Annotated in this window: 67 protein-coding genes, 1 tRNA gene and 3 pseudogenes (1 of these 71 only partly in view); 57 read left to right on the top strand and 14 right to left on the bottom strand. The window is 39.6% G+C overall.

Annotated features, from left to right (window positions below; genetic code table 11):
* Both CA730_RS17915 and CA730_RS17910 read left to right on the top strand, forming a co-directional pair.
* Positions 1–467, top strand: the 3' portion of a protein-coding gene (locus CA730_RS17915) for an anhydro-N-acetylmuramic acid kinase (protein WP_096669341.1). The gene continues 685 nt to the left of window position 1, outside the view; only the last 467 of its 1,152 coding nucleotides appear in the window; the start codon falls outside the window, past its left edge; its stop codon occupies positions 465–467.
* Between the two features lie 84 nt (positions 468–551).
* Positions 552–799, top strand: a pseudogene (locus CA730_RS17910) (hypothetical protein); the annotation flags it as partial.
* Between the two features lie 59 nt (positions 800–858).
* Here the strand turns inward: CA730_RS17910 and CA730_RS17905 are convergent.
* The 4 genes from CA730_RS17905 to CA730_RS17890 form a co-directional block, all read right to left on the bottom strand.
* Positions 859–1,056: an NblA/ycf18 family protein gene (locus CA730_RS17905; protein WP_027402129.1), complete on the bottom strand. Its 198-nt coding sequence runs from the start codon at positions 1,054–1,056 to the stop codon at positions 859–861.
* 868 nt (positions 1,057–1,924) lie between these two features.
* Positions 1,925–2,653 carry a Stp1/IreP family PP2C-type Ser/Thr phosphatase gene (locus tag CA730_RS17900; RefSeq protein WP_096669339.1) on the bottom strand — a complete coding sequence of 243 codons (729 nt, stop codon included), beginning with the start codon at positions 2,651–2,653 and terminating at the stop codon, positions 1,925–1,927.
* 21 nt (positions 2,654–2,674) lie between these two features.
* A complete protein-coding gene (locus tag CA730_RS17895) occupies positions 2,675–4,360 on the bottom strand; it encodes an ABC1 kinase family protein (RefSeq protein ID WP_096669337.1) in 1,686 nt (561 codons plus the stop codon).
* 328 nt (positions 4,361–4,688) lie between these two features.
* Positions 4,689–5,012 carry a DUF6825 family protein gene (locus CA730_RS17890; RefSeq protein ID WP_096669336.1) on the bottom strand — a complete coding sequence of 108 codons (324 nt, stop codon included), beginning with the start codon at positions 5,010–5,012 and terminating at the stop codon, positions 4,689–4,691.
* 434 nt (positions 5,013–5,446) lie between these two features.
* On the opposite strand from CA730_RS17890, the gene CA730_RS17885 reads away from it, so the two are divergent.
* From CA730_RS17885 to CA730_RS17870, 4 genes are all read left to right on the top strand, one after another.
* Complete coding sequence (locus CA730_RS17885; RefSeq protein ID WP_027402125.1) at positions 5,447–5,692, top strand: type II toxin-antitoxin system HicB family antitoxin; 246 nt, start codon at positions 5,447–5,449, stop codon at positions 5,690–5,692.
* 42 nt (positions 5,693–5,734) lie between these two features.
* Positions 5,735–8,764 (top strand): type ISP restriction/modification enzyme, encoded by a 3,030-nt coding sequence (locus CA730_RS17880; protein WP_096669334.1) that lies wholly within the window; start codon positions 5,735–5,737, stop codon positions 8,762–8,764.
* A 207-nt stretch (positions 8,765–8,971) separates the two neighbouring features.
* Positions 8,972–9,250, top strand: coding sequence for a BrnT family toxin (locus CA730_RS17875; protein ID WP_096669332.1), 279 nt, complete (start codon positions 8,972–8,974; stop codon positions 9,248–9,250).
* Positions 9,228–9,491, top strand: coding sequence for a BrnA antitoxin family protein (locus CA730_RS17870; protein WP_231939873.1), 264 nt, complete (start codon positions 9,228–9,230; stop codon positions 9,489–9,491). Before CA730_RS17875 ends, CA730_RS17870 begins: the two co-directional genes overlap by 23 nt.
* Positions 9,492–9,828: 337 nt before the next feature.
* On the opposite strand, the pseudogene CA730_RS17865 reads toward CA730_RS17870, so the two are convergent.
* A pseudogene (locus CA730_RS17865) lies at positions 9,829–10,014 on the bottom strand (element excision factor XisI family protein); the annotation flags it as partial.
* Between the two features lie 140 nt (positions 10,015–10,154).
* On the opposite strand from CA730_RS17865, the gene CA730_RS17860 reads away from it, so the two are divergent.
* Positions 10,155–10,877, top strand: coding sequence for a Uma2 family endonuclease (locus tag CA730_RS17860; RefSeq protein ID WP_096669328.1), 723 nt, complete (start codon positions 10,155–10,157; stop codon positions 10,875–10,877).
* 187 nt (positions 10,878–11,064) lie between these two features.
* Positions 11,065–11,724 carry a Uma2 family endonuclease gene (locus CA730_RS17855; RefSeq protein ID WP_096669326.1) on the top strand — a complete coding sequence of 220 codons (660 nt, stop codon included), beginning with the start codon at positions 11,065–11,067 and terminating at the stop codon, positions 11,722–11,724.
* 119 nt (positions 11,725–11,843) lie between these two features.
* On the opposite strand, the gene CA730_RS17850 is transcribed toward CA730_RS17855, so the two are convergent.
* From CA730_RS17850 to CA730_RS26135, 3 genes are all read right to left on the bottom strand, one after another.
* Positions 11,844–12,419, bottom strand: a complete 576-nt coding sequence (locus CA730_RS17850) for a Uma2 family endonuclease (RefSeq protein WP_096669324.1) — start codon at positions 12,417–12,419, stop codon at positions 11,844–11,846.
* Between the two features lie 25 nt (positions 12,420–12,444).
* Entirely contained in the window at positions 12,445–15,144 is a 2,700-nt protein-coding gene (locus CA730_RS17845) for a CBS domain-containing protein (protein WP_096669322.1), read from the bottom strand.
* A gap of 347 nt (positions 15,145–15,491) precedes the next feature.
* A complete protein-coding gene (locus tag CA730_RS26135) occupies positions 15,492–15,626 on the bottom strand; it encodes a hypothetical protein (protein ID WP_269076481.1) in 135 nt (44 codons plus the stop codon).
* A gap of 80 nt (positions 15,627–15,706) precedes the next feature.
* On the opposite strand from CA730_RS26135, the gene psbZ reads away from it, so the two are divergent.
* The 7 genes from psbZ to CA730_RS17810 all read left to right on the top strand — a co-directional run bounded on the left by psbZ (position 15,707) and on the right by CA730_RS17810 (position 20,594).
* Entirely contained in the window at positions 15,707–15,895 is a 189-nt protein-coding gene (gene psbZ, locus CA730_RS17840) for a photosystem II reaction center protein PsbZ (protein ID WP_096669320.1), read from the top strand.
* A gap of 325 nt (positions 15,896–16,220) precedes the next feature.
* Positions 16,221–16,712: a 6,7-dimethyl-8-ribityllumazine synthase gene (ribH, locus tag CA730_RS17835; protein ID WP_096669318.1), complete on the top strand. Its 492-nt coding sequence runs from the start codon at positions 16,221–16,223 to the stop codon at positions 16,710–16,712.
* A gap of 135 nt (positions 16,713–16,847) precedes the next feature.
* Positions 16,848–16,919: transfer RNA gene (locus tag CA730_RS17830), tRNA-Gly, on the top strand.
* A gap of 202 nt (positions 16,920–17,121) precedes the next feature.
* Entirely contained in the window at positions 17,122–17,529 is a 408-nt protein-coding gene (locus CA730_RS17825; RefSeq protein ID WP_096669316.1) for a hypothetical protein, read from the top strand.
* 4 nt (positions 17,530–17,533) lie between these two features.
* Positions 17,534–18,799 carry a glutamate-5-semialdehyde dehydrogenase gene (locus CA730_RS17820; RefSeq protein ID WP_096669314.1) on the top strand — a complete coding sequence of 422 codons (1,266 nt, stop codon included), beginning with the start codon at positions 17,534–17,536 and terminating at the stop codon, positions 18,797–18,799.
* 107 nt (positions 18,800–18,906) lie between these two features.
* Positions 18,907–20,097: a hypothetical protein gene (locus CA730_RS17815; RefSeq protein ID WP_157750018.1), complete on the top strand. Its 1,191-nt coding sequence runs from the start codon at positions 18,907–18,909 to the stop codon at positions 20,095–20,097.
* An 11-nt stretch (positions 20,098–20,108) separates the two neighbouring features.
* Positions 20,109–20,594, top strand: a complete 486-nt coding sequence (locus tag CA730_RS17810) for a hypothetical protein (RefSeq protein WP_096669310.1) — start codon at positions 20,109–20,111, stop codon at positions 20,592–20,594.
* A 21-nt stretch (positions 20,595–20,615) separates the two neighbouring features.
* Here CA730_RS17810 and CA730_RS17805 read toward each other — a convergent pair whose 3' ends face one another.
* Positions 20,616–21,047 (bottom strand): DUF29 family protein, encoded by a 432-nt coding sequence (locus CA730_RS17805; RefSeq protein WP_096669308.1) that lies wholly within the window; start codon positions 21,045–21,047, stop codon positions 20,616–20,618.
* Between the two features lie 207 nt (positions 21,048–21,254).
* On the opposite strand from CA730_RS17805, the gene CA730_RS17800 reads away from it, so the two are divergent.
* A complete protein-coding gene (locus CA730_RS17800) occupies positions 21,255–23,285 on the top strand; it encodes a bifunctional serine/threonine-protein kinase/formylglycine-generating enzyme family protein (protein WP_096669306.1) in 2,031 nt (676 codons plus the stop codon).
* 535 nt (positions 23,286–23,820) lie between these two features.
* Positions 23,821–24,255: pseudogene (locus CA730_RS17795) on the top strand (DUF29 domain-containing protein).
* 43 nt (positions 24,256–24,298) lie between these two features.
* Here CA730_RS17795 and CA730_RS17790 read toward each other — a convergent pair.
* Positions 24,299–25,381: an ATP-binding protein gene (locus CA730_RS17790; protein WP_096669304.1), complete on the bottom strand. Its 1,083-nt coding sequence runs from the start codon at positions 25,379–25,381 to the stop codon at positions 24,299–24,301.
* A 196-nt stretch (positions 25,382–25,577) separates the two neighbouring features.
* Here CA730_RS17790 and CA730_RS17785 point away from each other — a divergent pair, with 196 nt between their 5' ends.
* On the top strand, positions 25,578–26,237 hold the full coding sequence (locus CA730_RS17785; RefSeq protein ID WP_096669302.1) for a Uma2 family endonuclease: 660 nt from the start codon (positions 25,578–25,580) through the stop codon (positions 26,235–26,237).
* 89 nt (positions 26,238–26,326) lie between these two features.
* Here CA730_RS17785 and ndhN read toward each other — a convergent pair whose 3' ends face one another.
* Positions 26,327–26,803, bottom strand: a complete 477-nt coding sequence (ndhN, locus tag CA730_RS17780) for an NAD(P)H-quinone oxidoreductase subunit N (protein WP_096669300.1) — start codon at positions 26,801–26,803, stop codon at positions 26,327–26,329.
* Between the two features lie 872 nt (positions 26,804–27,675).
* Between ndhN and rplC the strand changes: the two genes are divergently transcribed.
* From rplC to CA730_RS17600, 36 genes are all read left to right on the top strand, one after another.
* The gene (gene rplC / locus CA730_RS17775) at positions 27,676–28,314 is read left to right on the top strand and encodes a 50S ribosomal protein L3 (protein ID WP_096671618.1); all 639 of its coding nucleotides are present in this window, start codon (positions 27,676–27,678) and stop codon (positions 28,312–28,314) included.
* Positions 28,315–28,419: 105 nt separating this feature from the next.
* Positions 28,420–29,052: a 50S ribosomal protein L4 gene (rplD, locus tag CA730_RS17770; protein WP_096669298.1), complete on the top strand. Its 633-nt coding sequence runs from the start codon at positions 28,420–28,422 to the stop codon at positions 29,050–29,052.
* A complete protein-coding gene (locus tag CA730_RS17765; RefSeq protein ID WP_027402105.1) occupies positions 29,045–29,362 on the top strand; it encodes a 50S ribosomal protein L23 in 318 nt (105 codons plus the stop codon). Before rplD ends, CA730_RS17765 begins: the two co-directional genes overlap by 8 nt.
* A 136-nt stretch (positions 29,363–29,498) precedes the next feature.
* Complete coding sequence (gene rplB / locus CA730_RS17760; RefSeq protein WP_096669296.1) at positions 29,499–30,362, top strand: 50S ribosomal protein L2; 864 nt, start codon at positions 29,499–29,501, stop codon at positions 30,360–30,362.
* 146 nt (positions 30,363–30,508) lie between these two features.
* A complete protein-coding gene (gene rpsS, locus CA730_RS17755; RefSeq protein WP_027402103.1) occupies positions 30,509–30,787 on the top strand; it encodes a 30S ribosomal protein S19 in 279 nt (92 codons plus the stop codon).
* A 91-nt stretch (positions 30,788–30,878) separates the two neighbouring features.
* Complete coding sequence (rplV, locus tag CA730_RS17750; protein WP_096671616.1) at positions 30,879–31,238, top strand: 50S ribosomal protein L22; 360 nt, start codon at positions 30,879–30,881, stop codon at positions 31,236–31,238.
* Between the two features lie 57 nt (positions 31,239–31,295).
* On the top strand, positions 31,296–32,081 hold the full coding sequence (rpsC, locus tag CA730_RS17745) for a 30S ribosomal protein S3 (RefSeq protein ID WP_096669294.1): 786 nt from the start codon (positions 31,296–31,298) through the stop codon (positions 32,079–32,081).
* Positions 32,082–32,155: 74 nt separating this feature from the next.
* Complete coding sequence (gene rplP / locus CA730_RS17740) at positions 32,156–32,581, top strand: 50S ribosomal protein L16 (protein ID WP_027402100.1); 426 nt, start codon at positions 32,156–32,158, stop codon at positions 32,579–32,581.
* Between the two features lie 3 nt (positions 32,582–32,584).
* A complete protein-coding gene (rpmC, locus tag CA730_RS17735; protein WP_027402099.1) occupies positions 32,585–32,812 on the top strand; it encodes a 50S ribosomal protein L29 in 228 nt (75 codons plus the stop codon).
* A 6-nt stretch (positions 32,813–32,818) separates the two neighbouring features.
* Entirely contained in the window at positions 32,819–33,067 is a 249-nt protein-coding gene (gene rpsQ, locus CA730_RS17730) for a 30S ribosomal protein S17 (RefSeq protein ID WP_096669292.1), read from the top strand.
* Between the two features lie 46 nt (positions 33,068–33,113).
* Complete coding sequence (gene rplN, locus CA730_RS17725) at positions 33,114–33,482, top strand: 50S ribosomal protein L14 (RefSeq protein WP_096669290.1); 369 nt, start codon at positions 33,114–33,116, stop codon at positions 33,480–33,482.
* On the top strand, positions 33,482–33,832 hold the full coding sequence (gene rplX / locus CA730_RS17720) for a 50S ribosomal protein L24 (RefSeq protein ID WP_027402096.1): 351 nt from the start codon (positions 33,482–33,484) through the stop codon (positions 33,830–33,832). The genes rplN and rplX overlap by 1 nt, the downstream gene beginning before the upstream one ends.
* 88 nt (positions 33,833–33,920) lie before the next feature.
* On the top strand, positions 33,921–34,469 hold the full coding sequence (gene rplE, locus CA730_RS17715) for a 50S ribosomal protein L5 (protein ID WP_027402095.1): 549 nt from the start codon (positions 33,921–33,923) through the stop codon (positions 34,467–34,469).
* 20 nt (positions 34,470–34,489) lie between these two features.
* Positions 34,490–34,891, top strand: a complete 402-nt coding sequence (rpsH, locus tag CA730_RS17710) for a 30S ribosomal protein S8 (RefSeq protein ID WP_027402094.1) — start codon at positions 34,490–34,492, stop codon at positions 34,889–34,891.
* An 80-nt stretch (positions 34,892–34,971) separates the two neighbouring features.
* Positions 34,972–35,520: a 50S ribosomal protein L6 gene (gene rplF, locus CA730_RS17705; protein WP_096669288.1), complete on the top strand. Its 549-nt coding sequence runs from the start codon at positions 34,972–34,974 to the stop codon at positions 35,518–35,520.
* A 2-nt stretch (positions 35,521–35,522) separates the two neighbouring features.
* The gene (rplR, locus tag CA730_RS17700) at positions 35,523–35,885 is read left to right on the top strand and encodes a 50S ribosomal protein L18 (protein WP_096669286.1); all 363 of its coding nucleotides are present in this window, start codon (positions 35,523–35,525) and stop codon (positions 35,883–35,885) included.
* 83 nt (positions 35,886–35,968) lie between these two features.
* On the top strand, positions 35,969–36,493 hold the full coding sequence (gene rpsE, locus CA730_RS17695) for a 30S ribosomal protein S5 (protein ID WP_027402091.1): 525 nt from the start codon (positions 35,969–35,971) through the stop codon (positions 36,491–36,493).
* 64 nt (positions 36,494–36,557) lie between these two features.
* Positions 36,558–37,001, top strand: a complete 444-nt coding sequence (gene rplO / locus CA730_RS17690; RefSeq protein WP_096669284.1) for a 50S ribosomal protein L15 — start codon at positions 36,558–36,560, stop codon at positions 36,999–37,001.
* A 129-nt stretch (positions 37,002–37,130) separates the two neighbouring features.
* A complete protein-coding gene (gene secY / locus CA730_RS17685) occupies positions 37,131–38,444 on the top strand; it encodes a preprotein translocase subunit SecY (RefSeq protein WP_096669282.1) in 1,314 nt (437 codons plus the stop codon).
* Complete coding sequence (locus tag CA730_RS17680; RefSeq protein WP_096669280.1) at positions 38,444–38,998, top strand: adenylate kinase; 555 nt, start codon at positions 38,444–38,446, stop codon at positions 38,996–38,998. The genes secY and CA730_RS17680 overlap by 1 nt, the downstream gene beginning before the upstream one ends.
* A gap of 207 nt (positions 38,999–39,205) precedes the next feature.
* Positions 39,206–39,430, top strand: a complete 225-nt coding sequence (infA, locus tag CA730_RS17675; protein ID WP_006276978.1) for a translation initiation factor IF-1 — start codon at positions 39,206–39,208, stop codon at positions 39,428–39,430.
* A 207-nt stretch (positions 39,431–39,637) separates the two neighbouring features.
* Positions 39,638–39,751 carry a 50S ribosomal protein L36 gene (gene rpmJ, locus CA730_RS17670; protein WP_015079193.1) on the top strand — a complete coding sequence of 38 codons (114 nt, stop codon included), beginning with the start codon at positions 39,638–39,640 and terminating at the stop codon, positions 39,749–39,751.
* A 106-nt stretch (positions 39,752–39,857) separates the two neighbouring features.
* Complete coding sequence (gene rpsM / locus CA730_RS17665) at positions 39,858–40,238, top strand: 30S ribosomal protein S13 (RefSeq protein ID WP_096669278.1); 381 nt, start codon at positions 39,858–39,860, stop codon at positions 40,236–40,238.
* Positions 40,239–40,292: 54 nt separating this feature from the next.
* Positions 40,293–40,688 (top strand): 30S ribosomal protein S11, encoded by a 396-nt coding sequence (rpsK, locus tag CA730_RS17660; protein WP_015079191.1) that lies wholly within the window; start codon positions 40,293–40,295, stop codon positions 40,686–40,688.
* Between the two features lie 90 nt (positions 40,689–40,778).
* Positions 40,779–41,723: a DNA-directed RNA polymerase subunit alpha gene (locus tag CA730_RS17655; protein ID WP_096669276.1), complete on the top strand. Its 945-nt coding sequence runs from the start codon at positions 40,779–40,781 to the stop codon at positions 41,721–41,723.
* 39 nt (positions 41,724–41,762) lie between these two features.
* Entirely contained in the window at positions 41,763–42,113 is a 351-nt protein-coding gene (rplQ, locus tag CA730_RS17650) for a 50S ribosomal protein L17 (RefSeq protein WP_096669274.1), read from the top strand.
* 88 nt (positions 42,114–42,201) lie between these two features.
* Positions 42,202–43,035 (top strand): tRNA pseudouridine(38-40) synthase TruA, encoded by an 834-nt coding sequence (gene truA, locus CA730_RS17645; protein WP_172891210.1) that lies wholly within the window; start codon positions 42,202–42,204, stop codon positions 43,033–43,035.
* A 48-nt stretch (positions 43,036–43,083) separates the two neighbouring features.
* Positions 43,084–43,539 carry a 50S ribosomal protein L13 gene (gene rplM, locus CA730_RS17640; protein ID WP_027402083.1) on the top strand — a complete coding sequence of 152 codons (456 nt, stop codon included), beginning with the start codon at positions 43,084–43,086 and terminating at the stop codon, positions 43,537–43,539.
* Entirely contained in the window at positions 43,539–43,955 is a 417-nt protein-coding gene (gene rpsI / locus CA730_RS17635; protein ID WP_039201058.1) for a 30S ribosomal protein S9, read from the top strand. The genes rplM and rpsI overlap by 1 nt, the downstream gene beginning before the upstream one ends.
* Before the next feature lie 196 nt (positions 43,956–44,151).
* On the top strand, positions 44,152–44,388 hold the full coding sequence (rpmE, locus tag CA730_RS17630) for a 50S ribosomal protein L31 (protein ID WP_039201059.1): 237 nt from the start codon (positions 44,152–44,154) through the stop codon (positions 44,386–44,388).
* Between the two features lie 121 nt (positions 44,389–44,509).
* Positions 44,510–45,610 carry a peptide chain release factor 1 gene (gene prfA, locus CA730_RS17625; protein WP_096671614.1) on the top strand — a complete coding sequence of 367 codons (1,101 nt, stop codon included), beginning with the start codon at positions 44,510–44,512 and terminating at the stop codon, positions 45,608–45,610.
* Positions 45,611–45,834: 224 nt separating this feature from the next.
* Positions 45,835–46,038, top strand: coding sequence for an addiction module protein (locus CA730_RS17620; RefSeq protein WP_096669270.1), 204 nt, complete (start codon positions 45,835–45,837; stop codon positions 46,036–46,038).
* Between the two features lie 48 nt (positions 46,039–46,086).
* Positions 46,087–46,317, top strand: coding sequence for a hypothetical protein (locus CA730_RS17615; protein WP_096669269.1), 231 nt, complete (start codon positions 46,087–46,089; stop codon positions 46,315–46,317).
* Positions 46,298–46,579, top strand: a complete 282-nt coding sequence (locus CA730_RS17610; RefSeq protein ID WP_096669267.1) for a type II toxin-antitoxin system RelE/ParE family toxin — start codon at positions 46,298–46,300, stop codon at positions 46,577–46,579. Before CA730_RS17615 ends, CA730_RS17610 begins: the two co-directional genes overlap by 20 nt.
* 42 nt (positions 46,580–46,621) lie before the next feature.
* The gene (locus CA730_RS17605) at positions 46,622–46,816 is read left to right on the top strand and encodes a hypothetical protein (protein WP_231939871.1); all 195 of its coding nucleotides are present in this window, start codon (positions 46,622–46,624) and stop codon (positions 46,814–46,816) included.
* A gap of 54 nt (positions 46,817–46,870) precedes the next feature.
* On the top strand, positions 46,871–47,050 hold the full coding sequence (locus tag CA730_RS17600; RefSeq protein WP_096669265.1) for a hypothetical protein: 180 nt from the start codon (positions 46,871–46,873) through the stop codon (positions 47,048–47,050).
* A gap of 27 nt (positions 47,051–47,077) precedes the next feature.
* Here CA730_RS17600 and CA730_RS17595 read toward each other — a convergent pair whose 3' ends face one another.
* Positions 47,078–47,578 carry a 2TM domain-containing protein gene (locus tag CA730_RS17595; RefSeq protein ID WP_096669263.1) on the bottom strand — a complete coding sequence of 167 codons (501 nt, stop codon included), beginning with the start codon at positions 47,576–47,578 and terminating at the stop codon, positions 47,078–47,080.
* Positions 47,579–48,128: 550 nt separating this feature from the next.
* On the opposite strand from CA730_RS17595, the gene CA730_RS17590 reads away from it, so the two are divergent.
* Both CA730_RS17590 and CA730_RS17585 read left to right on the top strand, forming a co-directional pair.
* Positions 48,129–48,836, top strand: coding sequence for an ROK family protein (locus CA730_RS17590; protein WP_096669261.1), 708 nt, complete (start codon positions 48,129–48,131; stop codon positions 48,834–48,836).
* A gap of 183 nt (positions 48,837–49,019) precedes the next feature.
* The gene (locus CA730_RS17585; protein WP_096663248.1) at positions 49,020–50,081 is read left to right on the top strand and encodes an IS4 family transposase; all 1,062 of its coding nucleotides are present in this window, start codon (positions 49,020–49,022) and stop codon (positions 50,079–50,081) included.
* 155 nt (positions 50,082–50,236) lie between these two features.
* Here the strand turns inward: CA730_RS17585 and CA730_RS17580 are convergent, their stop codons facing one another.
* Both CA730_RS17580 and CA730_RS17575 read right to left on the bottom strand, forming a co-directional pair.
* Positions 50,237–51,136, bottom strand: coding sequence for a M48 family metallopeptidase (locus tag CA730_RS17580; protein WP_096669259.1), 900 nt, complete (start codon positions 51,134–51,136; stop codon positions 50,237–50,239).
* A 214-nt stretch (positions 51,137–51,350) separates the two neighbouring features.
* Positions 51,351–52,649: a helix-turn-helix domain-containing protein gene (locus tag CA730_RS17575; protein WP_096669257.1), complete on the bottom strand. Its 1,299-nt coding sequence runs from the start codon at positions 52,647–52,649 to the stop codon at positions 51,351–51,353.
* A 298-nt stretch (positions 52,650–52,947) separates the two neighbouring features.
* Between CA730_RS17575 and CA730_RS17570 the strand changes: the two genes are divergently transcribed.
* Positions 52,948–56,539, top strand: a 3,592-nt coding sequence (locus CA730_RS17570) for a S8 family serine peptidase (protein ID WP_197705457.1), incomplete at its 3' end; no start/stop codon positions are given.

Here is a 56,539-nt window from a genome sequence, read left to right as displayed (position 1 = left end):
CCTGTTACCCCTTGGTGGAAAAATGGCTAAGTCACGAGTATTTCCATTTACCACCACCCAAATCTACTGGACGGGAGTTATTTGGGATTACCTATTTGCATGATTGTTTAGAGGATGCCCAACCCTACCAACTTAATGCCGCAGATTTTTTAGCAACTATCACAGAATTAACGGCAGTTTCTATTGTCCATAGTTATGATAATTTTCTCCCTAAAAGACCACATAAGGTAATATTATGTGGTGGTGGCAGTCGTAATAGTTACTTAAAAAATCGCTTACAGTTGCTGTTGGGGAATGTTCCAGTGTCAACTACAGATAAGTTTGGCTTAAGCGCTGCATTTAAAGAAGCGATCGCTTTTGCGGTTTTAGCATACTGGCGAAACATCAATATTCCTGGTAACTTACCCGCAGTCACAGGAGCATATCAAGAGATGCTTTTAGGAGAAATTCACGATAATTATCGCTAATTTAGTCTCTTGTCTCTCAAAATACTATGTTAGCAAGTATTTCTAAACTTCGACTGTGCTGGATTAAAACAAGGGATTTAGCAGGTGGGACATACTTTTTTATTAGAACCAGGACGGTGGGTGATCCAAGTTAGTTGGAGCGCAATAGTCAACCAATCCCCTTGAAAGGTTTAACATTAGTGGTTTGGAATCGAGATAATTGGTTCTCTATAGCTACAAAATTAATCTTTCCTAACAGCGATCGCCCAGAAATTTCTTTCCAGTATAAAGGACGACTTCATGAAGGAGAGCGGCAGTATACTTTTCTGCTTCAACATAATTATCTCGGACAAACATTAAGTTAGTTACTTGGCTTTCACTGCGATACAGGAGAAGTGACTCATTAGTAACTCTATGCCATATTGGGATCTGATTCTAGACCCCATTGGTGTTTGAGCATTTCTTGGTAAGTTGCTTCACGGACGACCATTTGCTCATACAGTTTAACCAAAAAATCCTGAGCTTGTTCGTGGCTCATGTGTTGGACTTGTGTGGCAAAGGAGCGAATGCTAAATTGCTGTTCCAAAGATAGTTCAGTTCGTTGATTCATAATGAACTCCAAAACAAACAAGGTTTAAAGTCGAAATAAATTGATAACAGAATTGAAAAGTTGGAAGTCACGATTTAAAGGTTAAACAGGTTGTTGCTTGTTATTTAAATTCCTGAGTTCCTTTATTTGCAATCTGTTGAATTACATAGAAGTCCGAAGAGGTAATCCTTGGGCTAGATTTTGCTTAACATTTGTCTCTTTATATTAAGAAAGATAACAAGTATTTGACAATTTGCCCATCTTTTTGAATTTATTTTTCTGGGGTATGTATTGGTACTGAATCTACTTATACAAGAATCAACTCCGCAGAGAGCGGATTTGTGCAAGTTGGATGGTTTGATTTTAGTGAAGATTCTTTAAGTTAAAGTAGTTAAGGGTTGGTTGGTATTTAGGGGTTATCGGTGAGAAATCAAGAGACAGGCAAGTTTAATGTTTGGCACTGATATTGATTCTTTGATGTCTTAACCGCTTATTTGCTATTTATTTAAGGCAGACTACAAAGTGCAATCTGTCAATTGTGGAAATTATAGAAATTTAAGCTCCTGTGGTAATTTTTGGAGATTAAAAATATTTTTATCAAATTACTAATATAAAAAATGCTCAATTTGAACAAATTGTTAAGTATATTTACTTTTTTTAGGGAACAGGCAGGGGGAAGGTGACAGGTGACAGGTAATAGGTAATAGGGAAAGAATTTTCTTCTTTCTCCTGATAGCGCAGCGTGGCGTTAGCCATACTCCTAAACTCCTGACTCCTGACTCCTATAGCGGTTCTCGATTGAGTGAGATACAAGAACCCCAACCCCAACCCCCTCCCCGCAAGCGATGAGGGGGCTATGATGTATCTCATGCAAGTGCATACCGCTATATTAGTTTTCTACAGACACGAGGACGACGGTAATATTATCGTGTCCACCTTTTTCTTTAGCGGCTTCAACTAGGTTATGAGCAGCTTGTTCTAAATTAGGTGCGTCCTTGATGTATTCAAAGATTTTCTGATCTATGAGTTCTTCTGTAAGTCCATCACTACAGAGAAGTAGGCGATCGCCCTGTTCTAGAGTTATTGGTTGAATATCAATGTGATGGAGGTCTTCTCTGCCTAAACAACTAGATAAAACGTGGCGATAGGGATGAACTCTGGCTTCATCAGCAGTAATGTCGCCAATTTTCAGGGCTTTGGCGATCCAGGTATGGTCTTCTGTAATTTGTTCTAATTGTGATTTTCGCAGACGGTAAAGACGGGAATCGCCAACATGACCACATACAGGTAATTCATCTGGACGAATCATGATGACTACGGCTGTTGTTCCCATATCAGCACGTTCGGGATGATTTTGCTGGTCTTTAACTATGGCTTGATTGGCGGTGGATAAAGCTTGTTCTAAAATTTCCGAGGAAGATTGGGGGGATTGCCAATTTTTGTCTAGATATGAACGAATTTCTTCGGTAGCGATGCGACTGGCTTCTTCTCCTCCTGCATGACCACCCATCCCGTCAGCGACTATAAAGAATCGCCCTGCGGGATCAATATAGTAGGAATCTTGATTATAAGCACGAATACGCCCCCGATCTGTACAACCGGTAGATTCAAGTTTCATAGATTTTTGGTGAACAATTAATTAATACATCCGATCATAACGGTCGAGGCGTAAAAGCAAGCGAACCAGCATGAATGAAACTGATGCGGCAATTAGACCAATCAGACTTGCTAACCATACATAATGGCTAACTAGGAGAATTGTGGCAGCAATTGTAAAACCACTGATAATAAGAGCATAGCTTATTCCCAGTTGAATATTACCCTGTCGCCGTATCAGGCGTTCAGTTTCTACGGAGCGAACTCTTAGTCGAATATCCCCACGTTCTATTTTATCTAGGGTATCTTCTAATCTTCGTGGTAATCCTAAAGCAGTGCTACTGACTTGGACTGCTTGACGGCTTAATTCATTCAAGAAGCTATTCCCCTCAGAAATACTGTTATTTGTCATAAGCTGCATTGCGTAAGGCTGGGCAACTTCCATAAAGTTAAATTCTGGATCTAAACCTTTACCAACTCCTTCAAGGGTAGAAAAAGCCCGCATGACGAAGGTAAAGGTTGCTGGAAACCTAAATGGTTGATCATAAGCGAGTTCATACAGGTCTTCACTGATGGCTGCCACAGATTGGTTTTCAAAGGGCTTATCCATGAAGTTATCCAGCATAAACTGGACTGAACGACGGACAGGTCCCATGTCTTCAACTGGGGCGATCGCTCCTAAACCAACTAGAGATTTTACCACACGGTCGCCATCTTTTTGGGCGATGCCAAATAAAGTTTCCATTAATCCTTCGCGGACATTGGATTTAATTGTTCCCATCATCCCGAAGTCGTAGAAAATCAAAGCCCCGTCGGGACTAACTGCCAGATTACCAGGGTGAGGGTCAGCGTGGAAGAAACCATTGTTAAGAAGTTGATGTAGATATGCTTGTGCGCCGTAACGAGCGATCGCTTTTCTATCCACACCCGCTGCATCTAAAGCATCATATTGACTAACTTTAATCCCCGGCACATACTCCAAAGTAATCACTCTAGAGGTAGCATAACGCCAATAAACTCTCGGTACTTTTACCCAATCATAAATACGGAAATTCCGGCGAAAAGTATCGGCGTTGCGTCCTTCATTCAGATAATCAATTTCTTCCCAGAGAATCCGACAACATTCTTCATATATACCCATCCAATCTCTCCCCCGTCCCCATTTGGGATGGTTTTGAAAATAGCGAGCAATACCTTTAAGAATGCCTAAATCAATTTCAAACAGCTTTTTGAGTCCAGGGCGTTGCACCTTGACAACCACTGATTCACCAGTATACAAAATAGCCTTATGGACTTGACCCAAACTAGCAGCAGCCAAGGGAACAGGTTCAAAATCTTGGAACAGGACGGAAATTTTCTTCCCTAATTCCTGCTCAATAATCCCTTCTACCTGTTCATAACTAAATGCCGGGACTCTATCTTGTAACTTAGATAACTCCTCCACATATTCAGCAGAGAAAATATCCGCACGAGTTGAAAACAATTGTCCAATCTTAATAAAAGTCGGACCCAAATCTAAAAACGTCGTTTTAATCCAGATTGCTTGGGCTTTGCGTCTAGCTGCTTGCTTGGCTTCTGTTACACCACCGGGGTAACTCCAAGCCTTGTTATAGCGCCAAATTTTGAACATCAAGGTCAAGACAAAAGACCAAATATCCACAAAGCGGCGTTTGCTAGAGTATTCTTCCCGATTCCAACGGTATGCTTTGTCTGAGTAACCTTGTTCCATATTTTTCTTATACCGTCGGGTTGTTACGGAGGCAGGAGGCAGGGGGGCAGGGCTGACAGATGTAGGTTTTTTACATTCTGGTGAGGGCAAGACTTGGGCGACAAGGTGGACAAGGTGACAAGGGAGGAAAACCCTACAGGATGATGTTTTTTGGCAACAATAACACACCGTTAAAAGACTATTGTGCGTATAAACTCTTCCTTGTCTACGTTCCCTCCAAGTCTTCCCAGTCTTGCCTTCACAGACAATATTAAAAACCTACCCTTGTGAGGGGGGGCAGGGAGAATATTTTTCTATTACCCATTACCCATTACCCATTACCTATTACCTATTTTGCAGCATTACGATGCTTCTGCAATTCACTTCTTAATAGAGCAATTTCTGCCCTTAATTCGTCAATTTCAGTCTGTAAGTCTACTGAATCTCCCCCAGATGAACTATTACCTGTAGTTGTTCCAGTTGCAGACGATTCTGCAGCCCGATTAGCTCGTGCCATCACTTCTTCTGTAAACTGGCGTAGTTGCTCTTTAGCTTCAGCATCAAATTTGCCTAATTCACTCAAAGCATCAGTCAAGGCGACTTCTACACGCTCATTAATCACTTCAGCTACTGCTCTGCCTACGAAAAAGGCTTGCACAAGGGGATTACTCATAAATTTTTGTAAAGTTGCTCCGCAAAAAGAATTATAACCTGTATATAGGCCGTCATGCTTCTATCTGAAAGTTTTCTCAGTTGGTGAAATACAACCACTCTAAACAGGTGTCTCTCGTCAGAGGATGTTTGAAAAATTTCCGGCGATTATAAATCACGACTACACAAACAAAGTCCACCTGCGTGGACTAATGCAAATTCAAGGCTTTTAAACCCACGTATCCCTTACGGGACCGAAGGAATAGGTGGGTTTCGTCTGGGTGGACTAATGCAAATTCAAGGCCTTTAAACCCACGAAGGTGGGTTTCGTCTGTGTGGTTCCGCGACTTCTAGTAGCCTGGTGGATAATAAATAGACTTATTCAGAATATCGTTTAAATAGATGAAAACTGCTGTAACATAAGAAATATTTACTTTTTAACAGGAAATAGTAAAAATGCTGGCAAGTTACATTGATAAAGCAATGGAATTAGCAGTTTATGAAATTATTGAAGATGATGGTACTTATTGGGGTGAAATTCCAGGTTTGCAGGGAGTATGGGCAAATTATAAAACCTTAGAAGGTTGTCGGCGCGAGTTAAAAGAAGCACTTAGTGATTGGTTGGCTTTACGTTTACGTTTAGGGTTAAATATTCCTTTGATTGAGGATATTAACTTAAATCAAATTACAGAGCCAGTATAAAAACCTAAAAATACAAATATATTTAAATGTTGTGGTGCAGCTATGTCTAGACTCCTGGTGACACAATATCAAGCCGAAGTAGAAAAAATCATTCAATATGGTGGTTCTCGCAAAGAAACATCCATTCGCGTCGCTTTCCAAAACCTGTTAAACGAATATTGTAAACCTAGAGATTTTTTACTGATTCCTGAATTAGATTATAGATTACCCAATGGTAAACTTGTTTATCCTGATGGCACAATTAAAGACGCTTTGCGCTTAGATTGGGGTTATTGGGAAAGTAAAGACCAATACGACAAATTAGACGAGGAAATAGAAAAGAAATTAAATAAAGGTTATCCCGATAGTAATATACTATTTGAAGATTCTCAAACTGCGGTTTTAATTCAATCTGGACAAGAAACCCAGCGCGTGACTATGGGCGATGCTGACGCAATAGATGGTATTATTAATAACTTTATTAATTATGTCCGCCCTGAAGTACGGGACTTTCGGGAAGCAATAAGTATATTTAAGCAAGATTTACCCACTGTACTAGATTCTCTCAGAAAGTTGATAAAATGTCAAGAGGGTAATAATATATTATTTGAAACCGCCAGAGATAAGTTTTTTAATATTTGTCAAAAGTCTATAAATCCTGAAATTACCTTGTTAGATATTCAGGAAATGATCATCCAACATATTTTAACAGAAGATATTTTTATTAATATATTTAGCGAGTCACAATTTCATCAAGAAAATAACGTAGCGCGGGAATTACAAGGGGTAATTTCCACCTTTTTTACTGGAAGTTTAAAAAGAAATACTTTAGGAAGTATTGAAAGATATTATGCAGTTATTAGACGCACTGCGGCTAATATCGTTAATCATCAAGAAAAACAGAAGTTTCTCAAAGCGTTGTATGAGAACTTTTATAAAGCTTATAATCCTAAAGCTGCGGATAGGTTAGGAATTGTCTATACTCCCAATGAAATTGTCCGGTTCATGATAGAGAGTACAGATTTTTTAGTACATAAACATTTTGGGAAGTTGTTAGCAGATAAAGATGTAGAGATTTTAGATCCTGCGACGGGAACGGGGACTTTTATTACTGAGTTAATTGATTATTTACCAACCCATAGTTTACAGCACAAATATAAACATGAGATTCATTGTAATGAGGTGGCTATTTTACCTTATTACATTGCAAATTTGAATATTGAATTTACCTATAAGCAGAAAATGGGGGTGTATGAGGAGTTTGAAAATATTTGTTTTGTGGATACTTTGGATAATACCTCTTTTGAGGGTAAGCAATTGGATTTGTTTGCTATGACTGTGGAGAATACTGCGAGAATCAAAAGACAGAATGATAGAACTATTTCTGTGATTATTGGTAATCCTCCTTATAATGCAAATCAACAAAATGAGAACGATAATAATGCTAATCGTGATTATCCAGCAATAGATAAGTTGATTAAAGAAAGTTATGTAAAACATAGTAATGCTCAGAAAACGAAAGTTTATGATATGTATACTCGTTTTATTCGCTGGGGTACGGATAGATTAGGAGATAATGGTATATTAGCATTTATCACAAATTCTTCCTTTATTGACAAGACAACTTTTGATGGATTTAGAAAGGTTCTTGAGTCTGATTTTAGTGAGGTTTATATTATTGATTTAGGAGGTGATGTTAGAAGTAATCCGAAATTATCAGGGATGAAAAATAATGTCTTTGGTATTCAAACAGGTGTAGCTATTAGCTTTATGGTAAGACAGGATAATAAAAAGAATCTTCCTTGCAAAATATACTATATTCGTCTTCCAGAATTTGATATCGCAGAAGAAAAGTTAAATTTCTTGGTACACAATGAGTTCAGTAAATTATCTTTTGAACATATTAGTCCAGACGATAAGTATAATTGGATTAATAAATCTAATACAAATTTCAACGATTTAACTCCTCTGATTGATGATAATAGAAAAGGTATCAACTCTATTTTTTCCTTTATTTCCAATGGGGTTGTAACTGCAAGAGATGAATGGGTTTATGATTATAATGAAATAAAATTGATGGAAAAAATAAATTATATAAGTACATTCTATAATCAGAAAATAGAGAACTTCCCGTTAAATACAATAGATGAAACTGGTGAATATTTTGATGAAACAATAAAATGGAGTGATTCTTTAAAAGCTAGTTTTCGATCAAAAAAAATGGCTTTTATTTCTCAAGAACATATTAAACAAAATATTATTGAGTCATCATATCGTCCTTTTACTAAAGTTTACTATTATGCTGATGTATTATTTAGTGATCGTTTAACTTCTGTACATAATAAATTATTAGGATTAAATTTAAGAAATCATAATTTGATAATTTCTGTAACCTGTCATAAACAAGTACCTTTTGTTGTTCAATGTACTAAACAAATTTATGATTATGGTTTTGGTTCAAGAGATACTAAGGGATTTTCATTATATAAATATGACAAAGAAGGAAAACGCATTGATAACATAACCGACTGGGGACTAAAACAAATTCAAACCCATTACCAAGATGAAACAATTACCAAAATAGACATCTTTCATTATACCTACGCAGTCCTACATAACCCAGCTTATCGCAGCAAATACGAACTCAACCTCAAACGCGACTTTCCCCGCTTACCATATTATGAAAACTTCCGAAAATGGGTTAACTGGGGAAAACAACTCATGGAATTACATATTAACTATGAAACAGTTACACCTTATAACCTAACCCGTCTTGATATTCCCTTAAAAGACAACCAAAAAACACCCAAACCTAAACTAAAAGCTGATAAAATCAAAGGTAGTATTATCTTAGATGATGTCACCACATTAGAAAATATTCCGAAAATCGCGTGGGAATATATGCTAGGTAATCGTTGTGCGTTAGAATGGATATTAGATCAATATAAAGAAAAGAAACCAAAAGATCCAACCATTGCGGAAAAATTCAATACCTATCGTTTCGCAGATTATAAAGAACAGGTGATAGATTTATTAATGAGAGTCTGTACCGTGAGTGTAGAAACAATGAATATAATTAGAGAAATGGAATAATCATGTATTCTTGTAGGTTGGGTTAAGCGACAGCGCGACCCAACATCTTAATAAGTAGTCTAAAATTAACATAGTCTAAAATTAACATGATGAAAATAATAATGTCTGAATCAGGATAACCAGGATTTAAGGATTTATAGGATGAATGATTTTTGCTGAATAGGATAGCTGTATATTATAATTGAAGAATAATTTGAACTATCAGAGATGCAGTTTGAGTGGGACGAAGCGAAAAATTTAGAAAATATCCGTAAACATCAGATTGACTTTGAAGATGTTTATAAAATCTTTGAAAGTCCAATGCTGATTGAGGAAGATGAACGTTTTGACTATGGTGAAGAAAGATGGTTTGGTATTGGTTTTTTAGGAAATGGAGTCGCTGTAGTTGTTTGGACCGAAAAACAAGGCAATGTAATTAGAATTATTTCAGCACGAAAGGCAAATCGTTATGAACGAAAAAAATTTGAACAATATCTCACGGACTAATTGGCAAGCATTAGATTCAATGTCAGATGAGGACATTGACTATTCTGATATTCCACCATTAACTGATGAGTTTTTTGAAAAAGCAACTTTGCAAATTCCCGCAGCACAAGCCAAAAATGTTATTCAATTAGAACCTGATATCATAGCTTGGTTTAAAACCCAAAATAAAGACTATCAAACAGCTATTAATCAACTTTTACGTCGTCATATCGAAAGTAGCAGTAATCAAAAATCTGCTTAATAATGTAGGTTGGGTTAAGTGACAGCGCAACCCAACAACTGCTTTAATGAACTAATAATGAAAATATCTGAATCAGGATGTCCAGGATTTAAGGATTTACAGGATGAAGAGATTAAATATTTTTGACAATCACCAAATTTTGTGTATATAAAAATTCTGGGAATGATGATAAAAATATCTGAATCAGCATAAATAGAATTACATTACTTTCAGCATCAAATATTTTATTCAGCAATCCCATATCCGGCAAATCTACCCATATAAATCCAAATCCCAACAAAAATCCTGTACATCCTTAAATCCTGAAAATCCTGATTCAGAAAATAAATGACTTTCTCTAAGCCACTCCATAATCTGTATATGGACGTTTATAAGGAGGATGTAAACCCAACACGATATCTTCTCTGGGAACACCCATTTTTACTAAATCTTCGGCGGGATTTTCTTCTGTTAAATTCTGTTGTAACCAAATTTTGCCATTTTTAATATCGAAGTGAATCACAGTCATATACACGCGATTTAAAGTCTAAAGCACAGATGTAGCTGACTTAGGAAGCTACATCTTCAAGGGTTTTCGGCATTTCCCTTATAATGTTGGGTTTCCTTGCGTCAACCCAACCTACGTAATGCTATAATCAATAAATAACTACTTGGTATCATATCATGATGATTACTCAAGCATTAGAATGTAAAGAAAACATCTCTCAAGATGTGATTTTTCCTCCGAGTGATTTATATAGTGATGAACCTCCCGTGGAAACAGAACTACATCTAGAGCAAATTATGCTCTTAATCAAATGTCTCAAATGGTTGTGGAAAGATAAAACTGATTTCTATGCTGCGGGAAATCTCACCATTTATTATAGTCCTAATCAGAAAAAATCAGAATATTTCCGAGGTCCAGATTTCTTTGTTGTGCTAGGAACAGAACGCAAAACTCGGAAAAGTTGGGTAGTTTGGAATGAAGACGGTAAATATCCTAATGTAATTTTAGAAATTCTCTCACCAACTACAGCGAATACAGATAAAGAATATAAAAAAGAACTTTATCAAAATACTTTCCGCACACCGGATTATTTTTGGTTTGATCTTTATACACTAGAATTTGCAGGTTTTCATTTATTAGATGGAAAATATCAACCTCTAGAAGCAAATGAAAAAGGACATTTATGGAGTGAGCAATTAGATTTATATTTGGGAATTCATGAGGGATTATTGCGGTATTTTACACCAGAAGGAAAGTTAGTTTTTACCCCTGAAGAAACCGCAGAACAGGAAACCCAAAGAGCAGAAATACAAGCTAAAAGAGCCGAAAAGGAAGCGAGAAAATCAGAACGTTTAGCAGCAAAATTACGGGAGTTAAATATAGATCCTGATATAATTTAATCTACAATCAAATGTAGGTTGGGTTAAGCGATAGCGAAGCGCTCCGCAGGAATCACGCAACCCAACAAAAGTTTTAATAATCAGGTTTAATAATGTTGAGTTTTAGTCAGATCCCCGACTTCTTAAAGAAGTCGGGGATCTTGCAATTCGATGCTATAATCAACAAATAACTACTTGGTATCATATTATGATGATTACTCAAGCATTAGAATGTAAAGAAAACATCTCTCAAGATGTGATTTTTCCTCCGAGTGATTTATATAGTGACGAACCTCCCGTGGAAACAGAACTACATTTAAGACAAATAATTCTCCTTTTCAAATGTCTAGAATGGTTGTGGAAAGATAAAACTGATTTCTATGCTGCGGGAAATCTCACCATTTATTATAGTCCTAATCAGAAAAAATCAGAATATTTCCGAGGTCCAGATTTCTTTGTTGTGTTGGGAACAGAACGCAAAACTCGGAAAAGTTGGGTAGTTTGGAATGAAGACGGTAAATATCCTAATGTAATTTTAGAAATTCTCTCACCAACTACAGCGAATACAGATAAAGAATATAAAAAAGAACTTTATCAAAATACTTTCCGCACACCGGATTATTTTTGGTTTGATCCTTATACACTAGAATTTGCAGGTTTTCATTTATTAGATGGAAAATATCAACCTCTAGAAGCAAATGAAAAAGGACATTTATGGAGTGAACAATTAAATTTATATTTGGGAATTCATGAGGGATTATTGCGCTATTTCACACCAGAAGGAAAGCTAGTGCTTACCCCTGAAGAAACCGCAGAACGTTTAGCAGCAAAACTGAGAGAATTAAATATAGATCCTGATACAATTTAATCTACGATCAAACGTAGGTTGGGTTAAGCGATAGCGAAGCGCTCCGCAGGAATCGCGCAACCCAACACAATCTTTAATAATTACGTTGAATAATGTTGGGTAACATACGTCAACCCAACCTACTGGAAATTTACACCTTCATAAATATCACTGAAGGGGATTTGAAAATCTATTGATTTTAAAGACAATATATCATTTACTGATTCATATTCAGTTAATACCCATTGTCCTTCGGCATTTTTGGCAAATTGTTCAATAAAACATTCATATTGGTTAATCATAATATATTCTTTTAATTCAGGAAGAGAACGATAAAATCTAAATTTGTCGGTTTTATCATAATTTATAGTTGATTTAGATAACACTTCGACAATCATTAACGGATTTGTTACTTGAGTAGTTCCAGTTCCTTGATATATTGGTTCTCCTTGAATTACCATAATATCTGGATAAGTATAGATTTGATAACGTGGTATCCATAATTTAACATCACCCATATAAATCTTGTAATGTTGATTCCGCATTTTTAATTTAAAATGTAGATAAAAATTACCTGCGATTTCATTATGATTTGTAGTTCCACCAGTCATTGGTATAATTTCCCCGTCTATATATTCATTTTTAAATTCTGATTTTTCTTCTAATTCTAAATATTCTTCTGGAGTGTAGTATTTGCTAGATGTTTGAATTTGCATATCAACCTCATATTTTTAATATCAATTACCGAGGATAATGCTTGGTTAGAAATTCTTGTGCTTCTGCTTTATCCTTAATTATACCATCTACAGTAGCAGTCAATAAATCATCAAGCATTTGCTTATATTGGGGACTAGGTTTATAACCCAATTTTTTTAAATCATTCCCATTTAATAAGGGTTGAATATTTCCCCAATTGGTTAAATATTGCCAAATGCGTCTTCTGATTTTGCGGGGACTTTGTAAAGCGATTAAGATTAAAGTTTGCAAATCATATTTTCTAAGTAAATAGAGTGTTTGACTAGGTTTTTCAAAAGTCGGTAATAATGTAATTATCTCAGATTCAACTGTAAATAATTTTTCTAATCTAATAATACTATCATCCGTTAATTGCAGATTTTTAGCTACTTTTCCCCGATATTCTGGTTGTAAATAGGCAATTAATACTTCTAAACGCATTTGCCAATTTATTAAAGTTTGTTTTTTGTCAAATTTTCTTAAACAGTGTTTTAATAAATTTAATTGTCGAGAAAGTTCTGCATCTAACTTTAGAGTAGAATGAATACATTGTAAAGCCCCTAAATTATCAAGCAATTCTAAAGCTGATTGCCAATAAGGTGCTGCTAATATATATTTTAATTCAGTTTTTAACCGAGTTTGCAAAGCTGGAGTTTTACTATTTTCCTGACTTGTTCGATCATAAACTCCGCTATTTATCGCATAACGAATATAAGTTTCTGTTTGTGGTTCTAGGGAAAATCCAAACCGCACTGCAAACCGTACTCCGCGATAAATCCGAGTTGGATCTTCAATAAAACTATTAGGGTGTAAAATCCGAACTTGCTGATTTTCTAAATCTATAAAACCACCAAAGAAATCTAACAATTCACCAGCACGGGGAGAAGTTAACCGCAAAGCCATTGCATTAATCGTAAAATCTCGCCTATATAAATCTTGCCGAATAGAACTAGCTTCAACTTCTGGATTAGCTGCTGGATAAGGATAAAACTCGGTTCTTGCTGTGGCAATATCTACCCATAATGAGTCTAATACTAAATCTTTATGCCATAATAAAGCCGCAGTTTGAAAAGCACCATGAATTTCTAATCTCGCATTTTGATAAATTTGCTGTAAGGCTTTAGCTAGTTCTACACCTGCACCCACATCTGCGGTTTGATGAAAACCATCAACTACTAAATCAATATCATTAATCATCAAGTTGCGAGTTTCCGCTTCTGCTAATAGCAAATCTCGAACTGCACCACCTACTAAATAAAGATGCCAACCGCGTTTTTCTGCTTCTTGAGATGCGATAGTGAGTAATCGCCAAAGCTGAGGAGTGAGACGTTTTTCTAATTCAGTATTGAGTCCTAAATTTCGAGAATAATTATCAGGTGTTAATTCTATATTTTGAATGGTTAATTGATGTAATTCTCTTAAAATATCGGTGCGGGTGACAATACCCACTAATTGCCCATGATCTAATACTGGTAATCTACCAATATCATAAGTCACCATTAAAGACTCAATTTCTGGTAAAGAAGTATCAGGGGTAATTGTCTTTAAATTACCTGTCATATAACCTTTAACTGGTGCATGACTAAACCCATGATGTAAAGCAATATCTAAATCCCGACGGGAAATAATTCCGATTAATAAATCTTGGTTATTAACTACAGATAAACCTGAATGTCCATAACGCAATAAAATCCGTTGGGCTTCAGCTATAGTAGTATCAGGGCGAATTGTCCGCACTGGCGAAGACATCAAATCTCTAGCTGTGGGAGGATGGGGAATTTGGGCTTTTAAACTATCTAATAATTCTTGTAAAATTTGTTGGGAATCTGTGGTACGCAGATTAAGAGATGCAGCTTGAGAATGTCCTCCACCACCATGAGGTTGAAATAAGGAATTAAGATTTGTTTGGGGAATTTTTGTTCTCCCAATTACTGTGAATCGCCAATCATCTTCACCTAAAGGATATTCATTTGCCAACAGTACAGCATCGGTTTCTGTTAAGTCAATGATTTCCGTAGCTAAACCTGATAAACCGGGGACAAAACCATCGGTTTTTAGTGTAACCCAAGCTATGGTATATCCCCGCAAACAAAGATATTGTAAATTCTCTAAAGCTGTACTTAATAACTGTTGTAATTGTGGTGATAAACCAGGATCTCGATAGGTAGAAATTACTGATAAATTTGCTCCTTGCTGCATTAACCAAGCTAAAGCTAAAGCGTCTCTGGCTGTAGATTGTTTATAGGTTAATGAACCTGTATCCACATGAATACCCAAAGCCATTACGGTTGCTTGGGCAGAATTTAAAGCAATATTATTTTTTTGCAATTCTTCTACAATTAAAGTAGTTGTAGCACCTACTTCGTCAATATATAATTGGGTACTGGGAATGTCTCTATCTTGTCCAAAATGATGATCGTAAACGATAACTTCCTGGACACTGGGTAAATCAAACCAGATAGCGGCCTTACCCAAGCGATCGCGCTTTTGAGTATCCACAACCATTAAAGAGCGAATATTTTCAGGATTTACAGAACGTCTTTCAATCAACGGATACTCATCACGGTGTAACGCCAAAAAGTCCCGCACGGGGGGATGTGCGCCCCCAGTCAAGACAATTTTACTCCCTGGTTTGAGACAAGTTAACCCTACCGCTGCCCCCAAAGCGTCAAAATCCGCAGTTGTGTGACAAATAATTAAATCCATATATTTTAAGATAGGAGTCAGGAGTCAGGAGTTAAGGAGTTCAGGAGTATGGCTAACGCCACGCTGCGCTATCAGGAGAAAGAAGAAAATTCTTTCCCTATAAAGTAAATATACTAGGACTTACGCACGCTCACTAATTTACCATGATATGAATGAACGAAATTGCGTCGTTTTCGGCTTTGGGAATAACTTATTGAGTAGGGTGTGGTTCGGCAAGCTCACCAACCACGTCAGATAGAGGGAATCTGTTTTTTTGTCAAAATATCGTGTCTGACGCACCCTACAAGGGATAAAATTTACGTTACATATTTGGGGAATCTTGTCAATGCGTAAATCCTATTTCTATCTTAATCATTTTCCCCATCAGCGATCGCCAGTCCCCAATCAGCGAAAGAAAAAACAGATTGGAAGATCAGAAGTGAGCAACTGTTACAAACCAGACGTAAAATATTAATTGACCAGGCGATGCCTTGTGAGTTCATAAGGTTCCCTGAAAACCCTAAACTGTTTATACAGCACAGTTTCGGGAAAACTAAGATTTAGTTATGTTGGGAAAAACAAAATGAGCATAGTATTTCAAATCGCTTTAATATCATTAGTCCTGTTCTCCTTCGTGCTTGTGATTGGTGTACCTGTTGTTTACGCTACTCCTCAAAACTGGGTAGAATCTAAAAAACTACTCTGGGTTGGTTCAGGAATTTGGGCGGCTTTAGTCGTGTTAGTTGGTATATTAAACTTTTTTGTGGTTTAGTTGAATGCTTTAAATATTCACTATGGCATACCATACACACTTTTAAGAGCAAAAAAGCTCAGGTAAAGAGTCAAAAAGAAAAAACTTTCTTTTTTCAATATCTTCGCCATTTTTTGTAGGTTGGGTTAAGCAACAGCGCAACCAAAAGCATTTGTCGGGTTTCCTTACGTCAACCCAACCTACTAATCAGGCTTTTTTCAATTTTGCGAAGGTATTGATTGTTTTCTCAACAACTTTTTCCTGATTGTGCTTTCCTGCTCTTCTATTTTCATTGCAGAAAACTATATTGGTAAAGCAGTTATTCTAAATTTATTTAGAGGCAGTTATGGCAGTTTTTGAAGGAAATTTTCAGCACACCGAGTCTTTGCGCTTTGCATTGATCATCGCTCGCTTCAATGATCTTGTCACCTTAAAATTAGTAGAAGGATGTAAAGACTGCTTAAAGCGTCATGGTATAGATCCTGACCCCGAAGGACAGCAAGTAGATTATGTATGGGTTCCTGGTAGTTTTGAAGTTGCCAATGTGGCCCGTCAGTTGGCAATGTCTGGCCGTTATGATGCCATAATTTGCCTCGGCGCAGTCATTAAAGGACAAACACCGCATTTTGATTATGTATCCTCAGAAGTTTCTAAAGGTGTTGCTGCGGCTAGTTTCCAAACAGGTGTACCTGTAATTTTCGGCATTTTAACCACAGATACCATGCAGCAAGCCCTAGAACGAGCCGGCATCAAGAGTAATCATGGTTGGGAGTACGCTATGAATGCTATAGAAATGGCTAGTCTCATGCGGCAATTACGCCCGAATTTAGCAGGTTAATTGGGTGATGGGTAATGGGTAATAGGTAATGGGTAATTGGTTAAAAATTCTTGCCACTGACAACTGAAAAAAAAGTTTAGCTAAGGGGTTGACAACTGAGAATAAATCTGAAATAATAGTTTTATTGGTGAGTTCGCGGGTGTAGCTCAGTGGTAGAGCGCAACCTTGCCAAGGTTGATGTCGTGGGTTCGAATCCCATCACCCGCTTTCTAGTTAAAGTTGATATATTAAAATAACAGTAAAGATATTCCATCACCACTAAATTTGTAAATGATGGATATTCAGTTTGGGAGTTTGTGAGAAAACTTTCCCAGCTATATTATTAGACGCAATTTCAAGGTTTCCCATACTGATTTTCAGGAAAATTGGGGAATAATGTAAAAAACCGCCCAAGTTATTTATCTCGCTTGTGCAACCTCAAAAACCAGATAAAATTGACTTAAATACGGAATACGCTTGTCCTTGTCGTCGCAATGGACATTTAATTCCTATTACACTCACAGAAGCGTTTGGATGCGATCGCTGTCAGCAGATTTTTGTAGTCGAAGAAAATGGGTATGTATTGGAACAACTTTCTACTACTTATCCTTACAAACGTGCTTGGCGCTGGAAAGGCAATAATTGGCAAATTGTTCAACCCCGATTAGGACAAAACTATTTACCAATAGCACTCAGCATTATTTTTGTGTTAGTGATTATATGGCTACCATTAGCTCTACGATTGGCTAATAGTTCCAACATCATAGCTTGGGCAATTGTAGCAGTGCTATTGGTAATTCTGCCAGCACTAATGGTCTGGCTTACTTACAGACGTTAACTCCATGACAGGTGAAGTGATTGATGATTACCCCGAACCGATGACAAGCGCTAACCGCGCTTTCCAGGCTTCCCTAAAATTGGGAACGACGAAGGGGATAGATAGGAGTCGCGCTGTGTTAGCAATGGCACAAGCGATAGAAAGTGATTTTGATGAAATTCTCGAAGCTAATACTCTGGATTTAGAAGCAAGTCGAGAAATGGCAGTTCCCGAATTAATTTTGGACTGGTTGAAGCTAACTCCCTTTCGGTTGGAGAATACTATTAAAATTCTGCAACGATTGGGGGAATTATCTGATCCTTTACGCCGGGTGAGAACTGCTGATTATCAACAGGAAGACTCCCAAAGTTATACTCAACTGATGCCTTTGGGGGTGATTGCCTTTATTTATGAGGCTTTCCCGGATTTGGGGGCGATCGCTGCTGGTTTTTGCATAAAAACTGGCAATAGTATTATTCTTAAAGGTAGTACGGAAGCTAGTAATTCTAATACAGCGATCGCTAACGCCCTGCAAACAGCCATTACCAAAGTCGGATTACCCGCAGGTTGTGTAGAATTAATCACCGCTGAACATGGTGCTTCAGTGCGAGACTTAGTTACCCAAGATCAGTATTTAAGTTTAGTTATTCCCTATGGACGTTCCAGTTTAATTCAACAGGTAGTCAGACAAGCAACCTGCCCAGTGTTAAAATCAGCAATGGGTAATTGTTATCTGTATTGGTCAGTAAATAGTAGCTTAGAAATGATTCGCTGGATGATTATGGATAGCCATGAAAGCGAACCAGATCAAGTCAATGCCATTGAAAAAGTTTTAGTGCATCGTCAAGCTTTACCATCTTCCTTATCAGTGCTGTGGAGTAGTTTAAAAGAAAAAGGTTTTCAACTTAAAGGAGATGCAGAATTAGTTGGAGCATTTCCCCAATTGCAATTAGCCAAAGATGAAGAATGGGGAACACCGTATTTAACCAAAACAGTAGCTTTTAAGTTAGTAGATAGTTTAGAAAGTGCGATCGCTTGGATTAATCAATATAGTAGCAGTCATGCCGATAGTATTGTCACAGAATCCTACCAAGAAAGTCGCCAATTTGCATTAGGAGTAAATAGTGCCTCCACCTACATCAATGCTTCCCCTCGTTTTTCCCGTCACTCCTCACGGGGAGAGGCTGTGTTTTTAGGAATGTCCAATCAAAAAGGACATCGCAGGGGATTTATTAGTTTGGAAACATTGACAACGGTGAAGCATATTGTTCAGGGAAATGGACGGTTTTAATAGTGAGTTGTGAGAAATAGAACTGTTATATATTTATAATAGTCATTAAAGATATTCAGCTATTTCTCACAATACGCACAATTTCGTAAACAGAGAGTTTAAGTTATATGTCAAACCGACTAAAGCTTTTTAGAGAAAGAATGGCAGCTTTTGAGGGTGCAGCAAATCCATCAGAAGCAATTGAAAGTGGTTATTATGTCCACGCACCAGGAAAATTACTTGTAGACAATATCTCAAATCGTATAGCTTTGCGTCCGTCATCTTCACATCTTCTTTTAGGAGGTATTGGATCTGGGAAAACAACTCAATTATTAGTTGCTTGTCAACAAATTAATGAAATAGAAGATATCCATGCAATATATGTAGACGTTAGCCGATATACAGATATTTCTAAAATAACCACTGGTGTTTTAACTGCGATCACTGGATTAGAACTTGCTAAACTTATAAAAGATAGTCAGGACAAAAATGTTATAGAATCTATCAAGTTAATTCGTAATCTGGCACATGGTTATACAACAGAATATGATCCCTACGATGACTTCTACGATGATGGAGGACAGTATATCGCTGTCAAAGGTATTATTCCCAAGAAAACAGAAGGATATGGAATCAGCTTACAGTTAGTAGAAACGGTAAGTAAATTAGCTAAAGCTACATTTAAAAATTACGTAAATCTGGTTCTTCTATTTGATGGATTAGATAAACTTGATGATGCTAAAGCATTTATGCAGGTTGTGTATTCAGATGCAAAATCAATATCGTCTTCTGGTATTGGTGTAGTATTAATAGGGTCATTAACTGCAATTTATGGTGATTATCATGATACAGTTGATAAAAGTTTAGACTATTTATGCTATCAGCCATTTTTTGATGTCGAAAATGATCCAGAAGCTTATAATTTTTTTGAGAAAATTATTCAAACTCGCTCATCAAAAGATTTTATAGAAGAATCAGCAATTAAAGCTTTGATTCACTTTTCTGGTGGGGTTTTACGAGACTTTATTACCCTGACACAAGCCTCCATTGAGGAAACATATCTATCAGGTGAAGATAAAGTACAAGAACAACAAGTTTTAAAAGCTGTTGATTCAACTGGTAGAAATCAATTACTTGGTATATCAGATAATGAACTGAAAATTATTAAGCAAATTCTCCAAACAGGAACATTTATTCCTAGAACTGATGAAGATTTAAGATTATTAGTAAGACGAGTAATTCTTGAATATAGATATCCAAAACTACGTTATGCAGTTCATCCAGCCATGAAACCATTAATTCAACAAATTGTAGATTAAAATGAACTTCGATGAAAAGTGCTAACTTCTTGCGAAGTGAGATTTTGAGGTGTTTAACAAAAGCCTGTGATGATAAGCTTTTAAACAAAGAATATTATTCTAAAATTCATGAACTACTCAAAAAGACACCAAAGAGTAAAGGACTTATTGAAATAACTGGAGGACAAAGAAACTTTAAGCGACTTAAAGAAATTCCCCATTTTGAAAGATTTGATGGTTGCTGGTTTGATTTTGCAATTTTAGTGGATGAAAATATTAAACCTGCTGAAATTATTGCTTTTGACTTTGAGATTAGATTTTTAGAAGATAACCCAACTAAATTTTTACGATTTGATCTAAATTTACCAGAACACAATAATGACAATCAAGGAAAACGATTTCATTTACATCCAGGTAATGATGACTTAATGATTCATGCTTCCCCAATGTCACCACTAGAAATTCTGTATTTATTTTTATATGACTTAAAAATGCCTGAACGTCCTCGCAGTTCATGACAACACTTTTTATTAGCTGCTTTAATTCTCTCCTCCCAAAATCAAATCCATAGCTTCCTGAATTACCTCATCTTGATTAACAAAATTCCCTAATTCATCTGCTGTATACCTGCCTTCAAAAGCCTCCAAAGCAGCCTTTCTTAAAGCCGATTCGTAAGCATCTTGTAAAGTTTCTAATAATTCATCCTCCTGCAAATAAAAACCCTTACCCTTGGGACGTTGATTAGTGCGTTGAATTTGCTTAACAGAATTAAAAATAGAAGTTTCCCAAGAACGAGTAGAACGTTTTTCAGCCCCTTGTTTAATCAAATGCAATAACAAAATAATCCCATAACTAAAAATCTTATTTAACTTATCAGACTTACTCATTTCCTCCAACTCTTCCACCAAATCCAAAGCTTCTAAAACTTTCCCTTCATGCAATAATTCTTTTAACATTAATAACTCTTCCATACTCCCTTTCCTCCTCTGAGTCTCTGTTGTTAAATTGGAATAAGATATATATATATATATATATATTTTCTATGATAAGCTATGGCTATCAACGCAGCTTGACAATATATCCTGAAAATCCTCAAATCCTGGAAATCCTGATTCAGACATATTTATTTTCCGTAAATCAAGGTAGAATATCGGATAAATGTGCTACTTACCAAGATTATGAGCCTGTGCATCAATCCTAGCTGCTCAAAGCCGCAAAATCCAGATAATCTCCTCTTTTGTGAAACCTGTGGTTCAGGGTTGTTGCTACAAAACCGCTATCGGGTAGTAGTTAGACTGGGAGGTGGTGGTTTTGGTGATACATTTGAAATCAATGAAGTCAGAACCAATAAAACCAAAGTTCTCAAAGTCTTAACTAATAATAGCCAGAAAGCCATAGAAGCATTTAAACAAGAAGCCGAAGTTTTAAGTCAACTTAATCATCCGAGTATTCCCAAAGTAGAACCAGGCGCTTATTTTGAACATTATTCTCGCAACAGCAAAACCCCAATTCATTGTTTCGTAATGGAAAAGATTGAGGGAGAAAACTTACATGAGTATATGAAAAAAAATAGTTTGCGTCCCATTAATCAAACTACAGCAATAGAATGGTTGAAAGATTTACTGATTATTTTAGAACAAGTCCATAATAAAAACTTTTTTCACCGAGATATCAAACCATCTAACGTCATGTTGAGGGTTGGAGATACTCAACTAGTATTAATTGATTTTGGCACGGTTAGAGAGGTGACAAACACAGTCATGATTCAGCAAGGTGGAGTTACCGGATTTAATTCTCCCGGTTACACACCTTCGGAACAATTGACTGGTAACGCTGTAAAGCAATCTGATTTCTTTGCTTTAGGACGGACATTTGTTTATTTACTCACGGGTAAAGAACCACTTGATCAAGAAATGTATGATTCTTATCATGCGACATTAAATTGGCGTAATTATGCACCGCAAATATCAAAAATGTTGGCAGATTTGCTAGATGAGATGATGCAAACTTTATATAAGGGTCGTCCTCAAAATACCCAAGAGATTTTACAAAGGATAGCGAAAATAGAAAAAGCTTTACAACCACCACCTCCAAAACCTCAACTACAACCTCAACCTATTAAATATCAACCGAAACCAATTTCTCAGAAGCAGAAAAATACAACTCGTCGAGATTTTATCCAAACAGTGAGTTTAGTGGTTGGTGGTGCTGTTATCGCAGTTGTAGGACAAAATTTATTTTCTGGAAATAAAAATCAAACCTCAACACCAAAAATTACAACTTCTCCAAATACTCCAACACCAGAACCTACAACATCTCCAAAACCAACCCCACAAAATACAACTTCTCCAAATACTCCAACACCAGAACCAACTCCAGAAATTACCACTCCCCCACTTCAAACCTTCAGTTTTGAAGTTGTCACCACAGACGCAACTGGAAGCATCACCAACCGCCGCAACGCCAGTGCAAAATACTTCACAGAAGACTTAGGAAACGGTGTTTTCTTAGAAATGGTGGAAATCCCAGGGGGAAAATTTATCATGGGTTCACCCGCAAATGAAGCACAACGACGTTTAAATGAAAGTCCCCAACACCAAGTGACTGTTCCGAGTTTCTGTATGGGTAAATACGAATTGACACAGGCGCAGTATCAAGCTATTATGGGAGATAATCCTGCTTATTTCAAAGGCAATAACCGCCCAGTTGAAAATGTGAGTTGGAATGATGCAGTTGCTTTTTGTGAAAAGTTAAGTCAAAAAACAGGAAAAAAATACAGATTACCCAGCGAAGCCGAATGGGAGTATGCTTGTAGAGCCGGAACTACCACACCATTTTATTTTGGTGAAAGTGTTACCCCTGATTTGGTAAATTATGATGGTAATTATACTTATGCTTCTGCACCCAAAGGTCAATATCGCCAACAAACCACAGATGTAGGAACTTTTCCCTGTAACGCTTTTGGTTTGTACGATATGCACGGGAATGTTTGGGAATGGTGTCAAGATGATTGGCAAGAAAATTATATAAACGCGCCTATAAATGGCAGTGCTTTAATTAGTCAAAGCAATATAAAGACGCTGCGCGGTGCTTCGTGGTACGGCAATCCTGAAAACTGCCGTTCTGCCATCCGCGACAACTCCTACCGCGATAACAGGTCCTTCAATATCGGTTTTCGCGTTGTCTGTTTTAGTGCGGCGATGACTTAGTAGCCCTTTACACTCTTGCTCTTTTGCCCTCTTCTCTTTTTTTCTTTTCCCTTCTTAACCCACCGCCGTTAGGCGGAAAATATTTTTTTCTACAAAAAGCGGATTTTGGTGTCTTGATTCAGTATAGCACACATTTTCCATTTTGTCTGAATCAGGATTTCCAAGATTTAAGGATTTACAGGATTGAAGAATAGGTAAGATGTGAAGATAAGGAAATCCTGTTCATCTTCTAATCTTGTACTTCGACTTCGCTCAGTAACCGTAAATCCTGATTCTGACAATAATCAAATACAGTTGTAGAATAGAAGAAAGATATCAATAATACCTGACAAATTGTGAATCAATTTTCATGAAAAATCCTGAAAATCCTGATTCAGACAAATTCCTATCCTGAAAATCCTAAAATCCTGTACTTCGACTTCGCTCAGTAACCAGACATCCTGATTCAGACAAATTCCTATCCTGAAAATCCTAAAATCCTGAAAATCCTGATTCAGACAAATAAATAATATATAGTAATTTACAGGTAAAAACCATGAATACACTGTACAATTCTGATTTTTATGGATGGGCAAAAACACAAGCACAACTACTCAGAGAAGAAAAATGGGAAACACTAGATAAACTCAACTTAATTGAAGAGATAGAAACATTGGGAAGACAAGAAAGAAGAGAATTAACCAACCTTTTAGCCTTGTTATTAGGACACTTACTAAAATGGCAATATCAACCATAAAAACGTAGTAATAGTTGGTTAGCAACAATTCGAGAACAACGGACTCAAATCAACCGAATATTAGCAGATAGTCCCAGCTTAAAATCCTATTTAGAAGAAGCCTTTTGATTAGGTTATCAAGACGGAATTAACTTAGCAGTCAAAGAAACCAACCTCCCCTATGAAACCTTTCCAGAAAATTGTCATTATGAAATCACACAAATATTAGAAACTGAATTTTTACCAGAATCATAACCTTCTTCCTTTGCGTCTTTGCGCCTTTGCGTGAGAAACCAAATTAACTCAACCGTTCCCGCAACCACAAAGCCAACAAAGGCATAGCTAACCGATAACCATTTTCAGCATCATAAATCAAACCCTTATGCTGCAAACCAGTTAACGCCCCTTGTAGACTTCCACCCCGTGAAAGTCCATGCTTTTGAATATACTCCTTACTCTGAGGTTTATCAGTCGGATCAATAGCTAAAGATTCCAATAAATGTACCTGATTTGCTGGTAACAACATCAGCAAAGATTCATAAGTCATAGATAAATCTTTCAATAATCCTGCTATAGCCTTTTGCACATCTTCCTCCCTAATTAATTCATCTGCACAACGCGAAGCAGATAACCGCCGAATAATCGCCATCCCATCCCCAATATGTCCCTGTACTGCCTCTAAAAATAGCTGTAAGGCTTGACTATGACAATCAAAGGTGAAACCTTGCGTATGTAAAATTTCCCTCGCCCACAAGGCTACAACGTCCTTAGCTAAAGGGGCTAATTGAATAGTTTCTATCGGATAATTAGTATCATCTGGCTGTTGGCTAGACTCAGCAATCGTGGCTATTAATACATAACTAACATGAGGATAAGCCTTAACTTCTTTCCTAAATGTAGTTTCCCATAAACCATGACGATCCCAAGAACGAATATGGGGAAAACTTTCTAAAATCAGCAATATGCGTTGATTTAAATCAACCGCCATTATTTCTAACAAGTTTAACAAATTGGCGAAGGCTTGCCACAGTTGTTCTTGTTCCAAAGAGAGAATTAGTTTTAGTTGACTTTCAAAATTAAAAGTAAAAAATGCCGAATTATTTTCATTTAACCAGATTTGAATTTTTTCCGCTTCCCAGTTTTGACTAATCGCTTCCGCTAAGAGTTGCACAAATCTCTCCGCTTCTGTAGCGCGAATGCAGTCTATTTCTAAGATAACTGTATTTACCTCCTGTGCTGCACCTCTGACTAAAGTACGTCTTCCACTACCAGGAACTCCAGTAATTAACAAATCACCATCTTTTGCCAGTATTTCAATAATCCGCTGAAACTCTACAGAACGCCCAATTAATTGTAAGGGAGTAGACAAATTTAAATTCACTCGGTTCTCGCTTTTGCGTAATATATTATAATAACTATAGGAATAATATTTGATTTATGAAAAGATACGTAGGGTGCGTCAGACCTCATAAATTCTATCAATAAACAGATTTGTAATATCTGACGCACTCTACAATACCTAATTTTTTTCAAAAATCAAATATGAGTTCTATATTAAGCTAAATTTAAAGGCAACTATGGTTAGTACAATCACTAAACCAAATAATATTACCCCAGAAACTACCCCAGCAGAACAGCGAGTAGTTTTCCACAATATCAGTTGGCAAAATTATCAGCAAATTTTAGCAGCATTAGGGCAAAGTCGTTCTTCTCGACTTATCTATGATCAAGGGACATTAGAAATTACCATGCCTTTAGAAGAACATGAAAGTGCTACCAGATTAATTGAATTATTCATCCGCATTTTGGTAGAAGAAATGGGGTTGAAAATTAAAACAATGGGTTCAACTACCTTAAATCGTGATGATTTACAAAGAAGTGCTGAACCGGATAATTGTTATTACATTCAAAATCAACCTCAAGTAGTTGGAAAAAAAGTTGATTTAAACGAAGATCCACCACCAGACTTAATTGTAGAAGTAGATATTACCCACACTGACATCAATAAACTTCAGTTTTATGCCAGCATGGGTGTACCGGAATTTTGGCGTTATAACGGTGAAATATTGCAAATTTATCAACTTCAAAATCATCAATATGTTGAAGGAGAAAAAAGTCCCACATTTTCTATAGTCACCAAAGCAAAACTTTATCAATTTTTGCAAGATTGCCAAATAGATGAAGTCCAAGCTAGTAAATCTTTTCGTGCTTGGGTACAACAGGAAATACAGAATTAAGATATCCCCAAACAAACCGTAGGGGTGGGGTTTCCCTACCCTGGTATTACTTTTGTGTTACCCTGGGTTTACCCACCCTTGTAATTTGCTTAACTAGCTAACAGTGTCTTTTCTAAAGGTGTCCAGCGGAAAATGCGATCGCCACCTCTCTCAATAACCACCTTAACCCTTGGTTCTAACTTAGGCAAATCCATCAAATACTCAACTTCCTGATCAGAAAGAATATATCCCTCAATAATCCACAACACCAACCCCTTAGACTTAGGAGGTAATTGTGCCAAATGGGAACTGATCATTGGTGGTAAATAATATACATCACCCACAGCCGCACCACTACTATTACTTCTTTTGCCTAAATGTGGTGGTCTGACACCATGAACTTGCGTCAGATACGCAGCCACATCACCCAGTCCTCTTGCAGTAATGTGGAGGCTAACATAGCCAGCCGCCCGTAATCGGCGCAGATACCGACCTTCATAGCCCCCCTCCAGAGGAACATAAACACCCAACGCCCCAAATTTCTCCAAATTGCGGATGAAACCGTTGCCAGTGGTAATTAGTGCCATATATTTTCTTCCTATCCCACTTAGATATCTCTATTATTCACTCTCTAGTGGTAGATTAAGTTAAATGAACCTGCATATTTTCAACAATTTTGAAAATTCACAGCCGGAACATGGGTGATTTTCCCTACCCACACCTCAGCATCCCATAACAGAGCAAAAAAAATACTAGACAAAAATTAACGAATAGTTTATATTATTAGATTGTGACCGAATAGTATAATTAGATAGCCATCTTTCTTATTTAGACTTCCTAGTTAGTCCTAGCATCTGAGTTTCTAGTTAGTTTCCCCAAAAGAATAAAACTGGCTCACTTCATAAGAGACTGCTAAACTAAAAAAGCTTTCAGGTCAAATAAAGAGCCAAAGTCATATTTAAGCTCCCACACCAAATCACTCCCGTAAATCCTAAAAAAATTAGGCAAAACCTTAAACAATAGTTTAGGGCATGAAAATAAGTAGTTCCTTAGCAGTAATGTTGGTTTCATGGCATTATGTTAAGACTGAGGAAAAGGATACTGAGGGTCAATAACCACTTAAGTCCTGCTACCACGGTAGAGTGCCAAAGCAACTGCTTGGACGAAAGCATTGCTGCACACAGCGCAAAGCCATCAAGCCTCGCATTGAATTCCAGAAGTAATACCCTCTCAATAGAGTAGGAAGTTATTCCTGTTATTGTGATTGAGTAAGTGAAAATAAACAAATTCACTAAAACAAAAGGGACAAAAACTGTTGCGTCGCCAAGAATTTACACTGTCTAACGCCAGTCCAAATTTTAGAGGTAAAGTTTACACTCAAGCGACAGTAGCAAAACCAGTCCCGATTCGACTTCCAGGTTTAGCCCAAAAAAATAAAACGAAAGGAGAACCAGTAACTGTGTCTGTAGGTATTCTCGGCACCAAACTGGGCATGACCCAAATCTTTGATGAAGCAGGAGTCTCCATTCCTGTTACCGTCATCAAAGCCGGTCCATGCACCGTTACGCAAGTTAAAACGAAACAGACCGACGGTTACTCTGCCATTCAAGTTGGTTATGGCGAAGTCAAACCCAAGGCACTGAACAAACCATTGTTGGGACATTTGGCTAAGTCATCCGCTCCAGCAGTCCGTCATCTAAATGAATATCGCACCGATAGCGCTGGTGATTATGCTTTAGGTCAAGAAATTAAAGCAGATATTTTTAGTGCAGGTGAAATTGTAGATGTAGTTGGTACGAGTATTGGTCGCGGTTTTGCCGGCAACCAAAAGCGGAACAACTTTGGTCGCGGTCCTATGTCACACGGTTCCAAAAACCATAGAGCGCCAGGTTCTATCGGTGCTGGTACAACCCCAGGTCGTGTTTATCCAGGTAAAAGGATGGCAGGACGTTTAGGCGGTACTCGTGTCACAATTCGCAAATTGACAGTAGTACGAGTAGATGCAGAACGCAACTTAATCCTGATTAAAGGAGCAATTCCTGGCAAACCAGGAGCCTTAGTCAGCGTCGTTCCTGCAACTATAGTTGGTAAAAAATAGTCATTTAGTCATTGCTTAGTAGTAGTCATTGGTTAGGGGCAAAAAAAGACAACCGACAACTGACAACCGGCAACTGACAAAAGACAACTGACAAAGGACACAAAGATGGTAGAGAGTGTAATTAAAAATTGGCAAGGAGAGCAAGTTGGAGAAACAAACTTCGACTTACGAGTTGCCAAAGAAACAACAGCGGCGCATATCGTACACCGCGCCCTAGTCAGACAAATGACCAATTCTCGCCAGGGAACTGCCAGCACCAAGACTCGTGCAGAAGTTCGTGGTGGTGGTCGTAAACCTTGGCGGCAAAAAGGCACAGGTCGCGCCCGTGCTGGTTCTATCCGTTCACCACTGTGGCGTGGAGGCGGTGTGATCTTTGGACCAAAACCCAGAGATTTCGACCTAAAAATGAACCGCAAAGAACGCCGATTGGCATTGCGGACAGCCTTTATTAGTCGTGCTGAAGATTTAATTGTTGTTGAAGAATTTAGCAACGAATTACAGCGTCCTAAAACCAAGGATCTCGTAGCAGCATTAGCTAGATGGGGTGCTGCACCAGAACAAAAAGCACTATTGATTTTGTCTGAAATCCCAGAAAACGTGCTTTTATCAGCTCGCAATATCGAAAACTTAAAACTAATTCCTGCCGACCAGTTAAACGTTTACGATTTGCTCCATGCTGACAAAATTATCGTCACATCATCAACCCTAGAGAAGATCCAGGAGGTCTACAGTGCCTAAAGTAGTTGCCACCCGTGATCTGCCGGATTTAGTGCGTCGCCCCATTCTCACCGAAAAAGCGACCATGCTCATGGAACAAAACAAATACACATTTGAAGTAATTCCTAAAGCCACCAAACCACAAATTAGAGCCGCAATTGAAGACCTATTTGCAGTTAAGGTCGTCAAAATCAATACCGCTAACCCACCACGCAAACAAAAACGGGTAGGTAGATTTATTGGATACAAACCCCAATACAAGCGAGCTATTGTTACTGTTGCTCCTGGGGACGAAGAAAAAATCAGAAAAGTTCTCTTCCCAGAAGTCTAAAAATTTGAGATTTTAAATTTGAGATTTGAGATTGGGCTAATAAATCAAGAAAACGCCAAAGAACAATTAAAAATCGGAAATTGAAATCAAAAAATTCTGACTCCAAAATCAAAAATCAAAACTCCAAAACTGAACTATGGGTACTCGTTCTTATCGCCCTTATACCCCCAGTACTCGCCAAGTAATCATCTCTGACTTTGCCGAAATTACGAAAACTGAGCCAGAAAAATCATTAACTGAATCAGTTCATCGTCCCAAAGGTCGGAACAATCAAGGGCGGATAACCAGCCGTCGTCGGGGTGGCGGACACAAACAACTTTACCGCATTATTGACTTTAAGCGAGATAAGCGGAATATCCCGGCTATAGTTACAGCCATTGAATACGATCCTAACCGGAATGCGCGGATAGCTTTGTTGTTGTATGAAGATGGCGAAAAACGTTACATCTTGCAGCCAAATGGCATGACTGTAGGGACAAAGATCATTGCTGGACCTGAGTCACCCATCGAAGATGGTAATGCCTTACCTTTATTGAATATTCCCTTGGGTACTGGTGTTCACAACGTCGAAATGACCCCAGGTAAAGGTGGTCAAATTGTCCGTGCTGCTGGTGCAGTAGCACAAGTTGTTGCTAAAGAAGGCAACTATGTGACATTAAAGTTACCTTCAGGTGAAGTCCGGTTGATTCGGCGTGATTGTTACGCCACCATCGGACAAGTCGGTAATACAGACGCAAGAAACCTCAGCGCTGGTAAAGCTGGACGAAATCGCTGGAAAGGCCGTCGTCCCAAGGTTAGAGGTAGTGCCATGAACCCAGTGGATCACCCACATGGTGGTGGTGAAGGTAGAGCGCCTATCGGTAGATCCGGTCCTGTAACACCTTGGGGTAAACCTACGTTAGGAGCGAAGACACGTAAACGCAAGAAAGCCAGCACTAAGTTGATTATCCGTCGTCGTCGCAAATCCTCTAAACGTGGTCGTGGTGGCCGTCAGTCTTAGAATTTTAGATTTTAAATTTTGGATTTTAGATTGAGTCTATTTTTAAGCATTCAAAGTTTTTGAAGCCTAATATTAAGACAGCTTAATTATCCAAAATCCAAAATCCGAAATCCAAAATAGGTAAATCCAAAATCCAAAATTGAACTATGGGTCGTTCTTTAAAAAAAGGTCCTTTTGTTGCTGACCATCTGCTCAAGAAAATTGAGAAGTTAAACGCAAAAGATGAAAAACAAGTGGTTAAAACTTGGTCGAGAGCTTCGACCATTTTGCCCTTGATGGTAGGTCATACTATCGCTGTTCATAATGGACGGCAGCACGTTCCTGTATTTGTCAATGAACAAATGGTAGGACATAAGTTAGGAGAATTTGCTCCTACCCGTACCTACAGAGGTCATGGCAAAAGTGACAAAAAATCAGGGAGATAGTCACTAGTCAGTAGTCAGTGGTCATTTAGTCCTCTTGCAACTGACAACCGCTGACAATAGACAACTGACAAACATAGAGTAAGTTATGAAAATGGCAACTGACACTACTGAAGTTAAGGCGATCGCCCGTTATATACGCATTTCTCCCTATAAAGTGCGCCGTGTACTTGACCAAATTCGCGGGCGTTCATACAGAGAAGCACTAATTATTCTCGAATTTATGCCCTATGGTGCTTGTGACCCCATCTTAAAGGTTCTCAGAAGTGCCGCAGCTAACGCAGAGCATAATGCTGGTTTGGACAGAGCCAGTTTGGTGATTAGTCAAGCCTATGCTGACCAAGGCCCAGTGCTAAAACGGTTTCAACCCAGAGCCCAAGGTCGAGCTTACCAAATTCGCAAACCAACGTGTCATATCACTGTTGCTGTTTCCGCTGGCTCTACTGCTGAGTAAACAGCCATACAGGCACAAAAAAATTGCGTACAGTAAGAAATTTTAGAGGAAGCTTTTGTGGGACAGAAAATTCATCCAGTCGGCTTTCGACTGGGTATAACTCAAGAACACCAATCCCGTTGGTTTGCAGAACCTGACCGTTATCCAGAACTTCTACAGGAAGACTACAAACTCCGTCAATACATTGAACAAAAACTAGGTAGATACGCTCAAAATAACGCCGGTATTTCCGAAGTGAGAATTGAGCGCAAAGCGGATCAAATTGACATAGAAGTTCGCACAGCTAGACCAGGTGTGGTTGTAGGTCGGGGTGGTCAAGGTATTGAATCATTGCGCCTTGGACTACAAGGAGCTTTGGGTGGTAATCGCCAAATTCGTATTAACGTTGTTGAAGTCCAACGAGTTGATGCTGATGCTTACCTGATTGCTGAGTACATTGCTCAACAATTAGAGCGTCGGGTTTCCTTCCGCCGAGTTGTGCGTCAAGCAATTCAACGCGCTCAAAGAGCAGGTGTACAAGGAATCAAAGTTCAAGTCGGTGGTCGGCTCAACGGTGCAGAAATTGCCCGCTCTGAGTGGACTCGTGAAGGTCGAGTTCCTCTCCACACCTTACGGGCTGACATTGACTATTCTGGCTGCACAGCTAAGACAATTTACGGGATTCTCGGAATTAAAGTTTGGGTATTTAAAGGAGAAATTATTCCTGGTCAGGAACAAGCTCCCGCCCAACCAGCCAGAGAACGTGACCGTGATCGTGGTGATCGTGACCGTGAACGCGAACCCCGTCGCCGACAACAACAACGTCGTCGTCAACAGTTTGAAGACCGCTCCAATGAATCCTAGTCAATGCTCAATAGTCAGTGGCAAAAAAACTGACAACTGACAACTGACAACTGACAACCGACAACTGACAAATCATGTTAAGTCCTAGAAGAACTAAATTCCGCAAACAACAACGCGGACGCATGGAAGGTCTTGCCAGCCGAGGCAGTACCCTCAACTTTGGGGATTTTGGACTCCAAGCCCAAGAACCATCTTGGATTACCTCACGGCAAATCGAGGCTTCCCGTCGGGCAATGACTCGGTATATTCGCCGGGGTGGCAAAATCTGGATTCGGATTTTCCCTGACAAACCAATTACCATGCGTCCTGCTGAAACCCGGATGGGTTCTGGTAAAGGTAACCCAGAGTTTTGGGTAGCCGTAGTCAAACCAGGCCGGATCATGTTTGAAATTGGCGGCGTGACTGAAGAAATTGCCCGCGAAGCTATGCGATTGGCTGACGCTAAGTTACCAATTAAGACCAAATTTATTGTGCGCTCTCAACCACAGGAGCAGGAGTAGGTTATGCCTCTTCCCAAGATTGCGGAAGCTAGAGAATTAAATGACGAAAGACTGGCCGAGGAAATTGTCGCTGTTAAGAGACAATTGTTCCAGTTGCGCTTGCAAAAAGCCACAAGACAGCTAGAAAAGCCTCACCAGTTCAAACACGCACGCCATCGTCTCTCCCAATTGCTGACAGTAGAAGGAGAACGGAAACGGGCAGCAAGTCTTTCAGACCAAGAGCAAAAGTAGGAAATTATGGCAGTCAAAGAACGAGTTGGCTTGGTAGTGAGCGATAAAATGCAAAAAACTGTGGTAGTAGCCATAGAAAACCGCGCTCCTCACCCCAAGTACGGCAAAATCGTAGTTCAAACCCGCCGCTATAAAGTTCACGACGAAGAGAATACCTGTAAAACAGGCGATCGCGTGCGGATTCAAGAAACCAGACCCCTGAGTAAAACCAAGCGTTGGCAAGTTACAGAAATTCTGAACACCAAAGCTACATAGTAAACAGTTGTATTAACTTACAACGACCCCAAAAGAGAGACCAGTTGTGATTCAACCCCAATCTTATCTGAATGTCGCAGATAATAGCGGTGCTAAAAAACTAATGTGCATCCGCGTATTAGGTGCAGGTAACCGCCGTTATGGTGGCGTAGGCGATAGAATTATCGCCGTTGTCAAAGAGTCTTCACCCAACATGGCTGTTAAAAAGTCTGATGTTGTAGAAGCGGTAATTGTACGTACACGCAAGGCTATTACTCGTGATAGTGGAATGGCTATCCGCTTTGACGATAATGCCGCAGTGATTATCAACAAAGAAGGTAATCCTAGAGGTACACGGGTATTTGGACCCGTAGCTCGAGAACTGCGCGATAAAAACTTTACTAAAATTGTTTCTCTGGCTCCGGAGGTGCTGTAATGGCAAAGCGCCCACAACCCAAAGTTTTTCATAAAATGCACGTCAAAACTGGTGATACTGTGCAAGTCATCGCGGGCAAAGATAAAGGTAAAGTTGGTGAAGTGATTAAAGCACTACCACAACTGAGCAAAGTTCTTGTCAAAGGTGTCAACATTAAAACCAAGCACGTGAAACCCCAGCAGGAAGGAGAATCAGGGCAAATAGTCACCCAGGAGTACCCCATTCATAGCTCCAATGTGATGCTCTATTCCACCAAGCAAAACGTTGCTAGTCGCGTCTGCTACACTTTCACTGCCGAAGGCAAGAAAGTGAGAATGCTCAAAAAAACAGGTGAGATTCTTGATAAATAGTCATTAGTCATTAGTAAAAAACAACTGACAACTGACACTGACAAAGAACTTTCCCTGACCAAGACCAGGGAATAACAGGACAAACACTATGGCCATAACACGACTCAAAACCGTATATCAAGAGACAATTACTCCCAAATTGATTAATCAGTTTCAGTACACCAACGTGCATCAAGTGCCAAAGGTGATTAAGGTAACTATCAACAGAGGTTTGGGAGAAGCTGCTCAAAACGCTAAATCACTAGAGGCATCCATCAGCGAAATAGCCCTGATTACTGGACAAAAACCTGTGGTAACACGGGCAAAGAAAGCGATCGCCGGCTTTAAAATTCGTCAAGGTATGCCTGTCGGGATTATGGTGACACTAAGAGGCGAACGGATGTACGCCTTCTTAGATCGTCTAATTAACCTGACACTACCCAGAATCAGAGACTTTCGCGGTGTCAGCCCCAAAAGCTTTGACGGTCGTGGCAACTACACTCTGGGTGTGCGCGAACAGCTAATTTTTCCAGAAGTGGAATATGACAGAATCGATCAAGTCCGGGGTTTAGATATTTCTATCATCACCACGGCAAAAACCGACGAAGAGGGCCGCGCCTTACTTAAGGAAATGGGAATGCCCTTTCGCGATCAATAAGTTCATCTAAAGAGGGAACGATGGCGGCTAACGACACAATTGCAGATATGCTGACGCGCATCCGCAATGCCAATATGGCAAGGCATCAAACTACGCAAGTACCAGCTACAAAGATGACCCGTAGTATTGCTAAGGTACTGCGAGAAGAAGGCTTTATTGCGGAAGTTGAAGAAGCAGGAGAAGGAATTAAGCGAAACCTGGTTATTTCCCTGAAATACAAAGGTAAAAATCGCCAACCCTTAATCACTGCCCTAAAACGAGTGAGTAAACCAGGTTTGCGTGTTTACTCCAACAGAAAAGAATTACCAAGAGTGCTAGGCGGTATCGGTATTGCCATTATTTCTACATCCAGTGGGATTATGACTGACCGCGAAGCACGCCGCCAAAATCTAGGCGGTGAAGTGCTTTGCCACGTTTGGTAGTCGTCATTGGTCATTGGTCAGTGGCAAAACAACGAACAACTGACAACTGACAAAAAACAACTGACAAAGAACAAAAAATCATGTCTCGTATTGGTAAACGTCCAATTACCATTCCCGCCAAAGTGCAAGTGGCGATTGATGGTGTCAAAGTAGTGGTGAAAGGTCCTAAAGGTGAACTTTCCCGTCAACTACCTAACAATGTCATACTCTCCTTAGATGGAGAAACATTGCTAGTTACTCGTCGTGATGAAACCCGCACCTCCAGACAAATGCACGGTCTGAGCCGCACCTTGGTGGCCAATATGGTGGAGGGAGTATCTCAGGGTTTTCAACGTCGCTTGGAAATCCAAGGGGTTGGTTATCGCGCCCAAGTTGAAGGCCGTAACCTAGTTTTAAATATGGGTTATAGCCATAAAGTGCAAATTGAACCGCCAGAAGGAATTCAATTTGCAGTAGAAGGTACTACTAATGTCATAGTCAGCGGTTATGACAAAGAAATTGTAGGAAATACAGCAGCTAAAATTCGTGCAGTCCGTCCGCCTGAACCTTACAAAGGTAAAGGTATTCGCTATGCAGGTGAAGTGGTCAGACGCAAAGCTGGTAAGACTGGTAAGGGTGGTAAGAAGTAAACATGAAACTTACACGCAAAGAATCAAAACAACGTCGTCATCGGCGCGTTCGTGGCAAAGTCACCGGTTCTCCAGAACGTCCCCGCTTGGCTATATTTCGATCCAATGAGCATATTTATGCTCAAGTAATTGATGATACCAAGCAAGAAACTATAGTTGCCGCATCAACCGTAGAACCAGAATTGAAATCTAACATAGCTTCTGGTGCTAACTGTGACGCATCAGTACAAGTTGGTAAATTGGTAGCTGTGCGCGCTCTAGAAAAAGGCATCACTAAAGTCGTTTTTGACCGTGGTGGCAACCTCTATCATGGTCGCATTAAAGCACTGGCTGAGGCGGCACGCGAAGCTGGTCTAGATTTCTAAGTCCGTCAGTAGTCAATAGTCAGTAGCAACTGACAACTGACAACTGACAACTGACAACTGACAACTAAAAGAGAGCATTGATTATGGTAACCGGTCGTCGTAAAGCAAGCCGTACAAAAAAAGAAGAAACCACCTGGCAAGAGCGAGTTATTCAAATCCGCCGGGTGAGTAAAGTCGTCAAAGGTGGTAAAAAACTCAGCTTCCGTGCCATTGTCGTCGTTGGTAATGAACGTGGACAAGTCGGAGTCGGAGTAGGCAAGGCATCAGATGTAATTGGTGCAGTTAAAAAAGGTGTCGCTGATGGTAAAAAACATCTGATTGACATTCCTATCACCAAATCCAATTCTATTCCTCACCCCATTGATGGCATCGGTGGTGGAGCTAAAGTGATGATGCGCCCAGCCGCACCAGGTACAGGGGTAATTGCCGGGGGTGCTGTACGGACTGTACTAGAGTTAGCAGGAATACGCAATATTCTTGCCAAACAACTAGGTTCAAATAACCCTTTGAACAACGCCAGAGCCGCAGTTAACGCTCTATCTACCCTGCGGACATTAAGTGAAGTTGCTGAAGATCGCGGTATCGCCATTGAGAAACTCTATATTTAGTCACCCTTTGTATCAGATTCTCAATCTAAAATCCAAAATCTAAAATCTAAAATCCCAAACCAAAATGAGACTTAATGATGTTAAGCCCCAAAAAGGCTCTAAAAAACGCCGTAAGCGTGTAGGTAGAGGTATTTCTGCTGGACAAGGTGCTAGCGCTGGTCTAGGGATGCGTGGTCAAAAATCCCGTTCTGGTAGTGGCACAAGACCAGGTTTTGAAGGTGGTCAACAGCCATTGTACCGCCGGATTCCTAAACTCAAGGGTTTCCCTCTGATTAATCGGAGAATTTACACTACTATCAATGTAGAGAAATTAAATAATTTACCTGCTAACTCAGAAGTAACTTTAGAGTCATTAAAACAGTCCGGTATTTTAACCACTGTTAAAGGTGAACTGAAAATTTTGGGTAATGGTGAATTGAATGTTTCTCTTCAGGTAAAAGCTGCTGCTTTCACAGGCCAGGCTCGCGCCAAAATTGAGGCTGCTGGTGGGAGTTGCGAAACTGTATAAAAGATGAAGGGTGCGGACTGCCGATAACCTCGTGATTGGGGGGAAGAGGTTATTGTTCACAAGATACCTTAATCATCTTCATCACATTAATCACGTAAATCATAGTTAGGACTTCAAAGGTAAAACTCTATGATCAGTCGAGACAAAGCCCCAACGGCTCAAGAAACTTTTATGCAGATGGCGCAAGCAGCCGGACTGAGAGGTAGGCTGCTTGTCACTGTCGGTATTTTAATTTTGGTTCGCCTGGGGATATTTTTGCCTGTTCCAGGAATTGATAGACCTAAGTTTGCTGAGGCTATATCGGGCAACAATTCCATCTTCGGTTTATTGGATATATTCTCTGGGCGCGGACTCTCTACTTTGGGTATCTTTGCTTTGGGGATTTTGCCCTTTATTAATGCCTCCATTATCATCCAATTGCTCACTGCGGCTCTGCCATCTTTAGAAAACTTACAGAAAAATGAAGGGGAAGCAGGTCGGCGGAAAATATCACAAATTACCCGCTATGTGACTGTAGTTTGGGCAATCATTCAAAGTGTGGCTTTTTCGGCATTATTCCTCCAACAATTCGCTCTTAACCCCGGTCCGATATTCGTAGCAGAAACAGCGATCTCGCTAACTGCTGGTTCAATGTTCGTGATGTGGGCATCGGAACTAATTACTGAACGGGGTATCGGGAATGGCGCATCTTTGTTGATTTTTGTCAACATTGTGGCTTCTTTACCTAAATCTCTGGGAGATACCATTGACTTGGTACAAGTTGGTGGACGAGAAATTGTTGGGCGTGTCATCGTCCTGGTCCTGGTTTTTATGTTCACAATCGTCGGGATTGTGTTCGTACAGGAAGGAATGCGCCGCATCCCCATTATTTCGGCTCGTCGTCAGGTAGGCAGAAGAGTTTTAGCAGAACAGCGGAGTTATTTACCTCTACGCCTTAATTCTGGCGGGGTAATGCCGATTATTTTCGCAGCCGCAATCCTGAGTTTGCCACTTTTAGTCGCAAATTTCACTAAAAATCCTGAATTAGCAAACATCGTTAATACCTATTTAAGTCCTGGTGGTTCTGCACCTTGGGTATATGCTCTCGTTTACTTAACTTCCATTGTTTTCTTCAGTTACTTCTATTCTTCGTTGATTCTCAACCCAGTAGACGTGGCTCAGAATTTGAAAAAAATGGGTTCTAGTATCCCCGGTATTCGTCCCGGAAAAGCCACTAGTGAGTATATCGAAAAGGTCACAAACCGACTGACTTTTTTAGGGGCTATCTTTTTAGGTTTAGTGGCAATTATTCCCACAGCCGTAGAAAGTGCCTTAAAAGTTCCCACCTTTAAAGGACTGGGTGCAACATCTTTGTTAATTCTAGTTGGTGTGGCAATTGATACGGCTAAACAAATCCAAACTTACGTTATCTCTCAGCGATATGAAGGAATGGTGAAACAATAGTGACGCGATTAATCTTCTTGGGACCACCAGGCGCTGGTAAAGGAACTCAAGCTAAAACCTTGGCTGCATTTTTGCAGATTCCTCATATTTCTACAGGTGACATTTTACGCCAAGCCATTCAAGACCAAACAAATTTGGGAATGCAAGCCCAAGGTTTTATGGATAAAGGCGAGTTAGTGCCAGACAAATTAGTAGAAGATATGGTCAAGGAGCGTCTGCAACAACCAGATGCTATAACAGGTTGGATTTTAGACGGCTTTCCTCGTAAAGTTACACAAGCAGAGTTTCTGGCAGAATTACTCACAAGTCTAGGACAGGGTGGTGAAAAGGTAATCAATCTGGATGCACCAGATGAATCTGTCATTACCCGGTTACTAGGACGCGGACGAAAAGATGATACTGAAGAAGTAATTCGTCGCCGCTTAGAAGTATACCGCGATGAAACTGCACCCTTAATTAACTATTTTACAGATCGCCAAAAACTCCTCACAGTCAACGGTAATCAGTCCCAAGAAGAAGTTTTTACTGATTTGAAAAATATCATAGCTGCTTAAAGAAACTCAGGGGTAGCGGTTTATGTCGGCAGAAAGAAAAAACAAAATTTTCCATTGCCTATCACCTCTCCCCTATCTTCCAAGCTAGGCGCAAGTCAATTTTAGCTAAGATGTATTAATAAACTGTTGATATTTTCTCTAATTGTGTTCTTGATGCCCATGAAAGTGGACAAGGACAATAGGAGATTGTTGAGTTGAGGAAAAAACTTGTCTAAGCAAGATCTAATTGAAATGGAAGGGACTGTCACCGAATCGTTGCCTAATGCAATGTTTCGTGTTGACTTAGATAACGGCTTTAATGTCCTAGCACACATTTCTGGGAAAATTCGCCGTAATTACATCAAGATTTTACCTGGCGATCGCGTCAAAGTTGAATTAACACCCTACGACTTAACCAAAGGTAGAATCACCTATCGTCTGCGGAAGAAATAAATCTATAGCAGGAGTCAGGAGTCAGGAGTCAAGATGTAAAAACCCTTGATGCTTGGTTTTTGGTTAAAATTCTGTACTTAGTTTACCTACAATCTGCTGTAATCACAGAATCTTACCACAAACTAACTGGTATTTTTCTCGTTACATAACTGAAATATTTCTTCTAGAAATGCTATAATTTACTATTTGGAGTCAATTTTAAAAGGCATGAAAGTCAGAGCCTCAGTTAAGAAAATTTGTGAAAAGTGCAGCGTGATCAAGCGTCGAGGTCGCGTAATGGTGATTTGTGAAAATCCCAAACACAAGCAACGCCAAGGATAGAAGCTATCTATCAAAGCAAAGTCAAATCCGCGACAATTAACCGAACAAGAAAAAACTATCGCACTTTGCTAACTGCAACTACGAAAACAATAGGGAGAGATTCATTGTGGCACGGATTTCCGGCGTAGACCTTCCCCGCGATAAGCGTGTAGAAATTGGTCTAACATACATTTACGGAATTGGCTTAACTAGATCACATCAAATTCTCGCAGCTACTGGTGTTAACCCAGATACCCGCGTCAAAGACCTGTCCGATGCTGATGTGGCAGCCCTCAGAGGAGAAATCGAAAGCAACTATCAAGTTGAAGGAGATTTACGCCGTTTAGAAGGACTAAATATTAAGCGTTTAGTTGATATTGGCTGTTACAGAGGTCGGAGACACCGCATGGGCTTACCAGTGCGTGGGCAAAGAACCCGTACCAACGCTAGAACCAGACGTGGTAGAAGACAGACAGTGGCTGGTAAGAAGAAAGCCCCTGGCAAATAATTTTTCTAAACTTGCTGGAATTAGCAAGTTGTACCTTAAATTCACTAAAGAAATATGGCCAGACAACCAACAAAAAAATCCGGGAGCAAAAAGCAGAAACGGAACGTACCCAATGGGGTTGCCTACATTCAGTCTACCTTCAACAATAGCATTGTCACGATTACCGATCAAAATGGAGATGTTATCTCCTGGGCAAGTGCTGGTTCTAGTGGATTTAAAGGGGCAAAAAAGGGAACACCCTTTGCCGCACAAACCGCTGCGGAAAGCGCAGCTAGACGAGCCACAGACCAAGGAATGCGGCAAATCGAAGTTATGGTGAGTGGCCCCGGTGCAGGTAGAGAAACCGCTATTCGGGCGCTTCAAGGTGCAGGATTAGAAATTACACTCATTCGGGATATTACCCCAATTCCCCACAACGGTTGCCGTCCACCCAAGCGCCGTCGAGTTTAAACTTTTCTCATCTAACAGTTAACTGTCAACTTTTGACTGTTGACTGTTGACTTTTGAATTTTGACTTTACGAAGTGAGGGAGGCTACTCCGTGGCGCAGTTTCAAATTGAATGTGTAGAGTCTAATGCTGAGGAAAGTCGGAGCTATTACAGTAAGTTCGTTCTAGAACCCCTAGAGCGCGGTCAAGGGACAACTGTTGGCAACGCGTTGCGGCGAGTTTTACTTTCTAACTTGGAAGGGACATCAGTGACAGCAGTGAGAATTGCTGAAGTTAGTCATGAGTTTGCAACAGTTCCAGGGGTAAGGGAAGACGTACTGGAAATCCTCATGCGAATGAAGGATGTCATTCTTAAGAGTTATTCTTCTCAACCCCAAATTGGTCGTTTACTTGTGCATGGACCAGCAACAGTAACTGTGGCACATTTCGATTTACCTAGTGAAGTAGAAGTGATTGACCCGACTCAGTATATCGCCACCATCGCTGAGGGTGGAAAACTGGAAATGGAATTTCGGATTGAGCGAGGCAAAGGCTACCGGACTGTAGAACGAGGCAGAGAAGAAGCCACATCTTTGGATTTTCTCCAAATTGACTCAGTGTTTATGCCCGTGCGAAAGGTTAACTATAGTGTTGAAGAAGCCCGTGGCGATGGCTCTTTGAAAGATCGACTTCTTTTGGAAGTATGGACTAATGGTAGTATTTCTCCTCAAGAAGCACTATCATCTGCTGCTGGAATTTTGGTAGATTTATTTAACCCATTAAAAGATATCTCCTTAGAACCAACAGACACGGGTTCAGATATCCCAGATGATCCCACCGCCCAAATCCCCATTGAAGAGCTACAGTTATCTGTTAGAGCTTATAACTGTTTAAAACGCGCCCAAGTAAATTCCGTAGCCGACTTATTGGATTACACCCAAGAAGACCTGTTAGAAATCAAAAACTTTGGTCAAAAGTCAGCGGAAGAAGTAGTGGAAGCTTTACAGCGTCGCTTAGGTATTACCTTACCTCAAGAAAGAAGCTCTAAGCCCAGCTAAGTCAAAAACCAATAAATGAAACTTCATTAGTGCATTGTTATGCGTCATCGTTGCCGAGTCAAAAAACTTAGTAAACCAGCGGATCAACGTAAAGCTCTTCTCAGAGCCTTGACAACAGAGTTGGTACGTCATGGTCGAATTACTACAACTTTAATCAGAGCTAAAGTTGTACGCAGTGAAGTAGATAAAATGATTACCCTAGCTAAAGATGGCTCTTTAGCATCTCGTCGAAAAGCACTGGGTTATATCTACGACCAAACTTTAGTTCATGCACTATTCGAGCAAGCTCCTACTCGGTATGCTAACCGTCAAGGTGGTTATACTCGCATTTTGCATACCGTCCCCCGTCGAGGTGATCATGCTGAAATGGCGATTATTGAACTAGTTTAAAGTTATTGGCAAGAGGGAACAGGGAACAGGGAACAGGGGAAAATATCCACTGACTACTGACCACTGACCACTGACCACTGACTAAATTATGTTAGAAAGCCGCCAGCAAAATCAGACTCAGCGAGTAGCCTTAGTCATTCAGTATATAGGTACTCATTTTCACGGTTGGCAAAGACAAAAAGGACAGCGAACTGTTCAAGAAGAGATAGAAACAGCAATCGCAACTGTTCTAGGGTATCATGTGACACTCCACGGAGCAGGTCGAACTGATTCTGGAGTCCATGCTGCCGCTCAAGTAGCTCATTTTCAAGCCGCAAGTTTAATTCCTGCTCACAGGTGGGCAAAGGTGCTAAATGGGTACTTGCCCCCAGGTATATTAATTAGGGCATCAGCAGGTGTAAGTGGCAGTTGGCACGCTCGTTTTAGCGCGATTTATCGTCGATATCGCTACACTATCTACACTGAAGAGTTACCGAATTTATTCGCGCAACCTTTTAGTTGGCATTATTATTATGCCCCTTTAGATGAAGCCTTAATTACGTCTGCCTTAAAACCACTGCTGGGAAAACACCATTTATCTGCTTTTGAACGGGCTGGGTCAGCGCGATCGCATTCCTGGGTAGAAGTGCAAGCAGTAGAATGTCGTCGGAGTGGATCATTTATCCATATTGAAATTCAGGCTGATGGATTTTTATATGGCATGGTGCGGCTGTTGATAGGAATGGTAGTACAAGTAGGTTCTGGTCAGCGGACTCTAGATGACTTCACTGATATCTGGCAACAGGAACGCCGGGAAGAAGTGAAATATTCTGCACCTGCTCACGGGTTATGCTTGTTGAGAGTCGGTTATCCCGATTTTCCCTTTCCGCCAAAAATTTGGTATGACACCCAACCATACCTAGTCATGGGTCATAAATCATGAATCATGACCAAAGACAACTGACAACTGACAACTGACAAAGGACAAAAAATGAGTAGTAAAACCTACCTTCCCCCTCAAGCATCTCTTGAGCGTGATTGGTACTTAGTAGACGCGACAGATAAACGTCTGGGTCGTCTGGCGAGTGAAGTCGCTATGATCCTCAGAGGCAAAAGAAAAGCCGAATATACTCCCCATTTAGATACGGGGGATTTTGTCATTATTATCAATGCTGAGAAAGTGGCAGTAACAGGTAAAAAGCGCACTCAAAAGCTTTACCGTCGCCATTCTGGTCGTCCCGGTGGTATGAAAACAGAAACTTTCGCCAAGTTACAACAGCGATTACCAGAAAGAATTCTCGAACACGCTATTAAGGGTATGTTACCTAAAAATAGTTTGGGTAAACAGTTATTTACCAAACTGAAAGTGTATGCAGGTCCAACCCATCCTCATGCAGCACAACAACCCAAAGAAATCACAATTAGTACAATTCCTGGAGAAAACTAATGCAGGTAGCAGAAATTACTAGCGGACGTGCTGTTTATTGGGGTACTGGTCGTCGGAAAGCCTCTGTCGCTAGAGTTCGTCTAGTTCCCGGTGAAGGGAAAATGACTGTTAACGGTAAAGATGGAGATTTGTATTTCCAATTCAATCCTAACTACTTAGGCGCTATCAAAGCTCCTTTGGAAACCTTGGGATTGGAAAGCGAATACGACATCGTGGTCAAAGCTGAAGGTGGTGGCTTAACTGGACAAGCAGATTCTATTCGTCTAGGTGTGGCCCGGGCTTTATGTCAACTTGACCCAGACAACCGTTCACCGCTGAAAACTGAAGGCTATTTAACTCGTGATCCACGAGCTAAAGAACGGAAGAAATACGGTTTGCACAAAGCCCGCAAAGCTCCTCAATACTCGAAACGCTAAGATAGGAGTAGGAGTCAGGAGTTCAGAAGTTCAGAATTCAGGAGTATGGCTAACGCCACCCTATGCCTTCAGCACACTACGTGAAAGCTATCAGAATTCAGGAGTTCAGAAAGAGGGAAAAACTTTTTACCCAGTATCCAATCTCCAGTTCCCTATTCTCAGTTCTAAATTTATATAGATTCCCCACAAAAAAACAATGGCTAAACCTGATATTCATCCCAAATGGTATCCAGACGCTAAAGTCTACTGTAATGGTCAAGTAGTTATGACCATTGGTGCTACTAAGCCCGAACTCCACGTAGATGTTTGGTCTGGAAATCACCCCTTCTACACTGGTACTCAAAAAATGATTGATACTGAAGGTCGTGTAGAACGCTTCCTGCGTAAGTATGGTATGTCCAGCACTCAAACTGGCGACGATAATCAAAAGTAGCTGGTTGGCTGTAGCTGTTGATAGTGTGGCGGAAGCCACAGACGACCCTGCATAGTGCTGGGTCGCTTGTCATTTAATGCTTGAGCCAACTTGTTATTTTTTAGGAGCATTTATAGTCATCATGGCAGAATCATACTTACTGGAGAAACTTAAATCTGTTGAACAAACTTTTCATGAATTAACACGCCGTTTAGCCGATCCTGATACTGCTAGTAATCCCGATGAGTATCAAAAAATTGCTAAGTCTCGTTCTTCTTTGGAAGAGGTAGTTAATACCTATGAAACTTGGAAAACAGTCCAGGATGAATTGGTAGGGGCGCGTCAGATCCTCAAAGAGTCCAATAGCGATCTAGAGTTGCATCAAATGGCGGCCTTGGAAGTTAGTGAATTAGAAGAAAAGCTAGAATATTTGGAAAGCCGCTTAAAGGTGTTGCTGCTACCCCGTGACCCCAACGATGATAAAAACATTATGTTGGAAATTCGCGCTGGTACCGGTGGTGATGAAGCTAGTATCTGGGCTGGGGATTTACTGCGGATGTATTCCCGCTATGCTGATGTCCAAGGTTGGAAGGTGAAGCTAGTTAGCGAATCCTTGGGAGAAATGGGCGGGTTTAAAGAAGTAATTCTAGAAATTCAAGGTGATAGTGTTTATAGTAAGCTGAAGTTTGAATCTGGTGTACATCGTGTTCAGCGTGTACCAGCAACGGAATCGGGAGGTAGGGTTCACACTTCAACGGCGACTATAGCGATTATGCCAGAAGTGGATGAAGTGGAAATCCACATTGACCCGAAAGATATTGAAATGAGTACGGCGCGTTCTGGTGGTGCGGGTGGACAAAACGTGAATAAGGTGGAAACTGCGGCTGATTTGTTCCACAAACCCACTGGGATTCGGATTTTCTGTACAGAAGAACGGAGTCAGTTGCAGAATAAGGAACGGGCGATGCAAATTCTCCGGGCTAAGTTGTATGAGTTGAAATTGCGAGAACAACAGGAGGCTGTAACTTCAATGCGGCGATCGCAAGTTGGTACAGGTTCTCGTTCGGAAAAAATTCGCACCTACAATTATAAAGATAGTCGGGTGACAGACCACCGTTTAGGTCAAAATTTTACCCTTAACCCTGTTTTGGAAGGTGATATAGAGACGGTAATTCAATCTTGTATATCGCAAGATCAACAAGAACGGTTAGCAGAATTAGCCGCTTCTGGTTCTAGTAGCTAATTAACTTCATTAACTTCCTAAATATCTTAGAAAACCGCTTGTTGTTATTTTCTGCACTTACAGGCGGTTTTCTTATGGGAAGGGAGATGAAGATTTGTTTACTGTTGTAGAAACACATTCATCCTCAATATGACATTTCCACAGAAACAATGATAAAATGGCTTGTGGATAAAGTCTTTGTTTGTGCCTATTCTCAATTCAATTTACAGGGAATATAAATAATTATGCTATCAGTTGAAGAATTAATTTACGAAGCCTTGTCTTTACCCAGTTCTAGCCGAGTATTTTTAGTAGAAAAACTAATTGAAAGTCTAGAATCTGATATTGATGAAAACATCCAAAAGAGTTGGAACACAGAAGCTAAAAAACGCAGAGATGAAATACGGAATCATACCGTTGATCCAATTTCTGGAGAAATAACTTTATGACTTAAAATAGAATTAAAAAACGCATGATTTACTTAATTAGGAGTTTCTATGATGACTTTACAAGAAATTATTAATTCTATAGAAAATTTACCCACAGAAGATCGAGAGTATTTATTTGAGTTTCTTCAAAAGCAACGAATTGAGAAAAAAAGGACTGAAATTTTAACTAATGCGGAGGAAGTTAAACAAGCTTTTAAGAATGGTACAGCAAAAAAAGGAAGCGTTGATGATTTAATCGCTGATTTACTGGGAGATGATGATGGAAGTTGTCTGGAGTAGTGGATTTAAAAGGTCTTTCAAGAAGATTACAAACAAAAACCCACAATTAAAAAATCAAATTATTAACGTATTAAGACTTTTGGCAAATGATCCATTCACACCGTCTTTGAAGTCTCATAAATTAGGAGGTGATTTAGCAGGTTTATGGTCTTGTTCTGTTGCTTATGATTGTAGAATTATCTTTAATTTCTCTGAGGATGAAGAGTTATTAGAAGTGGTTATTTTATTGATAGATATTGGCAGTCATGATGAAGTTTATTAAAATGAATTCTTCTAACAGATGATAATATAAAAACAGAGTTTTATGAAAAACATTATGCAAGCATATAAACTTGATCATACCACAGACCCAACCAGTGAACCAGCGCCAGAAACACCAAAAAGACGAACTAAAATCAAGACTTTGCAAAACTGGTTTGAAAAAACCCAACCTGCACCTCCTGATTTTGATCCAGATCAAGCTAAATGGGAATATTTAAAGGAGAAACATAACTTGTGAAAGTCTTGCTTAATACCAACATAATTATAGATGTTGCCCTAGAACGACAACTTTATGACTTTACAGGAAATTATTAATTCTATAGAAAGTTTACCTACAGAAGATCGAGAGTATTTATTTGAGTTTATGCAAAAGCAACGAATTGAGAAAAAAAGGACTGAAATTTTAACTAATGCCGAGGAACTTAAACAGGCTTTTAATAATGGTACAGCAAAGAGAGGAAGCGTTTATTAAATTTAGCTGCGTAACAGCTTATCAGGTTTAAGGGCTAAATACTTTAAACCACTTATTTAAAACTGTATTGATTGTTTGTTTAATTTGATGGTTGCGATTCCATCTTTGAAAGGCGATTTCGTAATCTTCACCTTTGGTTTGAAAAGTATTCCAAATATCTAAGGATATGGCTAATCCGCAAGCGAGTAAGATATAAAGTGACCAAGAAATACCGCCACTAATGGCATCCATACCTAGGAAAAAAATATTAATAATTGCGTAATTGCCTAAACGTTTTTTAAATTTACTTTGGCGATAAAGATTAAAAGCTTTACGCTGTTCAACTTCGTTTTGTTTACCTAACCAATCCCGTTCCGCTTGTTGGAGGATATCGGGTGATATTTGTAACTCTGTGGCAATTTCCAGGATTTGCTGATAGGAAAATTCTTGATCATTATCGTCTACTTGACGAGCGATCGCTAATTGCAGAATTTGCTGTACATCCTCTTGGCTGTAGGAACGCAGGCTGTTAGGGTGAAAGGTTGTCATAATTGTTGCTCAAATAATAGTTTTAATAGAAAAATGCACTACCATCAGCAATATTTACACTACTTCTAGATTAGCAAATTTAAATCAATCTGGTGTTCAATTAGTTATGGTTGGGAAAAATATCTATGGTGGTTATTAGCAGTTCGATGAGAAGAGGGCGGGGAGACCCCGCTGACAGGTGTAGGTTTTTTACATTCTGGTGAGGGCAAGACTTGGGCAACAAGGTGGACAAGATGACAAGGGAGGAAAACCCTACAGGATGATGTTTTTTGGCAACAATAACACACCGTTAAAAGACTATTGTGCGGATAAAATCTTCCTTGTCTACTTTCCCTCCAAGTCTTCCCAGTCTTGCCTTCACAGACAATATTAAAAACCTACCCTTGTGAGGGGGAGACCCCGCCCCTACGGATTGAAAATCCGTCTGTTTCAATGCTGTTCTTTCTCTGTCCACCATTCACATCTGGGAGAGGTTCATGAAAACATATCCTGTGGACTCTAATTTAGCAACGTAATATCGAAAGAAGTTGCAAAAAACCAAGAAAATCTTATGTTAGAAGATAATGGATCTATTCGTACTTTATCTGTAGATATTGGCGGTAGTGGGGTAAAGGCAATGGTTTTGGATATTACAGGCAAGCCTTTAACCGAAAGAGGCAGATTAGAAACCCCCCAACCTGCTACACCAGAAGTAGTAATCAACACTATTGTAGTCTTAGCCGCCGCTCAAGGTGAATATCATCGGGTATCAGTAGGTTTTCCGGGTGTGGTGCGTTATGGAGTCACCGAAACCCCTGCTAATCTCCATTGTGATTGGATTGGGTTTGATTTAGCTACAATATTATCTCAACAGTTAAATAGACCTGTTAAAGTCATTAATGATGCCGATATGCGGGGACTAGGGGCGATCGCTGGTAAAGGTGTAGAATTGGTCATTACCTTGGGTACAGGGTTTGGTTCAGCCTTATTTGTAGATGGTACGTTAGTTCCAAACATGGAAATGGGACATCACCGATTTCGCAAAGGGGAAACCTATGAAAAGCAGTTAGGACGGGCAGCATTAGATAAGATTGGTGAGAAAAAATGGAATAGACGCTTAGAAAAAGCTATAACATCTTTGCAACACTTATTTAACTATGATTGTCTTTATATTGGTGGTGGTGAAGCAGTGCGAATCAATATGAATCTACCATTAAATGTGAAATTAATCCCCAATATCACGGGTTTATTAGGTGGTATTGCTTTGTGGAAAGATTAGGCAAAATTAAACTAAATATAACTTTTGTGGGGTGGGTTTCTAGACCGCCCTATTTTACAATATTATTTGATATTTATTGATATAAGACCAATCTCTGTACAGGACAAAAAATAGAGAAAAAGCTTGCAAAGGAAACAGAGAAAGGGTTTCATAGAAAGTTACCACACAATCAAAGAAACCCCTATGAACCAGATTAACCTATTACGAGACACACTAAAACCACATTTGGAATGGCATGGAGCGCGTCTAAGCTTTTTAGCGTTATTTTTAATATCTTTATTAAGAGTAAAGACAGTGAACTTGGTAGAATTAGCAACTGGTTTTCGCAACTGTGCTAAAAACGAATCCAATTACAAACGGTTGCAAAGATTTTTCCGAGATTTTGATATAGATTATGCAGTCATAGCGAAAATGATTGTAAAAATCATGAACATTCCCCAGCCTTGGGTGTTAAGTATTGACCGGACTGAATGGCGTTTTGGTCAAATATGGTTAAATATCCTCATGTTGGGAGTAGTACATAATGGTGTCGCTTACCCCCTAGTTTGGCAGATATTGGAGAAGAAAGGTAACTCCAACACGGATGAACGAATGGATTTACTTGACCGATTTGGACAACTGTTCCCAGATGCACAAGTTGACTATATCAGTGCTGACAGAGAATTCGTGGGGGCAGAATGGTTAAGTTATTTACTGCTTGAACCAAATATTCCATTCCGAATCAGGATTCGTCACACTGATTTAATTAGTGATACAGAAAAGACTCTTCCAGGTAGCGTCATTTTTGCTCATCTGGCTGCGGGTGAATCTCAGGTTTTATCTACTCGTCGTTGGGTCTGGGGTCGTTCAGTTTATGTAGCTGGTTTACGTCTTGATGATGGCAAGTTATTAATCGTGATTTCTGATACTTCTCCCCAAACCATAATTGCTGACTATGGCCGTCGTTGGGGGATTGAAACTTTGTTCGGTATGTTTAAAACTCGTGGTTTTTGCTTGGAATCTACACATTTTATTGATTCTAACCGATTGAGTAAGCTCTTAGCTTTACTGTCATTAGCTATGTGTTGGGCTGTCAAGACTGGAGAATGGTTGCATCAACACCAACCTATCAAAATCAAGAAACATGGACGTTTTGCTAAAAGTGTTTTTCGTTACGGTTTAGATTATCTGCGTTCTCTTGTTACTGATTTAGATTTGAAATATGACGACTTTCTTCTCTCTCTCAATTTTTTGTCCTGTACTTAGAAGACCAATATTTGATTTATGAAAATATCCGTAGGGTGCGTCAGATATTACAAATCTGTTTATTGATAGAATTTATGCAGTCTGACGCACCCTACAATACCTAATTTTTTTTCAAAAATCTAACATGAGTTCTATATTTATTTCCGTCCATCTATTTACCAAGAAGTCAAAAAATTCCATCCTTCTTTTTCGTCTCCTTCCTCTTTTCCTTTTGGAGTATTGACATTTTCTCCTTGCAGTACATGATTGTATTCTCCAGAATCAACCCATTTTAACAATTCACCAGTCCGCATTACTAACCAAGAAAGATTAGATTCTGAATAACTTAATATTTTCGTAACTTGATCTAGACTATCAACACTATTAGAGGCAAATTCACGGGATTGAATCAGGAAATCTTCAATCACATCAGGAGTTAAATACTCTTCTGGTAAACCTGCAAGTTTCATCAGTGCGGTAGTTGCAATATCAATATCTTGACAAGCTAATAACCCAGCCCGATCTGCGGTGAACTTTGCCATCATTACCCAATTATATAATGCTAATTCTACACCACTAGCTATCAATCCTCCTAAGCCTAATGTGGTACTACTTAACCATATTTTTAATGCTGGCATCACAATTGCTATTTGATGATAAATTATATGTTGACTTTTAATTCGAGCAATTTCGTAGCCAAAAATAAACAGTAATTCATCATAATTCAACCATTCCATTGCTTCAATATTGATACCAATAATAGGTTTTTCTAGGCCAATAATATAGGTTTGAATATGCCCTGTCCCTCGAAACAAATACAATTCAGGAATAGTTGTCACATCAAGAATTTGGCAAGCTTCTAATAATGGTTGATACAATTGGGGAAAATTCCGGGGTGTGACTCTGATTTCACTAGCAATACTTTGTAATCTCAGTAAACGATCAATCCCATATTCGTTGACTTTTTTGAGCAAAGGAGAAATACCGGGCATACTTTGTAAAGAAGCCAAAGCTTTCCGATCAAATGGGTGTTCGTAAGTTTGTGAACTTAGTCCAGTTAATATTTTTTTTGTCATGGGTAGTGAATTATTTTGGCACAATAATTAAATTATATTGTTTGATTTTATAAAAAATCCAGGGAATAAATTCCCTGTCTAATAGCTATAGTCGGTTTTAACCGACTATTTTTTCTTTATTTATTCTATTTAGAACATGAAGTTCGATTTTTAGAGGACTTTTGCAAAACAGAATAAAAGAATCATACTTAATTAGAGTGCGTTAAAACGCACCTCAGTTATGAGCCTGGGAATTCATTCCCAGGCTTTGGCTATTTTTGTCAACCATTTCCAATCCAGGTTTTGGTTTAAATTGTTCTATAACGTACTCAATAACTATAGGTTGCAAGGTGTATTTACCTGCTTTCTCCTCAATGAAAGAGCGTGAATGTAGCCTTTCTATTGCTTGCCAAAAATGGGATCTAGAAACATGAGGTAATATATTTGCTAAATCAGTAATTGTTGTTAATTGCGAGTTAATTGCCAAATAGTACATGATTTCCCGTTCTACATCACAGAGACAACTTAACTGTTGTTCTAACAATCTGCGAAGATGATGACTGACCAATAGGGTATTCTCTGCTAGAAATTTGTTAATATCACTATTAAATAATTGAATGATAGTATTAACAACTATTTTAATTTTTAAAGGATTATTACCATATAAATCGCATAATTCATATTTTTGTTGTTCTGTCCCCAATAGTTGTTTTGATTGCAGTAGGGAAAAGGCTACTTCTGAAGAACCAAACAATCTCAAAGAACCTATTGAAGATGACCAGTTTTCCAGTAAGCTGATTCGGGCAGGTTGATCTCGACTGCTGAAAATTAGACAGCTTTGATGACTGGTTTCGGCAATTATCTGGATAAAATGACTGTATTCGATGTTGAGCGCATCTAAAGCTGTTTTGATGTTATCCAATATCATGAGACAACGATAAGTACGCAAATAATGGATAATTCGATTGATGTGGGGTTTGCTTTCCTGGCAATTGGAGAAAAGGAAGAGCATATCCTTAATCATCTCATCAAAGGATAGGACTGTAGGCACGGAACGCCAAAAAACGTAATCAAATTCACCCTGAATTTGTTGTGCTAGTTGGGTAGCTAAGGTTGTTTTTCCGACTCCACCCATACCAAATAATCCTATCAAGCGACAGCGATCTTCTAAAATCCATGATTTTAGCTGTGTCAGTTCTTGTCTGCGTCCATAAAACACTGAAACATCAATTGCAGTTCCCCAGTCTAGGAATTGATTTGAACTTGGTTTTTTTTCGTATTTGTGCGCATGGGGGGTGGGTTTAGATGTTATTTCAACCCTGGTAGTAATTTCTCGCCAATCTAGATTTAATCGCCGGCACAATTCTTCAAAGGTTGCATAACTAACAGGTTTACCAGTCAGGAAGTTGCTAATTGTAGCTAAGGACAAGCCAGTATCATAAGCTAAAGCTCTTTGGCTGGAGTAGCCATTAGCTCCAAGTGCCATATTAACAAGTTGAACATAGTCATTGCTTACATTAAGCGACTTCGACATAATTTTGAAGTTATGTTAAATAACGTACGTAGAGACGGCAATAATCCACTCTTTCAGGCAGATTTGACTAAATTTTAGACGTTATAGGTGATATTTTCTCATGATGAATGCGCCATGTAAATATATCTTTAGATAGATGACAATGGTTGTTTTGTTTTTTGGTGTCAAATTAGCTCTGAATTTAGATGAAGTCAGATTAAGTTAGTATTTCTCAGTACGGAGGTCTGTACAGGGTTGGGTATAATCAGGAAAATAAGTATTCAATTACGAACTAATACAGGGTTACAGGGTTATAATCATGGCAAAATCTACCAAAACCGTCGTTTTCATTGATCCCAATGTCCCAGATTATAAAAATATAGTTGATCAAGTTAAACCTGGTACACTGTTGTTTCTTCTCAGCGCCAACCAGGATGGTATTAGGCAAATTACTAAAGATTTATCAGGACTTAGAGACATTGATAGCCTTCAGATTATTTCTCAAGGGTCAGAAGGCAGTTTGTCACTTGGTTCAACCGTCCTCAACTCCGCAAACCTCAGCAATTATACCTCACAATTGCAGCAGTGGGGTCAATCTCTCACCGCCACAGGAGATATTCTGTTGTATGGTTCCAATGTTGCTCAGGGTTCAGCAGGTAAAGCTTTTGTCCAGCAAATTAGTCAGTTGACCGGGGCAGATGTAGCTGCATCTGATGACTTGACTGGGAATACTGCATCAGGTGGAGACTGGGTGTTAGAATACACTACTGGATTGATTGAAGCACCTCCGGCGCTGGAAGTTGCATCTATCACCTCGAACGGAAATAGTCAAGATACCGTAGGAAAATATCCAACTCCGCAACCAGCCTATGCCTCTGATAAACTGATTGTCAAATTTAAACCAAAAACCGATATCGCTCAAGCCAATGAGATTAAAAACACCCTGGGAGTAGTTAGCACAAAAACTATTGATCTCACAGGCGCTCAAATATGGACATTATCTGGAAAAACCTCTGTAGAAACTGCCCTCGCTACATACAGAAATAGTTCCCTATTCGAGTACATCGAGCCAGATTATATTGTCACCAAAGCAGCCACCCCCAATGACCCAAGCTTTGGTCAACTATGGGGATTACATAACACAGGTCAAAGTGGAGGAACTCCAGACGCAGACATTGACGCTCCCGAAGCCTGGGATATCCAAACAGGCAATCCCAACCTGGTCATAGGAGTGATTGATACAGGAGTTGATTATAACCACCCTGATTTAGTAGGCAATATTTGGACTAATCCAGGAGAAATCGCCGGAGATGGCATAGATAACGACAATAACGGATATATAGACGATGTTCGCGGTTGGGATTTTGCCTATAATGACAACAACCCCAGTGATGTTGATGGCCACGGAACCCATGTTTCGGGAACTATTGCTGGTAAAGGTAATAACGGCGTTGGTGTCACAGGGGTGGCCTGGAATGCCAAGATTATGCCTCTGAAGTTTCTCAATGATCAAGGATCAGGAACTCTCTCCGCGGCCATCTTGGCAATTAACTATGCCACAGCCAAGGGCGTGAAACTAACCAACAACTCTTGGGGAGGTGGAGGCTATAGCCAAGCTTTGTATGATGCCATTAATGCAGCAGGTCAAGCTGGAGCTTTATTCATTGCGGCGGCGGGTAATAGTTCGGCTAACGCAGATATCAATCCCATGTATCCCGCTGCCTACAACCTAGCTAATATTATCTCTGTTGCTTCCACCACACGCACCGATTCCCTCTCTTCCTTTTCCAACTATGGATTGACTAGCGTGGATTTAGGCGCACCAGGTTCAGACATTTATAGCACCCTGCCTAACAACAGTTATGGAACTCTTTCTGGCACATCAATGGCCAGTCCCCACGTTGCCGGGGCTGCGGCTTTAGTCTGGTCTCAAAATCCGACTTGGACCGCACAGCAGGTTAAGAATACCTTGATGCAAACCGGTGACTCGATTTCTGCCTTAGCAGGGAAAACTGTATCTGGAAAACGCCTCAATGTTTTTAATGCTTTGGCAGCAGCTAACTTACCTTCTGTAACTGTCAGTGTCAGTCCTGCCACTGTTCAAGAAGACGGTGCGACTAACTTGGTTTATACTTTTACTCGCACCAATTTAAACCTAAGTTCTCCCCTGACCGTTAACTTCGGGACGAGTGGCATAGCAAACGCCGCCCCAGTGGGAAGCGACCCAGCAGACTATAATGTCTTAACCAATAGCAGTGTTACCTTTAATCCGACAACGAAACTGGGAACTGTCACCTTTGCTGCTAATGCCACAACTGCTCAAGTAGTTATTGATCCCATAGCTGATACATTAGCAGAAATTCAGAATGAGACGGTAAATATAACAGTTAATTCCGGCACGGGTTATATCGGTGGGTCTCCAGGTGCGGCAACTGGAACTATTGTTTCGGAAGAAACTTTACCAATTTTCACCAACCCTAATAATATTAGCATTCCCGATAGTGGCGCAGGTAATCCCTATCCTTCAATTATCAATGTCTCAGGATTAACTGGTAACATTACGAGCCTCAAAGTCACATTAACGAATCTTAGTCACACTTATACTGATGACATTGATGTGCTGTTAGTTAGTCCGACTGGAGCCAAGTCCCTCCTCATGTCTGATGTAGGCGGTGTTAATGATTTACAGAACGTGACTTTGACTTTCGATCCCACAGCTACTGCTAACCTGCCTGATGGGGAACAGATTACCAGTGGTAGCTATAAGCCAACAGATTTTGGATCTGGAGACTTATTTAACTCTCCAGCCCCCGTTGGTCCCTATGGTACAGACTTTTCTGTCTTTAACAATACCAACCCCAACGGGAATTGGAGTCTCTACGTTATGGATGACGCGGGTGGTGATGTAGGAAGTATTGCGGGTGGTTGGTCTATGTTGATTGGAACTACGCCAACATTACCAGAAATCACAGTCGTAGCCACAGATGCAGATGCTGCCGAAACCCTACTAGTAACAACACCAAATCCCGGACAATACACCCTCACCCGGACAGGTGCTACCACCAGCAGCTTAACGGTTAACGTTGCCTTGAGTGGAACAGCCACCAATGGCACAGATTACACAACCATTCCTACTACTGTCACCTTTGCCGCAGGTTCTAGCACAGCCTTAGTCAACTTGAACGTCACTGATGACACCCTTGTTGAAGGAGCAGAAACTGCCACCCTCACAGTGCTATCAGGAACAGGCTACACTCCAGCCAGTATTAGTGCCAAACAGGACATAACTGCATCGGTAACAACAAGTTACGTCGGGGCTGCAATCAGTGCAACCATAAATATTGCTGATAATGATGGAGTTAATCCGACCACTATCCTAGCCTCGGATACAGGGTGGTACGACAACACTGGCTCACACAGCCCAACTAATACTAACTATTTTGTGGGTGATAATTTTGATATTGTGTTGCGTCGCAATTGGATGACATTTAACCTGCCTACCCTGGTTCAGCCAATTGTTTCCGCTCAGTTACAAATTAAAACTTATGGCTATCTAAGTAACGATGTCAGTGAGACATACGAGTTACGGGATGTGATCACCCCAGTAACAACACTGGTTGCCGGTGGTACTGGTTTGACAAACATCTATAATGACTTGGGAGATGGCGTTATCTATGGTAGTCGCAATTTCACCAGTGCTGATAGCAATAAAACAGTGACCATCAATTTGAACTCATCTTTGGTGAATGCGCTGAATGCCAAGAGTGGTCAGGCTTTCGCTTTAGGAGGATGGCTAACTACCCTGGATAACAACAATAACTTTGAGTATGTTTTTGGTTTTTCTGGTAATAATCCTGGGGACGATGTTCAATTGCTGCTCACTTATGGTACAACTCCATCACCAGAAATCA

Source organism: Dolichospermum compactum NIES-806 (genome assembly GCF_002368115.1).
GTDB lineage: Bacteria > Cyanobacteriota > Cyanobacteriia > Cyanobacteriales > Nostocaceae > Dolichospermum > Dolichospermum compactum.
The sequence above is the reverse complement of the archived record's forward strand: the minus strand, read 5'-3'. Positions and strand labels throughout refer to the sequence as shown.

What these genes read in the sequence shown, in the direction of transcription:
- CA730_RS17905 (WP_027402129.1), bottom strand. Translation starts at nt 1,056, where the DNA reads ATGAATCAACGAACTGAACTATCTTTGGAACAGCAATTTAGCATTCGC.
- CA730_RS17900 (WP_096669339.1), bottom strand. Translation starts at nt 2,653, where the DNA reads ATGAAACTTGAATCTACCGGTTGTACAGATCGGGGGCGTATTCGTGCT.
- CA730_RS17895 (WP_096669337.1), bottom strand. Translation starts at nt 4,360, where the DNA reads ATGGAACAAGGTTACTCAGACAAAGCATACCGTTGGAATCGGGAAGAA.
- CA730_RS17890 (WP_096669336.1), bottom strand. Translation starts at nt 5,012, where the DNA reads ATGAGTAATCCCCTTGTGCAAGCCTTTTTCGTAGGCAGAGCAGTAGCT.
- CA730_RS17885 (WP_027402125.1), top strand. Translation starts at nt 5,447, where the DNA reads ATGCTGGCAAGTTACATTGATAAAGCAATGGAATTAGCAGTTTATGAA.
- CA730_RS17880 (WP_096669334.1), top strand. Translation starts at nt 5,735, where the DNA reads ATGTCTAGACTCCTGGTGACACAATATCAAGCCGAAGTAGAAAAAATC.
- CA730_RS17875 (WP_096669332.1), top strand. Translation starts at nt 8,972, where the DNA reads ATGCAGTTTGAGTGGGACGAAGCGAAAAATTTAGAAAATATCCGTAAA.
- CA730_RS17860 (WP_096669328.1), top strand. Translation starts at nt 10,155, where the DNA reads ATGATGATTACTCAAGCATTAGAATGTAAAGAAAACATCTCTCAAGAT.
- CA730_RS17855 (WP_096669326.1), top strand. Translation starts at nt 11,065, where the DNA reads ATGATGATTACTCAAGCATTAGAATGTAAAGAAAACATCTCTCAAGAT.
- CA730_RS17850 (WP_096669324.1), bottom strand. Translation starts at nt 12,419, where the DNA reads ATGCAAATTCAAACATCTAGCAAATACTACACTCCAGAAGAATATTTA.
- CA730_RS17845 (WP_096669322.1), bottom strand. Translation starts at nt 15,144, where the DNA reads ATGGATTTAATTATTTGTCACACAACTGCGGATTTTGACGCTTTGGGG.
- CA730_RS26135 (WP_269076481.1), bottom strand. Translation starts at nt 15,626, where the DNA reads ATGAACTCACAAGGCATCGCCTGGTCAATTAATATTTTACGTCTGGTT.
- psbZ (WP_096669320.1), top strand. Translation starts at nt 15,707, where the DNA reads ATGAGCATAGTATTTCAAATCGCTTTAATATCATTAGTCCTGTTCTCC.
- ribH (WP_096669318.1), top strand. Translation starts at nt 16,221, where the DNA reads ATGGCAGTTTTTGAAGGAAATTTTCAGCACACCGAGTCTTTGCGCTTT.
- CA730_RS17820 (WP_096669314.1), top strand. Translation starts at nt 17,534, where the DNA reads ATGACAGGTGAAGTGATTGATGATTACCCCGAACCGATGACAAGCGCT.
- CA730_RS17815 (WP_157750018.1), top strand. Translation starts at nt 18,907, where the DNA reads ATGTCAAACCGACTAAAGCTTTTTAGAGAAAGAATGGCAGCTTTTGAG.
- CA730_RS17810 (WP_096669310.1), top strand. Translation starts at nt 20,109, where the DNA reads ATGAAAAGTGCTAACTTCTTGCGAAGTGAGATTTTGAGGTGTTTAACA.
- CA730_RS17805 (WP_096669308.1), bottom strand. Translation starts at nt 21,047, where the DNA reads ATGGAAGAGTTATTAATGTTAAAAGAATTATTGCATGAAGGGAAAGTT.
- CA730_RS17800 (WP_096669306.1), top strand. Translation starts at nt 21,255, where the DNA reads ATGAGCCTGTGCATCAATCCTAGCTGCTCAAAGCCGCAAAATCCAGAT.
- CA730_RS17785 (WP_096669302.1), top strand. Translation starts at nt 25,578, where the DNA reads ATGGTTAGTACAATCACTAAACCAAATAATATTACCCCAGAAACTACC.
- ndhN (WP_096669300.1), bottom strand. Translation starts at nt 26,803, where the DNA reads ATGGCACTAATTACCACTGGCAACGGTTTCATCCGCAATTTGGAGAAA.
- rplD (WP_096669298.1), top strand. Translation starts at nt 28,420, where the DNA reads ATGGTAGAGAGTGTAATTAAAAATTGGCAAGGAGAGCAAGTTGGAGAA.
- rplB (WP_096669296.1), top strand. Translation starts at nt 29,499, where the DNA reads ATGGGTACTCGTTCTTATCGCCCTTATACCCCCAGTACTCGCCAAGTA.
- rpsS (WP_027402103.1), top strand. Translation starts at nt 30,509, where the DNA reads ATGGGTCGTTCTTTAAAAAAAGGTCCTTTTGTTGCTGACCATCTGCTC.
- rplV (WP_096671616.1), top strand. Translation starts at nt 30,879, where the DNA reads ATGGCAACTGACACTACTGAAGTTAAGGCGATCGCCCGTTATATACGC.
- rplP (WP_027402100.1), top strand. Translation starts at nt 32,156, where the DNA reads ATGTTAAGTCCTAGAAGAACTAAATTCCGCAAACAACAACGCGGACGC.
- rpmC (WP_027402099.1), top strand. Translation starts at nt 32,585, where the DNA reads ATGCCTCTTCCCAAGATTGCGGAAGCTAGAGAATTAAATGACGAAAGA.
- rpsQ (WP_096669292.1), top strand. Translation starts at nt 32,819, where the DNA reads ATGGCAGTCAAAGAACGAGTTGGCTTGGTAGTGAGCGATAAAATGCAA.
- rplX (WP_027402096.1), top strand. Translation starts at nt 33,482, where the DNA reads ATGGCAAAGCGCCCACAACCCAAAGTTTTTCATAAAATGCACGTCAAA.
- rplE (WP_027402095.1), top strand. Translation starts at nt 33,921, where the DNA reads ATGGCCATAACACGACTCAAAACCGTATATCAAGAGACAATTACTCCC.
- rpsH (WP_027402094.1), top strand. Translation starts at nt 34,490, where the DNA reads ATGGCGGCTAACGACACAATTGCAGATATGCTGACGCGCATCCGCAAT.
- rplF (WP_096669288.1), top strand. Translation starts at nt 34,972, where the DNA reads ATGTCTCGTATTGGTAAACGTCCAATTACCATTCCCGCCAAAGTGCAA.
- rplR (WP_096669286.1), top strand. Translation starts at nt 35,523, where the DNA reads ATGAAACTTACACGCAAAGAATCAAAACAACGTCGTCATCGGCGCGTT.
- rpsE (WP_027402091.1), top strand. Translation starts at nt 35,969, where the DNA reads ATGGTAACCGGTCGTCGTAAAGCAAGCCGTACAAAAAAAGAAGAAACC.
- rplO (WP_096669284.1), top strand. Translation starts at nt 36,558, where the DNA reads ATGAGACTTAATGATGTTAAGCCCCAAAAAGGCTCTAAAAAACGCCGT.
- secY (WP_096669282.1), top strand. Translation starts at nt 37,131, where the DNA reads ATGATCAGTCGAGACAAAGCCCCAACGGCTCAAGAAACTTTTATGCAG.
- rpmJ (WP_015079193.1), top strand. Translation starts at nt 39,638, where the DNA reads ATGAAAGTCAGAGCCTCAGTTAAGAAAATTTGTGAAAAGTGCAGCGTG.
- rpsK (WP_015079191.1), top strand. Translation starts at nt 40,293, where the DNA reads ATGGCCAGACAACCAACAAAAAAATCCGGGAGCAAAAAGCAGAAACGG.
- rplQ (WP_096669274.1), top strand. Translation starts at nt 41,763, where the DNA reads ATGCGTCATCGTTGCCGAGTCAAAAAACTTAGTAAACCAGCGGATCAA.
- truA (WP_172891210.1), top strand. Translation starts at nt 42,202, where the DNA reads ATGTTAGAAAGCCGCCAGCAAAATCAGACTCAGCGAGTAGCCTTAGTC.
- rplM (WP_027402083.1), top strand. Translation starts at nt 43,084, where the DNA reads ATGAGTAGTAAAACCTACCTTCCCCCTCAAGCATCTCTTGAGCGTGAT.
- rpsI (WP_039201058.1), top strand. Translation starts at nt 43,539, where the DNA reads ATGCAGGTAGCAGAAATTACTAGCGGACGTGCTGTTTATTGGGGTACT.
- rpmE (WP_039201059.1), top strand. Translation starts at nt 44,152, where the DNA reads ATGGCTAAACCTGATATTCATCCCAAATGGTATCCAGACGCTAAAGTC.
- prfA (WP_096671614.1), top strand. Translation starts at nt 44,510, where the DNA reads ATGGCAGAATCATACTTACTGGAGAAACTTAAATCTGTTGAACAAACT.
- CA730_RS17620 (WP_096669270.1), top strand. Translation starts at nt 45,835, where the DNA reads ATGCTATCAGTTGAAGAATTAATTTACGAAGCCTTGTCTTTACCCAGT.
- CA730_RS17615 (WP_096669269.1), top strand. Translation starts at nt 46,087, where the DNA reads ATGATGACTTTACAAGAAATTATTAATTCTATAGAAAATTTACCCACA.
- CA730_RS17610 (WP_096669267.1), top strand. Translation starts at nt 46,298, where the DNA reads ATGGAAGTTGTCTGGAGTAGTGGATTTAAAAGGTCTTTCAAGAAGATT.
- CA730_RS17605 (WP_231939871.1), top strand. Translation starts at nt 46,622, where the DNA reads ATGAAAAACATTATGCAAGCATATAAACTTGATCATACCACAGACCCA.
- CA730_RS17600 (WP_096669265.1), top strand. Translation starts at nt 46,871, where the DNA reads ATGACTTTACAGGAAATTATTAATTCTATAGAAAGTTTACCTACAGAA.
- CA730_RS17595 (WP_096669263.1), bottom strand. Translation starts at nt 47,578, where the DNA reads ATGACAACCTTTCACCCTAACAGCCTGCGTTCCTACAGCCAAGAGGAT.
- CA730_RS17590 (WP_096669261.1), top strand. Translation starts at nt 48,129, where the DNA reads ATGTTAGAAGATAATGGATCTATTCGTACTTTATCTGTAGATATTGGC.
- CA730_RS17585 (WP_096663248.1), top strand. Translation starts at nt 49,020, where the DNA reads ATGAACCAGATTAACCTATTACGAGACACACTAAAACCACATTTGGAA.
- CA730_RS17580 (WP_096669259.1), bottom strand. Translation starts at nt 51,136, where the DNA reads ATGACAAAAAAAATATTAACTGGACTAAGTTCACAAACTTACGAACAC.
- CA730_RS17575 (WP_096669257.1), bottom strand. Translation starts at nt 52,649, where the DNA reads ATGTCGAAGTCGCTTAATGTAAGCAATGACTATGTTCAACTTGTTAAT.